Here is a 56,470-nt window from a genome sequence, read left to right on the forward strand (position 1 = left end):
AGGCGCTGGGGGGCGGGGCGTCCGCGTCCTGGCGGTTGCTGAGCTTCGACAGCAGCGGGCTGATGACCGTCAACAGAGGACGGCTGAGCTGCGACGGCGACGGATCGGGCACCTACCTCGTCGAGGGCGGCGCCACCCGATCCACGCCGGAACAGGAGTTCGTCCCCGGACGCGAGTTCGACGAGCAGGACCTCGCCCCCGCCCAGACTCAGACCGCCGGTTCCGTCGCGACCGACGAAGGACTGCACGCCGAAGGCGGCGGCGACTTCTGGCCGGTCGACGAGGCGGAGGTCCCCACCGAGTACGCCGAGGACGTCGCCGCGGCACGCGGCGCCAACTGCTCGCACATCACCGCCACGGTCGCCACCAGCAGCGACCTGCGACTCATCGACGCGATCGAGGTCGACGGCGCACCCGTCGCCCACTGGAAGGGCACCGCCTACATCGACGAACTGCAGGAGAACGCCTCCGGCTACGCCCGGCAGGACTACGCGGAGCTCACCGCCATGAATCTGGGCGAGGCCGCGGTCGACGTCGAGCTGTGGGTCGACGCCGGAAACCGCCCGGTCGCCTATTACCAGAGCCTGCCTCCCGACCGCACCGGCCTGCAGCCCCGCTGGTTCGCGCTGTCCCTGAGCAACTGGAACAACGGCACATCCGTGACCGTGCCCGGAGACTGATCCGGGCGATGGCGCGTGCGTCGATCGCCGCACGCGCCGAGCCCGCCAGCCCACCGATCCGGCCCCCGGCGTCCCACGACCCCTGCTGATACGGCGCCGGCACCGCGCTCCGCGAACCGCCGCACGCAACCGGGCCGCCGACCGCTGACCGCCGCCCACGCGATATCCGCCGCCGACCCGCCCGCATCCGCGCCCGGGTGCCGCCCCGCGCGTACCGTGCGCCGCCGAACGCCGCCGCAGCGGTGGCCCGCCTCCCGAGCACGGACGACGCCGCCCAGCCCCGCCTCGCGCCGCCCTCCGCTTCCACGCCCTTGTTGCGAGGCCGACCATGGCTGCCCGACAGCGCCGCCGTCCGCTCCTTTTGTCCGCTCGCGTACGCACTCCTGCGCCCGCTCCCCCGACTATCCGCCCCTCCGCCCTCGCGGAGCGCCTCGATGCACCCCGCTTCCGGCTCCGCGTCCATCCGCACTCCCGCCGCCTTCGGGCCGCCGGCGACCGCGGCGCGGCCGCCCTGGAGTACGCGGGCGTCGTCCTCCTGGCGTGCACCCTCGGTGTCGCCCTGGTCGGCGCCACCGACTACGGCCAGCGGCTCCTGACCGAGGTGCGCCGCGCCGTCTGCACCGCGCTGGACCTCGGCGGGTGCCCGAGCGGCCCCGGCAGTGCGGACGGCTTCCTGCCCAAGCGCTGCGCAACCGACGAGCACCGGATCAGCGCGTCGGTGGGTGTCTCGGTCGTGGCCAGTCCCAGCGGCAGCGTACGCATCGGCGAGCGCGTCAACTCCGACGGCACCGCCGAGGTCTCGCTGACCCGGGGCCTGCACGCCACCGCGGATGCGCCCAACCCGCTGCACTGGGGCGGCGAACTGAGCTCCCTCGCCGAGGCCCGGGTCGGCGTGGGCGCCGGCGCGCACGGCGGCGCGACCGCCGCCCACGTCTGGACGTTCGCCACCGAGCGCGAGGCAGCTCGCTTCCGCGAACGGGTCGCCCGCTCCGAACACCTGGAGACCCTGGGCAGCGGAAGCGGCGCCTTCGACGCGCTGGGGTCTCGGATCGTCGGGGCCGCAGGCGACCTCTTCGGGTCGGAGACGACGGGCGCCCTGCCGCCGCCGGACCGCCGCGAGGTGTCGCTGAGCGCCGGACTCCATCTGGCCGGCGAGGCGGGCGCGAGCCTGGGCGTCCGCGACCGCGACCGCGACCGCGGCCGGGCCGCCGGCGGCGAGTCCGGTCGCCGGACCGGCGGGGCGACCGGTCGCCCCGCCGTCCCCGGTGGTGCAACGGCCGGCACCCCGCGCCCGGGCGGCTCCGCCCCCGCGGACGGAACCGGGACGGGCCGCGACCGGGTATCCAGCGACCTCGGCCTGCTGCACCTGGTCTCCGCCGGAGCCGAAGGCGACGCGTCACTCACCGAGACCGTCGACGAGCGGCGCGGCACCGTATCCCGGACGGTCGGGTTCCGCTTCGCCGAGTCGGGCGGCGTGGGCCCGCTCATGCCCCCGTCGGTGCTCAGGCCGCGGGACGCCCGCGACCGGATCACCCGCGCATCGGTGACGACCACCCGCGACCGCGGCACCGGCGAGCTCACCGAGGTCGCCGTCGAGACGGCGAACACCGACGACGGGAGCGGGCGCGTGGTCGGCACCGCCCGGCTGAAGGTGACCGACGCGAACCGCGCGACGGTCCGCCGCTGGCTCGCGGGCGGCGAGCCGTTGAGGGCGCTGACGTTCCTGGCCACCACGGGCCGCCCCAAGGACGCGGCCTCGCCGAAGGCGGCGGGCAGCGGGGAGGTCGGCGAGTTCGACCGCCTGCTGTACCGCGAGGCCGGCTACAGCGCCGTCGGCTACGCCACCCGGTCCGCCGGACGCGAGTTCAGCGCCGACGCCACGCTCAACGGCCTCTCGTTCGGCGGCGCCACGGGATGGGAGTCGGTGACCCGCACGGCCACCGGCGCGCGCTACCTGGCCGCGCCCGGCCCGGACGGGCGCCGCGAACTCGTCCCCTACGAGGAATGCGCGGGGTGAAGCTGATGCCGCACGACGACCCCGCGCCCGTCCACCGAGCAGGGTGCTCCCAGCCGGGACCCCGTCGGGCCGTCAGCGCGAGGCCGAGCCGCTTCCTGCGCGAAGCGCACCCCGTCGCTTCAGCTCCCGGAGCCCGGCGCCGCATGGACTCCGGCGAGATCGTCGCCCGATCGTGCCGACGATTCCGTCCCCTGGGCGGCGGCCGCCGCCGTGTGGCTCGCCGGCGGTCGATTCGCCCGCTGAGCACGCCGCACCGGCGCCGCGGCCGTCACCCATCCCGACCCGGACAGTGCACCGCGACGCTTCCACACCCGCCGCCCATCACCCTCAGCCCAACCACACCCCATTCAAAGCCGACCGAGCACCCAAGGAGCACCAATGGACCTCCTCCGCGCCTGGGCCGCGGGCGCCGCCGTGTGGCTCGCCTGGGCCGTCGCCAGCGCGCTGCTGCACCTGTGGCTGCTGCCGCTCGGGGCTCTCGACGTCCCCTCCCTGCGGCTGGCGTGGGTCGGGCTCACCACGCTGACCGGCTACCTCCTGGTCGCCCTCGCCGCAGGCCTGGCCCATCCGCGCGCACGCCGAGCCGACCGGGGCCGCCGCACCGCCGCCGTGTGGGCGCTGCCCGCCTTCGGCGCCCCGCTGGAAGGGGCGGCCCGGATCCCCCATCTCACCCACCCCTCGAACGGCGCCTCGGCGGTCGACTGGATCACCCTGGGCACGGCCGTCGCGATGATCGCCGCCGGAGCCGCGGCAGGTGGTGCCCTGGCCCGTTCGCTCCGCGCGCACACCGCACGGAGCCGCCGACCGCGAAATTCCTGAGAGGGACTTGACCTTGAAGCCGACTCGAAGGCCTACCGTCACGAGTGTGCAGACCATGCGGATATCACAGCTGGCCGAGCGCACCGGCGTCGCGGCGTCGACGCTGCGCTACTACGACGAGCGCGGCATCCTACCCGCTCGGCGCACCCGGTCCGGCTATCGCGTCTACGACACCGCCGATCTGGAACGCCTGCGCCTGATCACCACCGCCAAGCGGCTGGGGTTGTCGCTGGAGGAGATCGCCCGGCTCATCGACGTCTGGTGGGGCGGCGCATGCACCCAGGTCAAGGCGTCTCTGCGGCCGAGCGTCGCGGCACGGCTGGCCGCGGTCCGGAACCAGGCGGCGGAGCTTGAGCTTTTCGCCGACTCCCTGCGCGGGGCCCTCGACCGGCTAGACGCGCTTCCCGACGACCCGGGCCCCTGCGGCCCCGATTGCGAGCTGATCGACGTGACCGACTACATCACCCCGTCCGCCCCGCGGCCCGGTTCCGACCCGCGCGGAAGCGCGCCGGCCGTGGCGTGCTCGCTGGAGTCCGCCGACGCGACGGGCGAGCGGATCGACCGGTGGCGGGCGGTGCTGGCCGACGCGCGGCGCGAAGAGATCGAGGGCGGACTGCGCGCGGTGGTCCCGGCGGAGCGCGCTGGCGAGGTCGCCGACCTCGCCGCCGCCGAACAGCGCTGCTGCGCCTTCTTCTCCTTCGCGCTGCACTTCGCACACGACGCGGTGAGCCTGGAGGTCCGGGCGCCGAGGCAGGGGCGCCCGATGCTCGACGAGATCTTCGGCCCGGCCGACGCCGAGGCCGCTGGGGACCCCGGCGCCGCGACCGCCCGGTCCCCCGCGCGCTGACCGCAGCAGGGCGGCCGGACCTCCTGCACCCGCACCGGCCGCTCAGTCGGCGCGGTCGAGCATGCCGCGCAGCCGCCGCTGGATCTCCATCGCGGTCTCGCGGACCGCACCCAGCCAGAACACCCTGTCGTCGGTCGCGCACACGAGTTCGTCCACCAGGTCGTGAAGCTCGGACCGTTCGTGCTCGGTCAGCGAGAACCCGTCACGCTGTCGGGGGACCACCGGATCGGCCCCGTCCGCGCTCATCGCCCCGCCCCCGCGAGCGCGCCTTCGAGGACCGGCCTGAACTCCGCGCCGAACTCCGCATGCCAGGAAATTTCGCCGGGCCGGATGTGCGCCGGCGCGGACGCTGCGTAGGGGCGGATCCGTGCGGCGGCCCCCGACCGCGCGTGGCGGGCGCACGGCACAACGGGCGACGCGGGCGCCGGAGCGTAGGACCGCGCCCGAGCAGCGAGGCGTGGCGGAGTCCGCCGGGCCGCCGGTTCTGGTGGAGTGCACCGAGGGATCGGGACGGTCGGCCGGGCGCCCTTATGCGCCACAGCACACGCTGGATAGGGTCGGTCATGTCATCAGCTCCTAGATAGCTGGTGGCCACGCCCTCGGGCCGTTGCCGCGGTCGCGAGGGCCTTGTCTGCCCGACCATACCTCAACCTTGACATAGCAAGCTATGGCTTACCTCACAATAACGAGCCAATCCGTGCCCATCTAAAGTGATTCCATGTCGCGGATTCCCCAGGGCTACGGTCCCGATAGTGAGATCGACCATGAGGCACCGGATCCCGTTTACCTCCAGCTCTGCTCGATCCTGGTGGCCAGGATCGAGAGCGGGCGGTACCAGCCTCAACGTGTGGTGCCTGGAATAGAACGCCTTGTCCAGGAGTTCGGAATCGCCCGCGGAACCGCTCGCAAGTCGTTGACGTATCTCGCCGATCTCGGCTACCTGCGCATCGTGAACGGCAAGGGCGCCTACGTCAGCGGAGACCGCTGAGTCTGCGGTCGCAGGGGTCTTTCGATGTCGAAAGTAGCCGAGGAAACCCATCCTGTCTATAGATGTTCATATATAGGAGCGACTATGTCTATATATGAGCTAGTTGGTCTGGATGGCTACTGTTCGACTGTGCAATACGATCCGACTCGACCGAAGTGGCAGCAGATCGCCGACGTACTCCGGCGACGCATCGACGAAGGCGTGTATCCAGCCCACCACAAGCTCTCCGAGGTGCAGCTGGAAGGCGAGTTCGAGGTTGCCCGCATAACGATGCGCAAGGCGATCAAGGCCCTGCGCGACGAAGGCAGAGTCGTAACCACGCCCGGCATGGGGTCCTTCGTCACGGCGACGGAAGCACCCGACTAGCTGTACTGACCATTGAGGCTGTGAACGGCGGGCGCTACTTCGGCTCGGGGGCCTCTGCTTGGGACTCGCTCGCGGCTTCGGGTTCCGCGTTCTTCTCGGCGCCGGGCCTCTCGCTCTCCCCCGGCCCGGGCTCGTCGGACCCGGTCGCCTCGGCTTCGGACGCCTCGTCTCCGGCGGCTGCATGCTCCGCCGCGCCCGCGTCGGTGCGGTCCCAGTAGGTGCGGGGGACGCGGACGCGGCTGCCCGTGGCCGACTCGACTACCGCGGGGGCCTGCAGGCGCCGCATCAGCAGGAAGGCGGCGGCAGCGCCGGCCAGCGCGACGGCCGTCCAGCTGAGGTAGAGCGTCCAGTTGACCCCGGCGCCGGTGAGCAGTCGCGCCGTGTCGACGGCGGTGCCGACCACCGGCGCGGCGAGGACCGCGAGCGCGTTGCGGCCGAACCGGTGGCGGTCGGGGGCCCGGTGGACCAGGGCGGATGCGACGACGGACAGGAAGTAGGCGGCGAAGCCGATCGCGCCCAGCCACAGCAGCGCCCAGCCGAAGCCGGCCACGTGTTCGGCGGGGGCGAGCAGTTGGAAGACGAGCGACCCGACGTTGGTCAGCATGAACCACGCCACCGCGCCGATGACCCACGCCCGGATGAACTCCACCATCGCCTCTCCGCCGATCCGCATCCGCCGACTCGTGTTCCCTGCTGGATTCTCCTGCTCGATATCCGACGCCCGGTCGCCGCCCCGGGGCGCGGCCGGGCCTGCCCGGTCCCTCACCCGGTCGCCCTTCGGCCCGCCGGCCGCCGCCCGGCCGGTCACCTCCGCCGGGCCGGGGGCCGCCCCGCGCAGGGGTCACCCGCCGGCGCCGAGCGGGCGCACAGTGCGGCGGCCCCCGAGTCTAGACCCAACCCGGCGAAGATCGGCAGGCTCCCCTGCCTTCGGAACCTCCGGAACCCGGACTCCCCGGCCCCCGCATTCTCCGGAGCCCGTATTCCCCGGCCCCCGCAGGATCCAGCGTCCGCCGCCTCTCCGCACCGCGGCTCAGCGCACCTCCGCCGACGTGCGGCCGCACACGGCGCTGCCCCCGACCATCGGATGGTCGGGGGCAGCGCCCGGGCCTGCCGGTCGGCCGCCTCGCGGTCCGCTCGGCGGTCTGTTCGCCTACTTGGTGATGCCGATGTCCTCGTAGTGGATCGACGCCAGGCCGTTGGCCCCCCAGTTGGCGATGTCGGGGCTGACCGCGTAGAGGCCGGGCCGCTGGAAGAGCGGCACCGCCATGCTCTGCTCCCAGAGCAGCCGGTCGATCTCGTTGGCCTTGGCCGCGTACTCCTGGGGATCGGTCAGCGTCGACAGCTCCTCGAACGCCGCGTTGATCTCGTCGGTGGTGAAGAAGTGCAGGTTGTTGCCCCAGTTGGGCTCGCCGTCCTCGGTCTCACCCACCGGACCCGTGAAGTTCTCCGCGTAGTACCCGGCGTAGGGGTTGGTGCTGGAGTACACGAAGGTCGTGGCGTCGTAGTTGCCCGGGACGATGTACTCCGGGAAGTAGGAGTTGATCGGCACGGTCTTGATGTTGACGCCGACACCGACCTCCTTCAACTGCGCCTTGGCGATCTCCGCCTCGTCCGCGGTGTTCTGCAGATCGGACGGGATGACCCACTCGAGCTGCAGCTTCTCGCCGTCCTTGGTGCGGACCTTGCCCTCGGCCTCCTGGGTCCAGCCGGCCTTGTCCAGCATCTCGGCGGCCTTCTCGGGGTCGTACTCCCCGTAGCCCTCGCTGTTGTCCTGGAAGCCGGTCTGGGTGGAGCGCAGCAGCCGGTTCACCGTCGGGTCGGTCGTCCAGTTGACGCCGCTCAGGGTCGCCTTGGCCATCTGCGACCGGTCGATCGCGTGCACCAGCGCATTGCGCACCTTGACGTCCGACAGGAGGCGCCCTTCGCCGCCGTTGAACGTCATGTGCCGGTAGGCGTTGTCGATGGCCTTGGTCAGCCGGACGCCGTCGGCATCCTTGAGCTGGTCGTAGGCGGCGGCGTCGTACCCCAGGTAGAACCCGTCGATCTCGCCGTTGTTCATCACGCCGGCGAGCGCGTCGTTGCCGTAGGTGTGGTAGACGATGGAGTCCAGCTTCGCCGGGTCTCCCCACCAGTCCTCATTGCGGTTCACCGTGACCGTCTGGGCGGTGTCGTCGAACTCCACGTCGCCGAACGGCCCGGCGGTGACCGGGAAGGCCTTCTTGTACGCCTCGTTGAACTTCTTCGGGTCCTCCATGTACTTCTTGGGGTACAGGGCGTCGAAGAGGCGGGGCCACTCGGCGAAGGGCTTTTTGAAGGTGAAGACCACCTCGAACTTGCTCTCGCCCTTCTCGACGTCGGTGATCCGCTCGTAGCCGGTCGTGTCACCGATGTCGAACTTGTCCGTGTTGTCGCGGTGCCCGCCGACGGTCTCCACCTGGGCGGCGTAGTCCTCCCAGGTGATGGAGTCGCCGGTGGACCAGACCGCGTCCGGGTTCAGCTCGAAGGTGAGCTCGGTGCCGTCCTCGCTGATCTCGCTGGAGAGGACGTAGTCCTTGTCCGGGTGGGGCTCGCCGCTCTTGTCGAAGTAGTGCGCCTGGGGCAGCACCGCGGAGGCGATGCGTTCGGCGTTGGCGAGGTTGCCCTGCGTGTGGTGGACCTGGTACTGCGGCGGATACTCGTTGATGCCCCAGTGGAACGTCCCGCCGTCCTTCAGCTCCGAGCGGTCCGTCTTGTTGATGTCGATCGCGGGGATGTCGGCGAGGGTCTCCTTGTTCTCGCTTCCCTCGTCACCGCCTCCGCCGCAGGCGCCGGCCATCAGGGCCAGAGCCACGAGCGGGGCGCCGACCTTGGCGGCGCGTCTGATTCGCACGGGGGTTCTCCTCACTGGGCTGCTGTTCGGGGGGATCGGTGGGTCGGTGGGTCGGTACAGTGCGGTCCCGCGGACGGTCAGAGGACCGCGTCGGGCTCGGCGTAGTGGCAGGCGGCGGCCTGGTCGGCCGCCCCCGCCACCCGGTGCTCCAGTTCCGGCTCGCGTTCGCGGCAGGCGGTGCGCTCCTCCTCGCTGAGGACGGCGAACTTCTGGCACCGCGTGCGGAACCGGCACCCGGACGGCGGGTCGGCCGGGTTGGGCAGATCGCCTTGGAGCACGACGTGCTCGCGCCGCCGCTCCTTCTCCGGGTCGGGCAGCGGGATGGCCGACAGCAGCGCCTTGGTATAGGGATGCGTGGGCCGCCGGTAGATCGACTTGACGTCGCCGATCTCCACGATCTTGCCGAGGTACATCACGGCCACGCGGTCGGCGATGTGGCGCACCACCGAGAGGTCGTGCGCCACGAACAGGTAGGAGAGCCCCAGCCGTACCTTGAGCTCCTCCAGCAGGTTGACCACGCCGGCCTGGATGGAGACGTCCAGAGCGGAGACGGGCTCGTCCAGCACCAGCAGCTTCGGCTCCAGCGCCAGTGCCCGGGCGATGCCGATGCGCTGCCGCTGGCCGCCGGAGAACTCCGCGGGCGAGCGGGTGACGGCCGAGGGGTCCAGCCGCACCAGGTCCATCAGCTCCATCACCCGCGAGCGGATCCGCTCTTTGGAGTAGCCGTGGGTGCGCAGCGGTTCGGCGATGATCTCGAACACCCGCATGCGCGGGTCCAGCGAGCTCATCGGGTCCTGGAAGACGACCTGGACGTCGCGGCGCACCGCCATGCGCTCGCGGCCGGACACCCGCCCCGAGCGCTTGCCGAGCACCTCCACCGTGCCCTGCTGCGGCGCGTCGAGGCTGAGGATCTCCATCAGCGTGCTGGACTTGCCGCAACCGGACTCGCCGACCAGGCCCAGGGTCTCGCCTTCGCGGATGTCGAAGCTGAGGCCGTCGACCGCGAAGACGGTGCCCACGCGCCGCTTGAACAGCGCGCCGCGCATCAGCGGGTGGTGCTTGGCCAGGTCCTCGACGCGCAGCACGGTCTCGCGGTCCTCGCGCGGCACCTGCGCGACCGGGTTCTCCGCGATCTCGCTGACCGGGTACACGTCGCGGGCCGTCCACTCGTTGGCCTCGATCTCGCCGGCGCGGATGCACGCGGCGCGGTGGCCCTCGCCGCCGACCCGCTCAAGCGGCGGTTCGCCGGCGTCGCACTCGCTCGTGGCGATCGGGCAGCGCGGCGCGAAGGGGCAGCCGGGCGGCATGTCGGTGAGACTGGGCGGGTTCCCCTTGATCGGGATGAGCGGGGCCTTCTCGTCCTCGTCCAGGCGCGGGACCGACCCCAGCAGGCCCATGGTGTAGGGCATGCGGGTGCGGTAGTAGACGTCGTCGACGGTGCCCGTCTCGACCAGCCGGCCCGCGTACATCACCTGGACGCGGTCGACCAGGCCGGCGACCACCCCCAGGTCGTGGGTGATCATCAGTACGGCGGCGCCGGTCTCGCGCTGGGCCGCCTTGAGCACCTCCAGGATCTGGGCCTGGATGGTGACGTCCAGCGCGGTGGTGGGCTCGTCGCAGATGATCACGTCGGGGTCGTTGGCGATCGCGATCGCGATCATGACCCGCTGGCGCATACCGCCGGAGAACTCGTGCGGGAAGGCGCGCTGGCGGCGCTCGGCGTCGGGGATGCCCACGAGGGTGAGCAGTTCGACGGCGCGCTTCTGGGCGTCGGCGCGCGAGGTCTGCGGGTTGTGCACGCGCACCGCCTCGGCGACCTGGTCGCCGACGGTGTAGACGGGTGTCAGGCCGGAGAGGGGGTCCTGGAAGACCATGGAGATGGCGCGGCCGCGCTTGCGCGACATGGCCTGGTCGTCCAGCCCGAGCAGCTCCTCGCCGTGCAGCCGGATCGAGCCGCTCACCCGCGCATAGTCGGGCAGCAGTCCCATGGCGGCCATCGACGAGACCGACTTGCCCGATCCGGACTCGCCGACGATGCCCAGGATCTCACCGCGGCGGACCTCGTAGCTGACACCGCGGACCGCGGTGACGTCGGGGTTGCCCCGCCCGCCGGGGAAGCCGACCTGCAGGTCGCGGACCTGCAGCACGGGGACTTCGGCGCCGTCCGGCCCGGGCGCCGCCTCGGCGTGCTCCCGGGCGGCCGTGCCACTGGTTGCGGTCATGGCGGTATCCCCCTTAGGTCCTGCTCTTGGAGTGCGGGTCGAGCGCGTCGCGCAGCCCGTCGCCGACGAGGTTGACGGCCAGGACGAGCACGATGAGCAGCCCGGTGCAGAACCAGAACGTCCACGGGAAGGCCAGCGCCTGGCGCGCCCCCTCGGCGATCAGCGAGCCGAGGGTGACGTCGGGCGGCTGGACGCCGAAGCCGAAGTACGACAGCGCGGTCTCCAGGATGATGGCGGAACTGACGTTGATCGTCGCGTCCACGATGAGCAGCGACGACATGTTGGGCAGGATGTGGCGCAGGATGATCCGGCCGTGGCTGACGCCCATGAACCGGGCCGCGAGCACGTACTCGCGCTCCTTGAGCGAGATCGTCATGCCGCGCACCATCTTCGCGGTGACCATCCACATCAGGCTGGCGAGCAGCAGCACGAAGACCACCCAGCCCTGGTCGCGCAGAACCGGGTAGAGGATGGCCAGGATCAGAAACTGCGGCAGCACCAGGAACAGGTCCGTGAACCACATCAGCGCGCGGTCGGTGAAGCCGAGGTAGTAGCCGGCGAACGCGCCGACGAGCGCGGCGATGACGGTCGTGGCCAGCGCGGCGCACAGGCCGATGAGGATCGACTTCTGCAACCCGACCATGGTCAGGTGGAAGATGTCGCGGCCGGTGTTGCCGGTGCCGAACCAGTGGTCGGCGCTGGGCGGGCTGCGGAACGCGGTGAAGTCGCGCTCGTCGAACTCCCACGGGCTGAACAGCGGCCCCAGCCACGCCATCGCGATCAGTGCGACGATGATGGCCAGCCCGATCACCACCCGCCGTGTGGCCAGCAGCTCCCTGGCCAGCGAGGCCCACCGGCCGGAGATCTCCACTACGGCGGCGTCCGAGGCCACGGCCTCGCGCTCGGCTGACATGCTCATCGGGTCTCCTCCAACACTGTGCCCAGCGGGTGGGCCGGTGCGGCGCGCAGGGCGCGGCGGGCGGTCCGGCGGGTGGCGGCCATGCTCAGCTCACCCGGACCCGGGGGTCGAGCCATGCGTAGAGCACGTCGGACAGGAAGGACGCGGCCATGACGCACAGGGCCATGAAGAAGGTGACGGCGGCGACCGCGTTCACGTCGTTGGTGACGATGGAGTCCACCACCCACGCGCCCATGCCGTGCCAGCCGAAGATCTTCTCGGTGAAGGTGGCGTTGGCCATCAGGATGCCGACGGTGAAGGTGAAGTAGGTGATCGTGGGGATCAGCGCCGTGCGCAGGGCGTGCTTGAGCATCGCCGCGCGGCGGGTGAGGCCCTTGGCCATCGCGGTCCGCACGAAGTCCGATCCGAGCACATCGAGCATCATGTTGCGCTGGTACCGGCTGAAGACGGCGAACAGCGACAGCGACAGCGACAGGGTGGGCAGGATCGCGTGCTGGACCCGGTCGAGCACCGTGGCCCAGAGCCCTCCGTCGAGGTTGGCGCTGTACTCGCCGCCGTACTCCAGTAACCGCATGCCGGAGACGTCGTTGATCCACACGGCTGTGACCTGCAGGGTGACGGCGACGACGACGGCGGGCACCGCCATCAGGAAGAACGCGGCGACGGTGGCGGTGCGGTCGAACCTGCCGTACTGGCGGATGGCGGAGTAAGCGCCCACGGCCACGCCCACGGTCGCGCCGATGAGCGTGCCGGCCGTGATCAGCCGCAGCGTGACGCCCGCCTTGCGCGCGATGGCCTCGTTGACGCTCTCGTCGGTGATGGTCTGGCCGAAGTCGCCGACCGCGACACCGGCGACCCAGGTGGCATAGCGCTCGGCCAGCGGCGTCTCGTCGTTGAGGTTCAGCTTGTCCAGCTGCCTCTCGATCGCCTGCTCGCTGGGCGGGGGCTGCTGCTGCTCGAAATAGCTGCGCGGGCTGAGAGTCGTCGCAGCGATCAGATAGGCGATGCTCGACGCCAGAAAGATCAGGACGAGATAACTCAGCAGTCTCCTGATCAAGAACTTCGCCAACTGATGCCCCTACCTCATCGCCCGGACGGACTGCCTCGGAACAACCCGGTGAATCGGCGCGGCCCGGCGGGCACGCCCGGTAACGACGTACTCACACAGACGCAGTCGGCGCAAGGGAGGGTGTCCGGTTCCGCCGGAGGGTCGGCTCTCGACGGCGACCGCATCCCACTTACATCCGATTCACGGTCAGTGATCCGAATTCACACGAGTTTGGGCCGTTTGCAGACACTGAAGGGTTACCGGCGCATCAAGAAAACGCAACGGGAGTTGCTTTCCTGCATCTCAGTGCCCACATCGGAAGGATAGTAACCCCTCCTTCCGGCGCCCGGTGGCGGAGGCGAGGAATTCGCGGCCCGGCCCGTGCGGCACGATCGGGAGCCGCGCGGCGCCGGTTCTCCCAGCGTGTGCGGGCGCCCGGTCCGGGCGCCCGCACGCGGAGCCGCCGCCCGCGGATCGGCGGGCGGCGGCGACCCCGCTTCGCGGCGCTCAATGATCGCTGGAGCGCTTCCAGATGTTGACGCCCAGATCCACCGCGTGCCGGTCGATCTCAGCGAGCTCCTCTGCGGTCAGCGCCGGCGCGCGCACCGCCGCAAGGCTGTCCTCCAGCTGCTCGACACTGCTGGCGCCGATCAGGGCCGAGGTGACCCGCGGGTCGCGCAGCACCCAGCTGATCGCCAACTGGGCGAGCGTCTGCCCGCGCCGGCGGGCCACCTCGTTCAGGGAGCGGATCAGGTCCAGGTTGCCCTCGGCCAGCCACTCCCGCGAGAACGACCCGGCGCGGCTGGCCCGCGATCCCTCGGGCACGCCCTGCAGGTAGCGGTCCGTCAGCAGCCCCTGCGCCAGCGGCGAGAACACGATGCAGCCGGCCCCCGCGCCGTCGAGGGCGTCCAGCAGGCCCTGCTCCTCGATCCAGCGGTTGACCATCGAGTAGGAGGGCTGGTGAATCAGCAGCGGCACGCCCATCTCGCGCAGCAGCGCGGCCGCCTCGGCGGTGCGCTCGGCGGAGTAGGAGGAGATCCCGGCGTAGAGCGCCCGGCCCGACTTCACCGCCGCGGCAAGCGCCCCCATCGTCTCCTCAAGCGGGGTGTCGGGGTCGTAGCGGTGGCTGTAGAAGACGTCGACGTAGTCCAGGCCCATGCGCGCCAGCGACTGGTCCAGGCTCGCCAGCAGGTACTTGCGGGAGCCGCCGCCGCTGCCGTAGGGGCCGGGCCACATCTCGTAGCCCGCCTTGGTCGAGACGACGATCTCGTCGCGGTAGGCGCGGAAGTCCTCGCGCAGGATGCGGCCGAAGTTCAGCTCGGCCGCGCCCGCGGGCGGACCGTAGTTGTTGGCCAGGTCGAAGTGGGTGACGCCCAGGTCGAAGGCGCGCCGCAGGATGGCCCGCTGGCTCTCCAGCGGCCGCGAGTCGCCGAAGTTCTGCCACAGGCCGAGCGAGACCTCGGGCAGCCGCAGGCCGCTGCGCCCGCTGCGCCGGTAGGGCATCCGCCCGTCGTAGCGGTCGTCGTCGGCCCGGTGGACACCGGCGCTGGGGACGTCGAGTCGGGGTATGTCGTTCTCTCGCACCATGGGCCCGATCATCCCACCGCACCCGGGGTGTCCGCGCGCGCTTCCGGGCGGCGCGGCACCGCAAGCGCGCGGTCCGCCCCCGCACCGGATGCATGTGTGGGAGCGGGAGCGGGGGCGGACCGTGCGGCCGCCGGCGGCCCGGGGGAAAGCCCCGGACCCGAACCGGCGACGGCCTTCTCAGCTGCCGATGTCCTTGCCGCGGCCGTGCCAGATCGACACCACCGACGGACGCGGGAACCCCTCGTGGTCGGGCCAGGTGCTCTGCGGCTCCTCGTAGCTGCCGCCGTCACCGGGGTGCTGCGGCGCGATGAACACGGTCTTCTGGTCCTCGGTGATCAGCGGCCCGCAGCACTCGGCGCCGTTGGGGACCCGGGCGAACATCGTGAGGTGGCCCTTGTGCCGGCCCTCCACCGGGACGGCGAACAGCCCGTCGTTGCCCCACGCCATGCCGTCGGTCGAGATCCACAGGTTGCCGTGCCCGTCGAAGGTCAGGTTGTCCGGCGAGGAGACCGCCGTGACCTCGGACTTGTCGAACCCGGCGAAGTAGGTGGCCGGGTCCTCGGGATCGCCGCAGACGATCGGCACGTCCCAGCGGAACCTCGTGGCCGCCGCGTCGTTGTGCCGTTCGGTGATCTCCAGGATGTGGCCGTAGCGGTTGGGGCCGCGCGGGTTGGGCTCGTCGGCCTGTCCGGGCTCGCGCGCGCTGTTGTTGGTCAGCGCGCAGTAGATCTTGCCGGTGACCGGGCTGGCCTCGATGTCCTCGGGGCGGTCCATCTTGGTCGCGCCGGCCTTGTCGGCGGCCAGCCGGGTGTGCACGAGCACCTCGGCGACGGTGAAGCCCTCGACGAAGCTCTCCTTGTGGCTGGCGAGCGGGATCCACTCGCCCCAGCCGTCGAACGCGCCGTCGGAGGGCAGCTTGCCGGACCCGTCGAACTCCTTCTCCGGGCTGTCGCCGCGCAGCTTGGCGACGTAGAGCGTGCCGGACTCGAGCACGCGGCTGTTGCCGCGCCGCGAGCCCCTGCGGTAGCGGCGCTCGCTGACGAACTTGTAGATGTAGTCGAACCGCTCGTCGTCGCCCATGTAGACCGCGACCCGGCCGTCGCGGGTGATGCGGATGTTGGCGCCCTCGTGCTTGATGCGGCCGAGCATGGTGTGCTTCTTGGGCGTGGAGTCGGGGTCGTAGGGGTCGATCTCGACCACGTAGCCGAAGCGGTTGGCCTCGTTGGGGTGGCGGGAGAGGTCGAAGCGCTCGTCGACCCGGTCGAAGCGGCGGTTGTCCGCGCGGGTGTCGCCCTCGGTGGCGATGCCGTAGCGGGCCAGCGCGGGCTTCGACTCCTCGGGGGCGTCCTCGCCGCCGACGAAGTACTGGTTGTAGTTCTCCTCGCAGGTGAGGATCGTGCCCCAGGGGGTGGTGCCGCCGGCGCAGTTGTTCAGCATCCCCAGCACGCGGGTGCCCTCGGAGTCGGCCTCGGTGCGCAGCAGCTCGTCGCCCGCCGCCGGACCGGTCAGCTCCATCGGGGTGGAGGCCGTGATGCGGCGGTTGAAGCGGCGCCGGCCGCGGGAGAGCCGCCAGCCCCCGGTGCGCCTGCCGCGGCCGCGGCCGCGGCCCTCGAACTCGCGCCGGATCTCCACGACCGAACCGCCGTGGGCGGCCATGGCGATGCGGATCTGCTCCGGGTCGGCGTCGTTGCCGTCGGTGTAGCCCTCGAACATCAGGGCCTCGTTGGTGTACTCGTGGTTGACCCACAGCAGCCCGCGGTCGCGGCCCAGCGGCTGGAACCCGACGAAGTCGCAGTTGTAGCCGAACTGCTTGGCCTGGGCCTCGGCCGTCTGGGCGGTGAAGTCGAACTCCGGCGCCTCGGGCAGTACCGGGTCGCCCCAGCGGACCACGACGCGCTGCTCGTAGCCGTCGGGGATCTCCACCGCGTCGCTGGTGCCCGGCTGGAGGCCCTCGAACCTCAGCCGGGGGTTGCCGCGGCCGCGGTGGTTGTCGGCCAGGGCGGGGGCCAGGCCTCCCAGCCCGGCCGCGGCGGCGGTCGCGCCGGCGCCCACGGCACCCGCGCGGAGCATGTTCCGGCGTGAGAGCGCTGTCGCGGCGACCTCGCCGAAATACGTGTTGTCGCTGGTGTTGGGCGCGTCGTGGAAGCAGGCGTCCCCGCAGCGAAAGCGGCACGTCTGGCGGGACCGGCCTCCACCGAGCTGCCCGAGCAGCGGCAGCGAACGGCGATGCGGCGCGGATTGCGGCACTGGGTCCTCCTATGGCTCGCGGGGATAACCGTCGACCGGAGGCGCGGAACGGTCGCGGACGCCGCGCCCGGCCGGAGCGGGTCCGGGCAGGTGAGGGGTGCCCGAACTTCCATGACCATGGCGGAGTCGTCGTTCGCCGGCGTGAATCCGCCGTGAATGGGCCGCCAACTCCTCGGCACACCTGCCGTCCACCCGCGGCCCCGTACCGGCCTGCGGCAAAGCCGCGGCGGATCGCGGACGCGTGCCGGCCGACCCCGCCGGCCGGGTGCGGACACGCCGCCGCCCCTCGCGGCGCGGCCTGCGCGGCCCGCGCGGCCATCGGACGAACGTGCCCATACCCGCATCTCCTACCCACTCAGGGAGTCGGTCCATCGCCGTGGAAGCCCGCGCCGCCCACCGATCCAGACACACAGGTTACGGGAACAACACGGTCCGTAACGAGAGACATACCACCCCCACCTGTCTCACGAGAAGTCAACCCGCGTATTCTGTCCGTGGATGTGACCTCCGAGGCTGTGAGGTCAGGCCCCACCGACCCCGCACACCGCACGACACCGACCCGATGAGCGATCCCCTCGCGCCCGCGCCTCCCACGCGTCGTGACCCCCGCCGGGCACGAACGCCTCCGGCACGGCGTCGCTCACCGTCACCGCGGCACGTTCGCGGCGTGGCGCGCCACAACGTCACAGGGGAGTGAGACCCGTATGCCCGAGACCCCTTCGGCGGGACCGCAAGGCCTCACCGGCCCGCGTACCCCGCCGGTCGCCGCGGGCACCACCAGTCCTCCGTCCACCGAACCGGCCCACACCATGGAAGAGCCCCAACCGCCACCGCCGTCCAGATCCGAGTTCCGCGGCCCGCTCGCACGGCGCCGCTTCCCCGGACTCGCCAGCCAGATCCACCACGCGCGCCGCTTCGTCGAACGGATGCTGGCGCCCTCACCCCAACTGACCACGGCGACCCTGCTCACCAGCGAACTCGCCACCAACGCCATCACGCACAGCGCGTCGGGCATGCCCGGCGGGAAGTTCGAGGTCACCGTCGACCTCGGGCGGGGATGGGCGCGGGTCGAGGTCCGCGACCTCGGCAGCCCGGAGCGGCCCCGGCCCCAGCACCGCGATCCCTACGACGTCAGCGAGCACGGGCGCGGCCTCGACCTGGTCGACGCGCTCGCCTCGACGTGGGGCGCCGAGTCGCGCCCCGACGGCCTGGGCCGGCGGGTCTGGTTCGAGCTGATGTGGGACGAGGAGGCCGAGGGCGCCGCGCCCGCCGCGGCCGAGTGAGGTCCGGCGGTCCGCACCCGCGGTCAGGTCCGCCGGCGCGGAGCGACGACCGCGGATGCGGATCCGCTGGGGGCGCGCGCCCCCGCCGCACATGACGAAGGGCCTCCCGCTCGGGGAGACCCCCGTCGTCGTGGAATGAGTCGGCAGGTCGGGCAACTGGCTGGGCGAAAGCCCATGAACTAGGCGTCCTCCTCGGTGTCGGGAGGGGTGCTGGGCAGCCGGTACTTCTCGTAGAGCTCGCGCGCGTAGTCCTTGGCTTCCTGGGAGGGCTCGTCGCCGAGCTCCTCGCGGACGAGCTCGTCGAGTTCCGTGTCCTTGCGTTCCATATCTGCAGCTTGCCTTTCGTGGGGGCTCGATCACAAATCAGCGCCCCGGAGACCCGCCGATCCGCACGTCGCGCGGAGCGCCTCCGCCGCAGGGCGGCGGGCGGCGGGCGGCGCGGAGCCTGCGAAGGCCCCGCGCGCGGCACAGCCGTCTCCCGCCGGGGGTGCCCGCGCCGGCCGGAGAACACGGCGGCCGCCGCGGAGAACTCCCGCGGCGCCCCCCTTCCGTACTCGGACCGGGCCCGACTTCCTAGGCGGAGGAGGACCCGGAGTCGCCGTCGGTCGCCGCCGGCGCCGGCTCCTTGCCGTCCTGCTCGTCCGCATTCTCCCGGCCCTTGGCGCGGGCCTTCTCCAGCGCCGCCTCGCGCTTGGCGCGGCGCCGCTCGGCACGGCGCTCCTTGCGGCCCTCGGCCATGGTGTAGAGCACCGGGACCAGCACCAGTGTGAGCAGCGTCGACGTGATCAGACCGCCGATCACCACGATCGCCAGCGGCTGGGAGATGAACGCCCCGCCGCCGGTGATACCCAGCGCCATCGGCGTCAGTGCGCCGACGGTGGCCAGCGCGGTCATCAGGATGGGGCGCAGCCGGTGCCGCGACCCTTCCACGACCGCCTCGCGCAGGTCCATGCCGTCGTTGCGGTACTGGTTGACCAGGTCGATGAGCACGATGGCATTGGTGACGACGATGCCGATCAGCATCAGCATGCCGATCATCGCCGCCAGGCCCATCGGCTGGCCGGTGGCCAGCAGCAGGCCGATCGAGCCGGTGGCCGCGAACGGGATCGACACCAGCAGGATCAGCGGCTGCATGAGGCTCTTGAAGGTCGCCACCATGATCAGGTACACGATGGCGATCGCGGCCAGCATGGCGATTCCCAGCTGGGTGAACGCCTCGCTCTGGTCGGAGCTGACACCCCCGATCTGGGCGCTGGCACCCTCGGGCAGGTCGAGGTCGTTCAGCGCCTGGGTCAGCTCGGTCGAGACCGCGCCGAGGTCGTCGGCGGTCGGCGAGGCGCTGACGGTGGCGCTGCGGACGCCGTCGGAGCGGGTCAGCTCCGGCGCCTGCATGACCTCCTCCACGTCGGCGACCTTGTCCAGGCGGATCTCGTCGCCGGTGCCGGTGGTCAGCTTGAGGTCCTCCAGGTCCCCGATACTGGCCGGCTTGGCGATGTCGCGCACCACCATGTCGTGCCGGGTGCCGTCGATGGTGGCGGTGCCGACCTCGGAGCCGCTGAACGCCTGGGTGACGGCCTGGCCGATCGCCCCCTCGGTCAGCCCCTCCTCGGCGGCCTTCTCACCGTCGACGTCGACCTCCAGCGCGGGCTGGGAGGCGGCGATGCTGTTCTCGACATCGGCGGCGCCGGGGATGTCGCGGACGGCACCCTCGACCATGTCGGCGGCCTCGACCAGGGTCTCCCGATCGTCAGCGCGGACCTCGACCTCCAGGGAGGTGCCGCCGGCGGCACCGGCCGTCGCGACCCGCAGCTCGGTGTCGGTGTCGACCCCGTCCATGGCGTCGCGCAGCTTGTCCGACAGCCCCGCCTGCTCCAGCTCCGGGTCGGCCGTGACGGTGTAGGTGACGGTGTCGGCGCTGCCGCCCATCATCGCGGCCATGCCGCCTCCGCCGCCTCCGATGGAGGTCTGGTAGGACTCCACCCACGAGAGGCCGTCGAGGGCCTCCTCGACCTTCTTCGCCTCGTCGTCGGCCGCGTTGAGCGAGGTGCCCTTGGGCAGCTCCTGGGTGACGGAGTAGGTGTTCTGCCCCTGGTTGCCCAGGAAGCTGGTCTGCAGGCTGCCGGCCGCGACGAAGGTGCCCACGAGGATGAGAACGGAGGCCGCCAGCGTGGTGATGCGGTGGCGGGTCGCCCAGCGGATGATCGGCAGGTACATGCGCTGCAGCGGGGTGCGCAGCTCGCGCTGGTGCTCCTCGGCCTTGATCCGCTCCAGTTCCTCGGGCGGGACGATGCGCGGGCGCATGAACCAGTAGGCCAGCACCGGGATGATCGTCAGCGACACCAGGAGCGAGGCGCCCAGGGCGAGGCTGACCGTGACCGCGAAGGGCCGGAACAGCTCGCCGGTCTGCCCGCCGACGAAGCCGATCGGCAGGAACACCGCCATCGTCGTCAGCGTGGCCGACGTGATGGCCGTGGCCACCTCCCGCACACCCGTGTAGACGGCGTGGAACTTCTCCTCGCCGTAGGCCATGTGCCGCTTGATGTTCTCCAGCACGACGATGGAGTCGTCGACCACGCGCCCGACCGCGACCGTGAGCGCGCCCAGGGTCAGCAGGTTGAGCGAGTAGCCGAACGCCTGCATGCCGAGCATCGCCACCAGCAGCGAGACCGGGATGGACACGGCCGTGACCAGGGTGGAGCGGATCGACAGCAGGAACACCAGGATCACGACGATCGCGAAGAGCAGGCCCAGCCCGCCCTCCTCGGCCATCGCCACGATGGAGTCGTTGATGTAGGGCGCCTGGTCGAAGACCACGGTGACCTCGGCGTCGTCGCCGAGCATCGGCTCGATGTCATCCAGCGCTGCGGTGACCTCGTCGGAGATCTCGACGGTGTTGCCGTCGGGGGTCTTGGTGATCATCACGCCGAGGCTGGGGTTGCCGTCGGTGCGGGTGATGCTGGAGGCCTCGTCCATGCGCAGTTCGACGTCGGCGAGCCGGCCCAGGCGCATCGGGTCGGCGCCGGGAGCGGCGGCTCCGGCCGCACCCGCGGCCGCACCCGCTCCGGCGGCCGCGCCGGCACCGGCGCCGGCGCCCGCGGCGCCGCTCCCGCCGGCGGACGGGGTGACCCAGACGTCCTTGACCTGGTCGACCGACTGCAGCTTGCCGCCGGTGGTGACGGTCAGCGTCTCGCCGTCCTGGGTGATGTCGCCGCCGGGGGTGAGTGCGCCGCTGGCCTGGAGCGCGCCGGTGAGGTCGCCGACGGTCAGGCCCTCGTCCTCCAGCTTGTCGTCCTTGGGCTCGATGACGACCGAGGACTCGCGGATGCCGGTGACCGTGGCCGCGCGCACGCCGTCGATGGACTCGAGCTCGGGCACGACCTGCTCCTTGAGCGGGTCAGCCAGGGCCTGCTCGTCGCCGTCGCCGGCTCCGGCGGCCAGCATGACGACGGGGATGTCGTCGGTGCCGAACGCGGTGACCGAGGGGTCGACGTCGTCGGGCAGCATCGGCTCGGCCTGGTCGACGGCCTGCTGGACGTCGCGCACGACGGCGTCGCTGTCGTCGCCGTAGTCGAACTCGGCGGTGACCTGCACCGATCCGGTGCTGGAGGTGGAGGTGTAGCTGACGACCCCGGGGACGCCCTGCACCGCCTGCTCCAGCGGTTCGGCGACGTCGGTCTCGACGACCTCGGGCGAGGCGCCCTGGTACTGGGCGTTGACCATCACCATCGGAACCTCGATGGAGGGCATCAGAGCGCGCTGGGTGTTGAACGTCGCCAGCGTGCCGAAGACCAGGGCAGCCAGGGTGATGAGCAGGATGAGCGCCCGGTTGCCGAGGGAGATCCGTGCTAGCCGGTTCACGCCGTCCCCCTAACCCGCTGCGCGCCCGCTCGTGGGAATAGGCCGGATGGGACGCCAAGAGGGCACTTGGCAGATTGGGACATGAGAGTCGTTACTCCTCGAAGAATGGCTTCTCGCGCTGCAAACGGCACCGCTGCGACGAGCGGTAGACGAACGAACTGCCGTGCGGTCGTCGGCACGGGGGAGCCGCACGGGGTACTGCCGGGCACGCTGCAAACACGATACTTCGCGAGTTGGGGCGAATTCCCCCCGAGTGAGCCGAGATCAGGTGGCTGTCAGGGACGTGTCAGGGGTCTATCAGGGTCGCCCCCGCGTCCGGACTCCTGCTGTGAGCGGCGCCGACGCGGCGCGCGCTCAGAGGCGGCCGCCGCGGCCGGCTGCGCGGGGGGCGGCGCCGGGCCGCATTCGGCCACCGCGGGCGGGTGCCGGAGGACAGCCGCATTCGTCGCTCGGCGGGGCGGGGAGGCGCGGGGGCACGGTCCCGCCACCGGCGGCGCGGCGCATCGCGCACGGGGCCGCTCAGCCGGCGGGAACCGGGGTGTGCTCGCCCGGCGGCACGTGCTCGGCCGCCACGCCCCACACGACGCGCAGCAGGTCGTCGAGCGCGTGCGCGAGGGAGTCGTCGACGAGCTCGTAGCTGACCTGGCGACCGCGCGCGGTGGTGGTCACCAGGCCGCACTCGCGCAGGCAGGCCAGGTGGTTGGACACGTTCTGCCGGGTAAGTCCCAGGTGCTCGGCGAGGTGGGCCGGGTAGTCCGGGCCGTCGAGGAGCGCGAGCAGGAGGCGGCAGCGGGTGGGGTCGGCCAGCGCCCGGCCCAGGCGCTGGATCGCGGCGAGACGCTGCTCGGAGGTCAACATGAAAACCATTTTACAGTAGTTGCTGTATTGACAGCCTAGACTGTATAAACAGTGAGGGCTGAACAGTCCTCCCTGCGCCGGGACCGCGCCGCGGACGCCGGCGCAGCGCATGCGAGGGCCGAGAGGAGCAGGGAGCCGGGATGGGCATGGGCCACGGCCACAGCCACGGGCACGGCGACACCACGGCCGCCACCGCCAACCGCGGCCGCCTGGCGATCGCGCTGGCGCTGATGCTGTCGGTCGCCGGCGTGCAGGTCGCCGGCGCGGCCGCGTCGGGGAGCCTGGCGCTGCTCGCCGACGCGGGCCACACCGTCACCGACTCCTTCGGCGTCGCGCTTGCGCTGGTCGCCGTGTGGATCGCCAACCGGCCGCCCAACGCCGAGCGCACGTTCGGCCTGCAGCGGGCGGAGGTGCTGGCCGCCGCGGTGAACGCGCTCACCCTGTTCGCGCTGTGCGCCTACGTGGCCTACGAGGCGGTGCGGCGGATGCTCGACCCCCAGCCGGTGGCCGGCCCGTGGATGGTCGCGGTGGCCTGCGTCGGCCTGGCGGCCAACGTCGCCGCGCTGCTGGTGCTGCGCGGCGGCCAGAGCGCGAGCCTGAACGTGCGCGGTGCCTATCTGGAGGTCATGGGCGACGCACTGGCCTCGGTCGGCGTCGTGGTCGGCGGCGCGGTGATCTGGCTGACCGGCTGGGAGCGGGCCGACTCGCTGATCTCCCTGGGCATCGCGGCCTTCATCGTCCCCCGCGCCTGGAGCCTGCTGCGCGAGGCCGTGCACGTGCTGCTGGAGTCCACCCCGCGCCACGTCGACCTGGAGGAGGTGCGCGAGCACCTGATGGGCCAGGCGGGCGTCATCGACGTGCACGACCTGCACGCCTGGACGATCACCTCGGGCATCCCGGTGATGTCGGCGCACGTGGTGGTCGAGAAGCACCGCCTCGCCGATGCCGGCCGCCTCCTCGACGACCTGCACGCGTGTCTCTCCGGGCACTTCGACGTCGAGCACTCCACACTGCAGTTGGAGCCCGACGGCCACGTGGACCACGAGGGCGCCCGCCACGCGTGACGCACATCACGCGTGCCGACGGTCGGACACGGACGGCGGGTGCGGTACTGACCGGGAAAACCGGAGCTAACGCCTCTGACCTGGACAAAACGCCAAAATGTCTGGCAAAGTCAGCGCTTGGGCTCGGGCGATCTTGATCGTGCGCCTCATGGCTATACATCGGCGACCTTGCGCATCGGGAGTGTGCCGAGGCCCGCGGTCGGCGAAGTAGACGGCGTGAACAGCGTGACGAGAGGGTCGAGCCAGCCTGTGGGGGAGACACGACACATGACCAACCGCCTGAGAGGGATCGCCGACGCCCTGCGCGAGGACGTCGTCAGCGGATTCCTCCTCATCGCCGGCGCCGTGGTCGCACTGGTCTGGGCCAACTCCCCCTGGGGACACTCCTACGAGGTCATCCGCACCATCAGCTTCGGGCCTGAGAGCCTGCGCCTGCACCTCTCGGTCGAGGAATGGGCCGCCGACGGACTGCTGGCCGTGTTCTTCTTCGTCGTCGGCAACGAGCTCAAACAGGAGTTCGTCCACGGCGAGCTGCGCAACCCCCGCCGGGCGATGCTGCCGATCGTCGCCGCACTGTGCGGAATGGTCGTGCCCGCGGCGATCTACGCGGTGATCAACATCGGCCAGGGCGACGCGCTGCGCGGCTGGGGAATCCCCATGGCCACCGACATCGCCTTCGCCGTGGCCATCCTGGCGGTGATCGGCCGGTTCCTGCCGCCCGCGCTGCGGACGTTCCTGCTGACCCTGGCCATCGTCGACGACCTGGGCGCCATCGTCGTCATCGCCGTGTTCTACACCGACCACCTGTCCTTCGCGCCGCTGCTGGGGGCCCTCGCCCTGCTCGCCCTCTTCGGCTACCTGCAGCGCGGCCGCGGGGCCGCCGCCGCGCTCGACCGCTCGCCGCTGCCCAACTGGGTCGTCTACCTGCCGCTCGCCGCCGCCATCTGGGCGCTGATGCACGCCAGCGGCGTGCACGCCACCATCGCCGGGGTCGCCATGGGCCTGCTCATGCGCACCGTCGAACTGCCCGGGGAGACCGGCGACCCCAGCCACCGCGCCGAGCACGCCATCCGGCCGTGGTCCTCCAGCCTCGTGCTGCCGATCTTCGCGCTGATGTCGGCGGGGGTGGCCTTCACCGGGCTGGACGCGATCTTCACCGACACCGCGGCCGTGGGCATCATCGTCGGGCTGGTGGCCGGCAAGCTCATCGGCATCTTCGGCGGCGCCTGGATCACCACCAAGATCACCAGTGCCGAGCTGAACCCGTCGCTTCGCTGGGTCGACATCTGCGGCATGTCGCTGCTGGCCGGGATCGGCTTCACGGTGTCGCTGCTGATCACCGAACTGTCCTTCTCCGACCATCGGCACATGCTGGAGGACGCCAAGGCCGGCGTGCTGATCGCGTCGCTGATCGCCACCGTGCTGGCGGCCGCCGTGCTGGGCGTGCGCAACGCGCAGTACCGCAGGAACGGCTCGCCGGCCAAGCGCCGCACCGGTTCTCCGGGCGGCGGAGCCCGATGACGCCTCCGAGCGGGTCCGGCGCGACACGCCGCGCCGGACCCGCCTAGGCCGACGCGGACTCGGAGCGGTTGGATGAACACGCACACGGGAGGCGGCACACCGCGCCCCGCGGGACCGGGGCCCGTCCGGTGCCGCACGCGGCGGACTCCCCCGTCGGCCCGCCGAGGCCACCGAGGCGGTACAACAGGACGACGATGCATGTGAACACGCCCGGACGCGGCTCGCACCTTCGCAGTCGGCTGTCCCGCAGGCTGCGCCGCCTGCCCCGCCCCCGGATGCCGCACGATCTGCGCAACGTCCTGTGGGCGAGCCCGGCGCGGTTGTTCGTCGTCCTGTTCGTCGTGGTCGACCTGGCCGGCGCCTCCCTGCTGATGCTCCCGGTCGCCCACGCCGAAGGCTCCGGGCTCACCCCGGTCGAGGCGATCTTCACCTCCACGACGGCGCTGGCCGTCTGCGGACTGTCGGTCATCGGGATCGGCTCGGAGCTGACGGTGTTCGGCCAGGTGGTCGTCGCCGTCCTGATCCAGGCCGGCGGCATCGGCATCATGACCCTGGCCTCGGTGCTGGGCGTGGTGGTGATCCACCGGTTCGGCCTGCGCCTGCAACTGGGCGTGCAGGCCGAGACCCGCAGCCTGCAGGTGGGCGACGTCCGCGGCATCGTCATGCGGGTGGTGCGCGCCAGCCTGGTGTGCGAGGCGCTGCTCGCGACGATCCTCGTGCCCCGGATGTGGCTCGGCCACGGGATACCGCTCGGCGACGCGCTCTACAGCGGGCTCTTCCACGCGGTCTCGGCCTTCAACAACGCCGGGCTCTCCCTCTACGACGACAGCCTGACCCGCTTCTCCGGCGACGCGCTCGTGCTGCTGCCGGTGGCGCTGGCGACGATCATGGGCGGCCTGGGCTTCCCGGTGCTGCTGGAGCTGCGCCGCCACTTCGCCAGTCCGCGCGCCTGGAGCCTGCACACCAAGCTCACCGTGAGCACCACACTGCTGCTATTCGCCGCCGGCATCGTCGCGATCACCGCCCTGGAGTGGTCCAATCCCACGACCCTCGGGCCGCTGAGCACCTCCGACAAGCTCGTCGACGGCGCCTTCCACGGCATCATGCCGCGCAGCGGCGGCTTCAACACGCTCGACGTGGGCGCGATGGACCAGTCCACGCTGCTGGTGAGCGTGATGCTGATGTTCGTGGGCAACGGCAGCGCCGGCACCGCGGGCGGGATCAAGGTCGCCACCCTGGCGGTGATCTTCCTGATCGTGTGGTCGGAGATCCGCGGCCACCCCAACGTGCACGTCTTCGGCCGCCGCCTGTCGCCCGGAGTGATCCGCGAAGCGCTGAGCCTGCTGTTCCTGTCGATGACGGTGGTCGTGGCCTCCACCGTCGCGCTGCTCGTGGCGACGCCCTTCCAGCTCGACCAGGTGCTTTTCGAGGTAGTCTCGGCATCCGGGGTCGTAGGGCTGTCGACCGGCATCACCGGCGACCTGCCCGAGGCGGCCCAACTGCTACTCGTGGTGCTCATGCTGGCCGGCCGCATCGGTCCCATCACGTTCGCCTCGGCGCTGGCCCTGCGCGAGCACACGCGGCGCTACGACCTCCCGGAGTCGCGGCCGATCATCGGTTGATCCCGGCCCTTCACCGCGAGGGGCGCAGACGAGGAGACGGAGAAGACAGTGCAGCGCAGCAGGCCACACGACAAGCGCGTCCTGGTGATCGGTCTGGGGCGGTTCGGCAGCTCTCTGGCGCTGGAGCTGGTCGACCACGGCTGGGAGGTCCTGGGCATGGACTCCAACCCCCGGCTGGTGCAGGCGTTCTCGGAGTCGCTCACCCATACCGTCGTCGCCGACGCCACCGACGACGAGGCGCTGCGCCAGGTCGGCGCGCACGAGTTCACGCGCGCCGTCGTGGCAATAGGAACCCACCTGGAGGAGAGCATCCTCGCCTCCTCGCTGCTGGTCGACATGGGCGTGCCGCACATCTGGGCGAAGGCCACCAGCCGTCGCCACGGGCGCATCCTCCAGCAGATCGGCGCCCACCACGTGGTGCTGCCCGAGCACGACATGGGCGAGCGCGTGGCCCACCTGGTCTCGGGGCGGATGCTGGACTACGTGGAGATCGAGGAGGACTTCGCCCTCGGCAAGACCCGCGCGCCACGGGAGATGATCGGCCGCAAGCTCGGCGAGACCAGGGTGCGCACCAAGCACGGCATCACCGTGGTGTGCATCAAGCGCCACGGCGAGCAGTTCACCTACGCCACCGCCGAGACGGTCCCGCAGAAGGGCGACGTGATCGTGGTGGCCGGCAAGACCAACGACGTGGAGAAGTTCGCCGAGATCGCCTAGCCTGCGGACTCCTCCGTAGCACCGCCGATCCTGGACAAAGCCCGCCGAACCTACCCGAATTGACAACCATTTTCATTGTCCTCATGATGAAGCCATGGGACGACGGAGCTATGTCAAGGCGGCCGCGGTGTGCGCGGTCGGGATACTCACGGCCTCCGGCTGCGGCGGCGGGCAGGAAGGCGGTTCGGGCGACCGGCTGAGCGTGGTCACGGGCGTCTACCCGCTGCAGTGGCTGGCCTCCCAGGTCGGCGGCGATCACGTCGACGTGGAGAACCTGGCCGGGCCGGGCACCGACCCGCACGAGCTGGAGCTCGCCCCGCGCCAGATCGGCAGCGTCGGCAACGCTGATGTCGCCTTCTACATCGGCGGCCTGCAGCCGGCCGTCGACGACGCCGTCTCCTCCCAGGGCGGCGACAACGCGCTCGACGTCGCCGACCTGGTCGAGCTGCGGACGCTGGAGGAGAACGCCGGCTCGTCCGGACACGACCACAGCGAGGGCGAGGGCGGCCACGACCACGGACACGAGGAGTCCGGCGGTTCCGCCGACGAGAGCGGCCACGAGGAGGGCCACGACGGGGGCCACGAGGAGTCCGGCGGCGAGGGCGGCCACGACCACGGCGAGTTCGACCCGCACATGTGGCTCGACACGGAGCGCTTCACCGCGGCCGCCGAGGGCCTGGCCGACCGCCTCAGCGAGATCGACCCCGACCACGCCTCGGACTACGCCGCCAACGCGGAGTCGGTCACCGGCACGCTCGGCGACATCGACACCGAGTACTCCGAGGGCCTGGCCGAGTGCGACAGCCGCGACATCGTCGTCAGCCACAGCGCCTTCGGCTATCTGGCCCACCGCTACGACCTGCACCAGATCAGCCCCACCGGTGTGGACTCCCACGCCGAGCCCACCCCCGCGCGCCTGGCCGAGGTCGCCGAGACCGTGCGCGAGCAGGGCATCGGCACCGTGTTCACCGAGCCCCTGAGCGACTCCAGCGCCGCCGAGACGATCGCGTCGGAGACCGGCGCGAAGACGGCGGTGCTCGACCCCGTCGAAGGCGTCGCCGAGAAGTCGCCGGGCGACGACTACCCCTCCATCATGCGCGCCAACCTGACGACCCTCACGGAGGCGCTCGGCTGCTCTTGACGCGAGCCGCACCGCGCCTCCGCCCACAGCGACGCCGACGGCCCGGAGCCCCCGACGCGGGGACTCCGGGCCGTCGGCGTCGGCACGCCCTTGACCACCAGAAAGGTGTCCCGAGGGGCGGACAGGACGATGCACGTGCGCTATCCTGCACAAAGTACGGTGCTAATGCACGTGCATCGGACAGTGCATCGGCCTGTGCACCAATCAGCTCCGCAGAGAATCAGGAGTCTCCATGAGCGCCTACAACGGCATCGCGGCCACCGAGCTCCAGAACGTCACCTGGCAGAAGAGCCGGCGCAGCAACTCACAGGGAGCCTGCGTCGAGATGGCACGACTGACCGACGGTTCCATCGCCGTGCGCAATTCCCGCTTCCCCGACGGCCCCGCGCTGCTCTACACCCAGGCCGAGATCGACGCCCTCATCGGCGGCGCCAAGGACGGCGACTTCGACAACCTCGTCGGCTGACACCCCGCAGCCGGCCGCATGCGCGCCCCGACACCGACTCGGCGACCGGCGCAGACCCCACGGAGCCCCGCACCTGCGGCCTGATCGCCGCGAGGAGCGGGGCTCCGCGCGTCGGGAACCCCCGCCGCCCGGACGCGCGCACGCCGGCCGCCGGCCGGCGCGGCCTATTTGGACTCGACCCGTCCGAGCGGGTCGGCGTCGGCGGCCAGCGCGTCGCACGCCTGCTGCCAGGCCGGATCCCCGGAGTCGAGCGCGGTGCGCATGTAGGCCCAGGTGAGCCGCTGGACCGCGGCCAGCCTTACGGGGTCCTCGTCCGTGGTCTCGGCGACGTCGTAGCCGGCGATCCCGCCCAGCCCGTGCTCCGCGCCGAACAGGGTGAGCAGGGACTTGGGGCCCGGCGCGAGCACGTACGGATCGGCGTGCCAGTCCGGCCCCCGGTTGGTCAGGAAGGAGGAGGCGTCCTTGTCGCCGGCGACCACGAGCGCGGGGGCCGCCATCCGGGAGAAGTCCGCGGTCGAGGCGAACGGGATGTTCTCGACCGCCCACTCGGTGAGGGCATCGCCGCCTCTGCCGGGTGCGGCCAGCAGCACGCCCGCCTTGATCCGCGGCTCGGTCAGGTCCGCCTCCCGCCCGTCCTCGGGATCGGTGAGCCGGGCGCCCAGCAGCAGCCCGGCGGTGTGCCCGCCCATCGAGTGCCCGGCCACGGCGACCTTCTCGCGGTCCAGTCGGCCGCGGAGCTGCGGGACGGCGGCCTCGACCGCGTCGAGCCGGTCGAGGATGTGCGTCATGTCCTCGGCACGCGACCGCCAGAAGAAGGGCGCCCCAGGGGTCCGGGGATCCAGGGACAGCGCCCGGGAGCTGAGATGGGTGGGCTGGACGACGACGAAGCCGTGCGCCGCCCAGAAGTCGGCCAGCGGCGCGTAGCCGTTCAGCGAGGAGAGGTTGTTGGAGTTCCCCTGGCCGTGCGAGAGGAGGACGATCGGCAGCCCGCTCCCGGTCATGGGCGCGGAGACCCGCACCTGCAAGTCCACGGCGCGGCCGGGCACCGGCAGCACCACCGGCCGGACCGAAACGACGGGGGCCGGTGAGCCGGGGGCGGCGGCTGCGGCGGCGGGTTCACTCATGATGGGCGTTTCCCTTCGACGGTCCCGGCTGCCGGGCGCGGCCCGCGGGCGGGCAGGCCGTCGCGCCCGCCTGGCCGCATCAACAACCGGATCATTGTTCCGATTAACATACGGATCAATGTTCCGCTTTGTCAACGCACGACCGGCCCGAGCCGTCGCGACGGGATCGGCGGAAGAGGCGCCGCCGCCTCGCATGGTCGCGAGGGGGCACACAGCGGGAGGGGACACGGCGGGCGGCGGGAACGGGCGGCATGACGGGGCCGTCACGCCGTCGGCCGACCGAAGGCCGGAGACGAACGGCCAAGTGCGGAATACGGGTGGGGCGGAGGCCGCCCGGTGGTGCGCTGGGGCATGTCGTGACAGGGCGCTGTCCGCCTGCGCGGCGCCCCGGGACCACCTCCCCCGGTGCGTTCCCGCCGGCCGGCGGAGGCCCGCCTCGGCCACCCTCCTCGGCCGTGCCCGAGCGGCACCGGTCCCCATTGCAGCGCGCCAACGCGCCGGAAGAACGGCGCTTCGCGCTTCGCGGGGCGCACCGAGTGCGCCGCCCACTACGGCCGGACGCCGACCGGCGGTGTGCTAGTCGAGGTCGTCGATCATGCCCTTGAGGATGTCCCTCGTGTAGGTGGGCGGCTGGGCGATCACGCTCAGCTTCTCCATCGCCATGGTGTAGGCGTCGATCTCCGTCCGGCGGTCAAGGCACATCGACCCGGTGAGCTGCTCCAGGTAGATGATGTCGGACAGGCCGAAGTCGGGATAGCGCAGAATCGTGAACGACCCCGCCTCGGCGGCGTGCGCGCCGGCGCTGAAGGGCACGATCTGCACCGTGATGTTGCGGCGGTCGCTCAGTTCGATCAGCCGCTCCAGCTGGCCGCGCATAACATCGGGCCCGCCGACGGGGCGGCGCACCGCGGCCTCGTCGATGATCGCCCACAGCCGGCAGCCGCCGTCCTCGATGTGGCGCTGGCGCCGCATCCGCACCGCCACGCGGTCCTCCAGCAGCGGGTCGGGGATCGAGCGCCCGGCCGAGATGACCGCGCGGGCGTAGTCCTCGGTCTGCAGCATGCCGGGCACGAACTGCGCCTCGTAGACGCGGATCCGGGTGGCGGCCTCCTCCAGGCCCACGTAGACCTGGAACCAGTTGGGCAGCGCGTCGCCGTACTCCTGCCACCAGCCGGGCTTCTTGGACTCGCGCGCCAGGCGGACCATGGTCTGCACCTGGTCCTTGTCGGTGACGCCGTATAACTTCAGCAGGTCCTCGACGTCGCGGACCTTGAAGCCGACCCGCCCCAGTTCCATCCGGCTGATCTTGGACTCCGAACCGCGGATGTAGTGGCCCGCCTCGCCGCGGGTCAGCCCGCGCGCCTCGCGGTACTTGCGCAGCTCGGACCCGAGCAGCATTCGGCGGACTGTGGGACCGCTCCCCCGCTTCAGACGAGCTATGTCCACAGCCGCTGCCTCCCTACTCATCGCTCCCCGCGACCCGACCGGTGTTCAAGGGTCGCCGCGTCGCGCGGAACATCCACGCACGCACCACGATATCGCCGATCCCGGCGACAACTCGATGGGCCGCAACGTGAATCCGCGATGATTGCAGGCGTACGCACGACGGACCGGCCGCCCCGCTCACCGGGGGCGCCGCAGACGAGGACGTCTCAGCCGAAACGCGCCCAGACGTGCTTGCCGGCGGGCAGTACGGGCAGAACACCCCATCCACTGCAGAAGGACGCGACCAGGTGCAAACCGCGCCCGCTCTCGAACTTGAAGTCGGGGTCGCGCCGCTCGGGCATCCGGTCGCTGAGATCCCGCACCGCGCAGACCAGCTCGCCTCCGCGCCGCAGCATACTCAACCGGATGGGGTCGTCGGCGCCCGTTGCGGTGTGGATGCGGCGGCCGTGCCGCAGTGCGTTGGTGACGAGCTCGGAGACGACGAGTTCGACGTCGGCGGCGTGTTCGGGCAGGTGCCACTCCCTGAGGACGCCGGCGCAGATGCCCCTCGCGACGCCCGCCGCGCCCGGCTGCGCGTCCAGGCTCCAGGACAGCGCGTAGGCGCGGGAGGGCTGGGCCGCCGGCGCATGCAGCGACCCGCCCAGCAGGGCGGAGGTCCACCACGCTCTGGGAGAGGGAGCCGAGACCGCCCCCGGACGCTCCCCGTCTCCGAGTCTTCCCATTGATTCGCGGGCTGGCTGTCCGGTCACCGCGATCCCCTCGCAGTCGTGTGTATCGGGTTCCGGGCCGGGGCGCCGGCTCGCGGAACCTCCTTGCGTGCGCACGCGCATGAGCCATATGCACGTGCATTCTCCGCTTGCACGCATCCTAGGACACCGATGGGCCGCACATCAGAGAAAGCGGGGACTTCGGCCCACACTTTTCTCCGGCGTTTCGGCGCCGGTCCGCACACCTGCGAGAACACCGCGGCGCCGGGGAGGACACGGCCGCCGCACGCCGTCCACGGCGCGCCGTGGGAGCCCGGGCGCCGTGGGAGCCCGGGCGCCGCGGGGGCCGCGCGCGGTGTGGGGTGGAGGCGCCCGGGACGGCGAGCGGGCCCCGCCGCGGCGGGGCGACCGGGGGACACCGGGCGGGGCGGTGAGGCGTGCGGGCGGGCGGCGGACTCAGGCGGCCAGCAGGGTGCTGTGGACGCGGTCGGGGTAGTCCGTGATGATCCCGTCGACGCCGTCGCGGATCAGCCGGCGGATCGCCTGGTGGTTGTTGGCGGTCCAGCCGAACATCGACAGCCCCTGAGCGTGGGCGTGGCGCACGTAGGGCGCCGAGACGCGCAGGTGGTGCGGGTTGATCAGGCGCGCGTACTGGGCGATCCGGCGCAGCCCGTAGCGGCCGTAGGTCTTGCCCAGCGCCGCGGTGTGCAGGCCGGGGACGTCGCCGGCCATCGCGCGCAGGGTGACCCAGTCGAAGCTCTGCAGGATGAGCCGCCCCTCGGCGCCGGCCTCGCCCCAGTGCGGGTCGGTGCGCAGCTCCTGCGCCAGGCGGTGGGCCATCGAGCGGTCGCGGCGCTGCACCTTCAGCTCGACCAGCGCGCCGAGCCGCTCGTCGCGCAGGACCTCGAGGCACTCCTGCAGGGTGGGTACGCGCTCGCCGGCGAACTCGGGGCCGAACCAGGATCCGGCGTCCAGGCGGCGGATCTCGGCGAGGGTGAAGTCACCGACGTGCCAGCTGCGGCGCCGGGGGAACACCTCGGCCACGTCGGTGGTACGGCGCAGCGAGGAGTCGTGCAGGACCACGAAGGCGCCGTCTGCGGTCTGGCGCACGTCGATCTCGGCCATGTCGGCGCCGCGCTCGCGGGCCGCCCGCAGGGCCGCCAGGGTGTTCTCGGGCGCGTACGCCGACGCCCCGCGGTGGGCGACGACGATCACACCCGCCACCCCCGCGCGCCGGGGTCGGCGATCGGGGCCGGCGCGGAGTCCCGCACGGCCGGACCGGACACCGTGCGCCGTGTGCGCACCGGGGTGCCGGCGAGCGACATGGCCACCGCCTCTTTCCACTCGGTCCTGGTGGGGCCTTTCTCCAGCCTCACCTCTCCCGGCCAATAGCGGATGGCCGCGGAGTGATCGCCCGGTGGAGCGCGCCGGGCGGTCGCCCGGGGGCGCGGAGGTGTGCCGGTCACGCGCCGCGGGCGGATTCACAGCGTCACACTACAGCCGCCGACGGCGGAATCCCGACTACCTCGAGTAGTGGCCGGGTGCCCCCACCCCGGAGGTGGTACCAGCACCCCCGTCCGGGGGAGTGCCGGCGCCGCGGAAGGCTCACCGCCGTCCGCTTGCGGGCAGCCCGTAGAAGTCGCGTGCGTTGGCGCCGAACGCCGCCTCGGCGGCCGCGGGCGGCAGCGCCTCGGTGATCAGCTCCAGGTCGGCCGGGTCGAACGGGCGCGGGGCGCGGGTGCAGGGCAGGTCGGTGCCCGCCATCAGAGCGCCGGGGTTGACCGCGGCGACGGCGCGCAGTGCGGCGGCCACGTCCAGATCGCCGCGGCCGAATCCGGTCGCCTTGACCCGCGCACCCGAGCCCACCAGGGCCAGCAGCGCGGGCAGGCCCTCTGCGGAGAGTCCGAGGTGGTCGACGCTGATGCGCGGCAGCGGCGCGACGCGCGGCGCCAGCGCGCGCAGGTCGCGGGAGTCGACGTAGATCTCGGTGGGCCAGTTGAGCAGCTCGGCGGCGCGCCGGCCCAGCTGCACCAGGGAGTCGAGGTCGTCGACGGCGCCGCGGTACAGGTTCAGCCGCAGCGCGCGCACTCCCGCGGCGTGCAGGTCGCGCAGGTGGGAGTCGGAGGTGTCGGGCGGCAGCTGCGCCACCCCGACGAAGGCCGGCCCCAGCTCCCGCAGCGCCGCCACCAGGTGGTCCTGGCCGGTTCCGGAGAAGGACCCGGCCACCACGGCGCCGCCGGTGAAACCGAGCTCGCGCGTCCGGTCCCGGTAGTCGGCGACGGAGAAGGGCTCGGGCCGGTAGCCGGCGTTTCCGGGCAGCGCGAAGCGGTGGTCGATGATGTGGAGGTGGGCGTCGAACAACGCCATTGCCCTCGATTCGGCCGGGAGCACGGACTTCCGCACAGCGGGATTCGGGCCGGAGCGCACTGTGCGGTCGGCTCGGCCCGGCGACCACGCTAGTGCCTCATGCGCGCCGCGTGGACGGGTGCGCCCGCCCCTGGCCGGGCCGGTCGGCCCCTGCGCAGTTCAACCGGCCGCAACCCGGCATCCGACCTGCACACCACCCCACATACCACCCGGTCGGTATGAGGCCGATAGTATCTGCTCGATGTGTCCCGGACCACCCAACCGGAGGTAGCAATGGCAGAGACCCCACGTGTCGCGATCGTCACCGGAGGCGCTCGCGGTATCGGCGCCGCCACGGCGCGCCGACTGGCCGCCGACGGACGCGCCGTCGCCGTCGTCGACCTCAAGGAGAGCGACGCGCAGGCCGCCGTCGACCTGATCGCGGCCGACGGCGGGAAGGCGGTCGCCGTGGGCGCCGACGTCAGCGACGCCGACCAGGTGTCGGCCGCCGTCTCCCAAGTCGCCGAGCGGCTCGGGCCGCCGCAGATCCTGGTGAACAACGCCGGCGTGATCCGGGACAACCTGCTGTTCAAGATGTCCGAGGACGACTGGGACACCGTGATGAACGTGCACCTGCGCGGCAGCTTCCTGATGTCGCGCGCCGCCCAGGAGCACATGACCTCCCAGGGGTGGGGCCGCATCGTCTCGCTGTCGAGCACGTCGGCGCTGGGCAACCGCGGCCAGGCCAACTACTCCACCGCGAAGGCCGGCCTGCAGGGCCTCACCAAGACCCTGGCGATCGAGCTCGGCAAGTTCGGAGTCACCGCCAACGCCGTGGCGCCCGGCTTCATCGAGACCGACATGACCAAGGCGACCGCCGAGCGCGTGGGCATGGACTTCGAGGAGTTCAAGGCGGCGGCCGCCGCCCAGATCCCGGTGCGCCGCGCCGGGCGCCCCGAGGACATCGCCGCCACCGTCTCCTTCCTCGCCGGCGAGGAGGCCGGCTTCGTCTCCGGCCAGGTCGTCTACGTCGCCGGCGGACCACGCGACTGACCCCCGCCCCTCCCCTCTTCCACCGCCACCTGCTTGAAAGGGAGATTCCATGACCACTGCCCCAGCGGGGGCGTCGCTCGACGCCTCCGCACTGCGTCGGCGGGTCGCCGACTTCGCCGCCCGCAACGACCCGCGGACCACCGGCCAGCGCGACTTCCTGGCCGCGCGCTTCGACGCCGGCCTCGCGTGGGTGCACTTTCCCGAGGGCGAGGGCGGGCTGGGCGCTCCGCGCGCCCTGCAGCCCGTCGTCGACCGGGAGTTCGAGCGCCTGGGATTCGCCCCCGAGGGCCGCGAAGCGCTGGTCATCGGCCTGGGGATGGCCGCTCCGACCATCCTCGCGTTCGGCACCCCCGAGCAGCGCGCGCGCTATCTCAAGCCGCTCTACACCGGCGAGGAGATCTGGTGCCAGCTCTTCAGCGAGCCCGGCGCCGGGTCCGACCTGGCGGCGCTGGGCACCCGGGCGGTGCGGGACGGCGACACCTGGACCGTCGACGGCCAGAAGGTGTGGACCTCGCTGGCCCACCGCGCCGACTTCGCCATCCTCGTCGCCCGCACCGACCCCGACGTGCCCAAGCACCAGGGGATCACCTACTTCGTCTGCGACATGGCCGCCGAGGGCGTGGACGTGCGCGCGCTGCGCCAGATCACCGGCGAGGCGGAGTTCAACGAGGTCTACCTGAACAGCGTGCGCATCCCGGACTCCCAGCGGCTCGGCGGCGAGGGCGAGGGCTGGCGCGTCGCCCAGACCACGCTGATGAACGAGCGCGTCTCCATCGGCGGCCACCCGGAGCCGCGCGAGGGCGGGCTCATCGGCGCGGTCGCGCGGATCTGGCGCGAGCGCCCCGAGGTGCGCACGCCCGGCCTGCACGACTCGCTGCTGCGGCTGTGGGTGGAGGCCGAGGCGGCGCGGCTCACCAAGGAGCGGCTGCGCCAGCAGCTGGCCGTCGGCCAGCCCGGCCCGGAGGGTTCGGCGGCCAAGTTCTCCTTCTCCCGGCTCAACCAGGAGATCTCCGGCCTGGAGCTGGAGATGCTCGGCGGCGAGGGGCTGACCTACGACGACTGGACGTTCCGCCGTCCCGAGGGCGTCGAGTTCGCCAAGCGCTCGGCCGGCTTCCACTACCTGCGCAGCAAGGGCAACTCCATCGAGGGCGGCACCTCCGAGATCCTGCGCAACATCATCGCCGAACGGGTCCTGGGCCTTCCGCCCGAGCCCCGCGTGGACAAGGACGTGGCATGGAAGGACCTGCCCAAGTGAGGCCGCACGGCACGGAGACGACGGCGGCGCGCCCCGCGCGCGCGAACCGGGGGGCGCGATGAGCGAGAACCGGCTCGACCTGCTCTACAGCGAGGTCGAAGAGGAGCTGCGGGCGAGCGTCCGCTCGCTGCTGGAGGACAAGAGCCCGCCCGAGGCGGTGCTCGCGCGGGTCGAGGGCGACGGGGTCGTCGACACGGCGCTGTGGAAGGACCTGGCCGGCATCGGCGTCGCCGGCCTGCCCGTGCCCGAGGAGCTGGGCGGCGCCGGAGCGAGCCTGCGCGAGAGCGCGGTGGTCGCCGAGGAGCTGGGGCGCGGCGTGGCGCCGGTGCCCTTCATGGGCAGCGCGGTGCTGGCGACCGCGGTCCTGTTGGAGGCCCGGGACCGGGCGGAGTCGGAGCTGGGAGCGCTGGCCGGCGGCGACGCCACCGCCGCGCTCGCCGCCCCCTTCGCGAGCGTTCCGGCCTCCGCCTTCCCCGAGACGGTGCGCGAGCAGGGCGGCGTGCTGCAGGGCGCGGTGCGCGGCGTCGTCGACGCCACGACCGCCGACACGCTGGTCGTACCGGCCGTGGGCGAGCAGGGGCCGGGGCTCTACGTGGTGCCGGCCGACCGGGCGCGGGTCGAGACGGTGGTCACCTTGGACCTGACCCGCCCGCTGGCGGACGTGGCTCTGGAGGGCGTTGAGGGCCGGCGCGTGGCCGCGGGATCCGACGCCGAGCGGGCGCTGCGCCGCGCGCTGGTGACCGGTGCGGCTCTGCTGTCGGCGGAGCAGTTGGGCGTCGCCCAGTGGGCACTGGACGCCACGGTCGACTACACCAAGACCCGCACCCAGTTCGGCCGCCCGATCGGCTCGTTCCAGGCGATCAAGCACCGCCTCGCCGACCTGTGGGTGGAGATCTCCCAGGCGCGCGCGGTGGTGCGCAGCGCGGCCAGCGCGGCTGCTGCCGTGCGCGAGCCCGGCGCCGGGGCCGCGGAGGCGGCCGAGGCCGAGGTCGGCGCCTCGCTCGCGCAGGCGTTCGTCTCCGGTGTGGCGGTCAAGGCCGCGGAGGAGGCGCTGCAGTTGCACGGCGGCATCGGCTTCACCTGGGAGCACCCGCTGCACCTGTACCTCAAGCGGGCCAAGAGCGACGCGATCGCGCTGGGCACGGCCGACCGGCACCGGCTCGCACTGTCGGGCCTGGTCGACCTGCCGGCGCCGACCGGCTGAGTCGGGCCCGAGGGCGCCCGTCAGCGGGTGCCGTCCGGCGGTGCGCCGGAGGCACCCGCTGCGCCCTGCCGGGGCTCCACGGTGCGCTGCGGCGCCGCGGGGAGCGCCTCACGCGGCGGCCGCGGCCTTGGCGATCCGCTCGGCCGCGGCGTCGACGTCGGCGTCGGAGAGGTCCAGGTGGACGACCAGGCGGATGCGGTCCTCCCCCATCGGCACGCAGCCGACGCCTTCGCGCGCGAACAGGTCCGCGAGCTCCTGCGCGCGGCCGGCGGGGGTGTCGACCAGGATCATGTTGGTGCGCGCCCGTGCTCCCAGCGGCGGGGTCAGGGAGATCCGCTCGGCCAGGCGCCGCGCGCGCTCGTGGTCCTCGGCGAGCCGGTCCACGTGGTTGCGCAGTCCGTAGAGCGCTCCCGCGGCGACGATCCCCGCCTGGCGCATGCCGCCGCCCAGCAGCTTGCGCGCCCGCCGACCCGCGGCGATCGCCGCGGCGTCGCCGACCAGGGCGGAGCCCACCGGGGCGCCGAGCCCTTTGGAGAAGCACACCGACACCGTGTCGGCGCCCCGGGCCAGGCGCGCCGGGGTCTCCCCCAGCTCCACGGCGGCGTTCCACAGCCGCGCGCCGTCCAGGTGCACCAGCATGCCGCGGTCGTGGGCGAAGGCGGTGATGCGCTCCTGCTCGGCGGGCGGGACGACCAGGCCGGAGAAGGTGTTCTCCAGGCAGATCAGCCGCGGCCGGGCGCGGTGCACGTCGTCGACGCCCCGCGCCCACCGCTCCAGCAGGGCGGCGTCGGGGTAGCCGGACTCGGAGTCGTGCAGCCGGGGCAGCACCCGCGCCAGCACCGAGGTGCCGCCCTGCTCGTTGGCGACCACGTGCGCGAGGCGGTGGGACCAGACCTCCTCGCCCGAGCGGGTCTGCACATAGACCGCGATCTGATTGGACATGTGCCCGGAGGGCACGTACAACGCGGCCTCCTTGCCCAGCACGGCTGCGGTCTCCTCCTCCAGCGCCCGGACCGTCGGGTCCTCGCCGAACACGTCGTCGCCGACGTCGGCCTCGGCCATGGCCCGCCGCATCGCGGGGGTGGGCTTCGTGACCGTATCCGAGCGAAGATCGATCATTCCGGGTGCTCCGTTCCGCCCGACAACCACTGCTGAAACCGGCTCCCCACTCTAGCCGCGCGGCCGTCGAGTGCTCCGACCGCGGCGGGCGCCCGGCGTCTCACGCCAGTGCCTCGGCCATCTCCCCGACCACCAGCGCGGCGGCGCCCTCCACGCTCTGCACGCCGGTGCCGTAGTCGGGCTGGCCGTCGGAGAGCACCGCGACCAGGTACTCGCGTTCACCGCGCACGATGCCGCCGGTGCTGTGCACGGTCCACAACCCGCCGTCGCCGCGCACGGGCGCCCAGCCGTTCTTGAGCCGGGCGGAGCCGGCGGGGTCCGCCGCCGCACTGATCCCCCAGGCCTGCTCCGGCGCCACCGAGCCCATAAGCGAGAGGACGTGGTCGCGGCTGCGCTCGCTCAGCGGGCTGGCCGGGGTGAAGACCGAGCGCAGCAGCCGGAGCCGGTCCTCGGCCGTCGTCGTGCCCAGCCCCCAGGCCCCGCCTTGGTGGGGCCGGGTCTCGCGCAGTCCCAGGCGCCGGGTGGCGTACTCGAACCCGGGGGTGAAGCCGTTGTGCTGGTAGGCGGTGTCAGCGGCCTCGTTGTCGCTGTAGCGGATCATCCGCTCGGCGAGCGCCTTCTCGCGGTCGGTGAGGAAGCGGCCGCGCTCCTCGGCGCGCAGCAGCATGTGCACGACCAGGTCCAGCTTGACGGCGCTGGCGGTGCTGAACCCGGTGTCGGCGGCGTAGCCGAAGGCCGCGCCGGTGCGCGTCTCCTGCACCGCCAGCACCAGCCGGCCCGGGCGGCCGGAGAGGTGGTCGTCCAGCAGGCCGGCGATGCGGTCGCGCTCCCGCGGGGTCAGCGCGGCGGCGGTCTCGATCGGGGCGCCGGACCCGGCGGGAGAGGGGCGCACCGCGGCGCCGCCGACCCGCGGAGGCTCCGCCGGCGCCGTGGCGACGGCGACCGCGGCGGCGGCCGCGGCCAGCACGGCGGCGAGGGCCCCCAGCCGCCGGCGCGGTACCGGCGGGCGTGCCCCGCCCCGGAGCGCGGCGGGCGGCGCGGCGCCGTCCGGCTCGTCGGCGGGCGCGAGGACGCGGGTGCGGCGCCGCGGGAACGCGAGCTGCGGCAGCGCCCATGGAGTCGGCCGCCGCGGTTCGGTGCCGCGCTCCGGCGGGTCGCCCGGCTCGCGCGGGACACGGGGCGGCATGTGGGGCCGGCCGCCGGTCGGCTGCCGTCGCACCGCTCGTCCTCCACCGTCGCACAGGCGCCTGGCGCACCGGAGCGCCCGCGGTGGACACGGGCCTATCGCGGAGGAAGCCGCTCCGGCCGCCTGGGATGCACCGAATATGCCATTCGGGGCGGCTTCGCGCCAGGGCGGTTCAGTCGATTCCGCGAGCGGTGAGCGCTTCGCCCAGCGCGTCCGCGGAACGCAGCAGGCCCACGATGACCGGGACCACCATCACGTGGGGACGGCCGCGCAGGCCGCGGGCGACGTAGGCCTCGCGGGAGGTCCGCCAGGCCGAGGCGACCAGCGGGATGCAGCGGACGGTCAGCGCGAGCACCAGCGCCACCCGCCGGGGGTTGGCGCCGAAGCGGGCCAGCGGGCGCGCCAGGCGCTCGAACAGGTCGAGCATCTCGCTGACCCGCGTCGAGGCGGTCACCAGGCCCGCGAGCAGCGCCGCCGCGACCAGTTGACCGCACACCCGCGCCGCCGACGGCCAGTCCCCCGCCAGCCACTGGAACAGCGCGATCGCGGCCAGGAAGGGCGCCAGGGCGCGCAGGGTGCGCAGTGCCGGGCGCACGCCCACCCCGCACAGCGGGTGCAGCAGGGCGGCGGACGCGGCCGCCGCCAGCGCGACGGCGGCGTTCGCGGCGGCCACCACGGCGCCCACGGCCAGCACCAGGCCGAGCAGCTTGGCGCCGGCCGGCAGCCGGTGCAGCACCGCCCGGCGCGAGCGCGGCGGGACGTAGAGCCCGGCCGTGCTCATCGCCGGAGCCCGCCTCCCGGAGCCGGCGGAGGCGTGCCCGCGCCTCCCTCGGCGCCCGCAGCGCCGTCCCCGGGGCGGCTGCCGCGGGCCTCCGGCCGCATCAGCGAGGTGTAGTGGGCCACGGCCTCGGCCGGGGCGCCGTCGAACACCACGCGCCCCTCGTCCATCACCAGCACCCGGTCGAACCCGGCCAGGCTGTCGAGGTTGTGGGTGAGCAGCACGACCTGCTGCGGCAGAGCGCCGAGCGTCTCCTCGATGACCGCCGTGTTGCGCAGGTCCAGCAGCGTGGTCGGCTCGTCGCACACCAGCACCTGCGGCTCGGTGACCAGCACCGACGCGAGTGCGAGCATCTGGCGTTGGCCGCCGGAGAGCAGGTGCGCGGGGTGGTCGCGGTGGCCGGCCAGGCCGTGGCGCTGCAGGACCGCCTCCACCCGCGCGCTGCGCTCGGACGCGCTCAGCCCGCTGCGGCGCAGGCCGATGGCGACGTCCTCGGCCACCGTGGGCATGACGATCTGCGCGGAGGCGTCGGAGAAGACGAAGCCCACCCGGCGCCGGATCTCGCGGGCGTGGCGGCGGGTGTCCAGCCCGTCGACCAGCACGCGGCCGGAGTCGGGCAGCACCAGGCCGTTGAGCGTGCGGGCCAGGGTCGACTTCCCGGAGCCGTTGGCGCCGATGACGCCGATCCGGTGCTCGCTCAGCTCCAGGTCGACGCCGCGCAGCACCGCGCGCCCGTCGTAGGCGTGGGAGACCCGCTCCAGCCGCAGTGTCATTCCGCGCGGTCCCGCGGGTCGCCGGAGTCGGGGGCGGCGGAGTCGGAGGCGTCCGCGCCACTCGCAGCGGCGTCCTCGCCGGCGCCGGCCGTGACCGGCCGTCCGGCCGGCGGCACCGGGTAGGCCCGGTGCACGGCCGCGGCGATGCCCGCCGCCAGCGCGGCCTTGGCCAGGTCCCCGGGCAGGAACACGCCCGCTCCCGTGATCAGCCCCAGCAGCTCGTCGCCGAGGGCGACCGCGCTCCAGGGCACGCCGACCAGGTAGACCACGCCGATACCGCCGACGATGTTGATGCCCAGGCCGCGCCAGAACCGGTAGCGCGGCAGCATCAGGTTCACCAGCAGGCCGATGACCAGGGCGCCGAACACCCAGCCGAGCATGTAGCCGCCCGTGGGGCCCAGGAACGGCGCCGGCCCGCCGCGCCCGCCGGGAAGCAGCGGCAGCCCGGCCACGACCAGGGCCAGGAAGGTCAGCACCACCAGCGTCCCGCGCTTGGCGCCGAGCAGGCTGGGGGCGAGCATCACCCCGAGCGTCTGCAGCGTGATCGGCACCGGGCCGACCGGAATGGCCACGGGCATGCTGAGCACGGCCAGCAGCGCCGCGAACACGCCGATGAGGGCGATGTCGCGCGCGGTCAGACCGCGGTGGCGGACCCGGTTCTTCGGGGCCTCGGACATGGGGGTCCCGTCCTCTCGTGCGTGTTGGCGGGGAGCTGCCCTCCCCATTGTCGGTTATGCCGAACGATGCACGCCGCTCCGCCCGGCCCCTGGCTAGGCCGGCAGCACGCAGGCCGGGTCGCTGACGGTGAGGCGGTGGCCGGTGTCCGCCGGGATGCCCCGGGCGTCGAGGCGCAGTGTCGACAGCTCGGCCGACTTCTGGTTGGCGACGACGATGTGGCCGTCGGTGATCGCGAAGTGCCGCGGCCAGGCACCGCCGCACGGCGTCTCGGCGATGCGGCGCAGGCCCGTACCGCCCCCGGTGATCTCGAAGGTCGCGATGGTGTCGGCGCCGCGGTTGGACACGTAGACCAGCCGGCCGTCGCCCGACAGCGCGACCTCGCCCGGGTGGTTGGGGCCGTCGTGGCCGCTGGCGGCGGCGTCGGCGACGGGCACCGCCCGCGCCCGCTCCGGGTCCCAGGACAGGACGTGCACGCGCGAGTCCAGCTCCCCGGCCACGTACAGGTGCCCGTTGGGGTGGACGGCCATGTGGCGCGGCCCCGCTCCCGGCACGAGGCGGGCGGCCACCGACAGCGGGCCCACCGGATCGGCCGCCCGCGGGTCGAAGGCGTAGCAGCGCAGCTCGTCGGTGCCGAGGTCGGCGACCAGCAGGTGCCGGCCTCCGGGCGCGATCGCCGCGGAGTGGGCGTGCGGCTGCTCCTGGCGCGCGGGGTTGGGGCCGTGTCCGGTGTGCTCCAGCACCGCGACGGCCGCCCGGGGCGACCCCTCCTCGTCCAGCGGATGGACGCTGACGCGCCCGTCGGCGTAGTTGGCGGCCACGACGTGGCGCCCCTCGGGGTGGACCAGGACGTGGCAGGGCGAGGCCCCGCCCGTCGAGACGCTTGCGATCCCGGTCAGCGCGGGAGCGCCGCCGGTGCCGGCTCGCCCGCCGACGGCGAACGCGCCGACCGCGCCCCGGTCGCACTCGCTGACCGCGTAGAGCACGCCGCCGCCGGGGTGCGCGGCAAGGAAGGAGGGCCCGGTGGTGCGGACGGCCGCCTCGCCTCCGCTCAGCGCACCGGTGGCGGGGTCCAGCCGGGCGCGGTGGATGCCGGCCCCGGCGGCCTCGGGATCGGCGTCGGGGGTGTAGGTCCCGATCCACAGCAGGCGGGATGCGGTCATGGATGCCCTTTCGGTCGGTTCGGATGCCGGTGCGGGTCGCCGGAGGGGCGACCGGTGCGGGCGGCCGGGCTCCGGCACCCCGTTGCACGCCCGGCCGGCGCCCGCCTGGCCTTCCGCCCGATTATCCGGTTTCCACCGTCTCGGCCGAGCGCGGAGGCGCGCCGCCGGCGGCCGGAGCGCGCCCTCTCCGTCAGCTCCGGGCCGCCTCGATCGCCTTGAGGATCCGCTTCTCCGACACCGGGTAGGCGGCGCCCACCTCCTGCGCGAAGAGACTCACCCGGAACTCCTCCAGCATCCAGCCGATCTCGCGGACGTCGGCGTCCTGGCCGCGGCCCGGCGGGAGCTCGCCGAGCAGCTTGTCGCGGGCCTGGCGCATCTGCTCGACCTTGGACATGTTGACCTGGTCGCGGCGCGGGTTCTCGGGCATCTTCGCCAGCCGGTACTCGACGGCCTTGAGGTAGCGGTGCACGTGCGGCAGCCGCGCCAGCCCGGCCTCGGTGACGAAGCCGGGGCGTACGAGCCCGGCGATCTGGCCCTGGATGTCGTTCAGCGACGGCAGCACGGCCAGGCTGGTGGTGCCCTTGAGCCTGCGCCCGAGGTCGTGCGCGGTCTGCAGCACTCGCGCCGCGCCCGACACCGCTTCGTCGAGGGTGTCGGCGAGCTCGGCGCGCACGTACTCGCGCAGGGCGGCGAAGGCCGCGGGGTCCCATTCGCCGCCGTCCGCGGAGGTGAGCGCCTCCAGCCCGCCGCGGGCGGCCATCAGCGCGTCGGCCGCGCACTCCAGGCAGTCCGCGAACAGGGCGGGCACGCCGCCGTGCGGGTTGTGGCTGAGGGCCAGCTTGGTGCGGTTGTCCAGGCCGCGCTGGACCACCGCCGCCGGCGAGGGCACCTGCAGGAGGAGCAGCCGCCGCACGCCGCGCCACATGGCCTGGCGCTGCTCGGCCGCCGAGTCGAACAGGCGGACGGCGACGGTCTCGCCCTCGTCCACCAGCGCGGGATACCCCTTGACGGTGGGACCGGCCGAGCGGCGTTCGAACACCCGCTGCAGCGGGCCGAAGTCCCAGTCGTCCAGGCCGGAGCGCTCGATGTCGCGCGCCTCGGCCGAGATGGCCTTCTGCAGCCGGGGCTTGAGCCGTGCCCGCAGCGCCGCCAGGTCCTTCTCCTCGGCCAGGGTCTGCTGGCCGTCGCCGACGGCGCGGAAGGTGATGCGCAGGTGGTCGGGCACCTTCTCCCAGTCGAAGTCGCCGGGGCCGATCCGCTCGCCGCTCAACGTGCTCAGCTCGCGGGCCAGCGCCTGCGCGAGCGGCTCGGAGTAGGGCGTCAGCCGGCCCAGCACCGCGCGTGCGGTGTCGGGCACGGGCACGAAGTTGCGCCGCAGCGGCTTGGGCAGCGACCGGATCAGCGCGGTGACGAGGTCCTCGCGCAGGCCGGGGATCTGCCAGTCGAAGCCCTCCTCGGCCACCTGGTTGAGCACGGTCAGCGGCACGACCGCGGTGACGCCGTCGGCGTCGGTGCCGGGCTCGAACTGGTAGCCGAGCTCGAACGCGAGCTCGCCCTGGCGCCACCGGTCGGGGTAGTCCTGTTCGCTGACCCGGGCGGTGCCCTGGTTGATCAGCATCGACTTCTCGAAGTTGAGCAGGTCGGGCTGCCGCCGCCGGACGCGCTTCCACCAGGTGTCGAAGTGGGCGGCCGAAACGGCCTCGGCGCCCACCCGCTCGTCGTAGAACTGGAACAGCGTCTCGTCGTCGACCAGGATGTCGCGCCGGCGGGCGCGGTGCTCCAGGTCCTCGACCTCCTCCAGCAGCTTCCGGTTCTGGTGGAAGAAGCCGTGCTGGGTGTTCCAGTCGCCCTCGACCAGCGCGTTGCGGATGAACAGCTCGCGCGAGACTCCGGGGTCGATCGAGCCGTAGGCGACCTTGCGCTGGGCCACCAGCGGCACCCCGTAGAGGGTGACCCGCTCGTAGGCCATGACCGCGCCGCGGTTTTTCTCCCAGTGCGGCTCGCTGTAGCTGCGTTTGACCAGGTGGGAGCCGAGCCGCTCGGCCCACTCGGGCTCGATGCGCGCGACCATGCGCGCCCACAGCCGCGAGGTCTCGACCAGTTCGGCCGCCATGACGTAGCGGGGCTGCTTCTTGAACAGCGAGGAGCCGGGGAAGATCGCGAAGCGGGCGCCGCGCCCGCCCAGGTACTCGTGCTTGTCGGGGTCCTTGAGGCCGACGTGGGACAGCAGCCCCGCAAGCAGCGACACGTGGATCTCGCGCGGCGCGGGAGCGGAGGTGTTCAGCGTGGCGCCGTCGGCCTTGACGACCTGCTTGAGCTGGCTGTAGATGTCCTGCCATTCGCGGACGCGCAGGTAGTTCAGGTACTCGTCGCGGCACATGCGCCGGAACCGGTTGCCCGACAGCACGCGCTGCTGCTCCTGCAGGTAGTCCCACAGGTTCACGAAGGCCAGGAAGTCCGACTCCTTGTCGGCGAAGCGGGCGTGCTGCTCGTCGGCGGCCTGCTGCTTGTCGGCGGGGCGCTCGCGCGGGTCCTGGATCGACAGCGCCGCCGCGATGATCATGACCTCGCGCAGGCAGCCGTTGTCCTCGGCCTCCAGCACCATGCGGCCCAGCCGGGGGTCGACCGGCAGCTGGGAGAGGCGGCGCCCGATCGGCGTGAGGCTCTTGCCGGGGTCGGGCTCGCCGGGGTCGAGTGCGCCCAGCTCCTGCAGCAGGTGCACGCCGTCCTTGATCTGGCGGCGGTCGGGGCCGTCGACGAACGGGAAGGCGGCGACGTCGCCCAGGCCCAGCGCGGCCATCTGCAGGATGACCGAGGCGAGGTTGGTGCGCAGGATCTCGGGGTCGGTGAACTCCGGCCGGGCGAGGAAGTCGTCCTCGGAGTAGAGCCGGATGCAGATGCCCTCGGCGACGCGGCCGCAGCGGCCCTTGCGCTGGTTCGCCGAGGCCTGGGAGACCGGTTCGATCGGCAGCCGCTGCACCTTGGTGCGGTGGCTGTAGCGCGAGATGCGGGCGGTGCCCGGATCGATGACGTAGCGGATGCCCGGCACCGTCAGCGAGGTCTCGGCGACGTTGGTGGCCAGGACGATGCGGCGCCCGCTGTGCGGGGCGAAGACCCGGTGCTGCTCGGCGGCGGAGAGGCGGGCGAACAGGGGCACGATCTCGGTGTCGCGCAGCCTCCGCTTGTGCAGCGCGTCGGCGGTGTCGCGGATCTCGCGCTCGCCGCTGAGGAACACGAGGACGTCGCCGGGCCCCTCGGCCTGCAGCTCGTCGACCGCAGAGCAGATCGCCTGGGTCTGGTCCTCCTGCTCGGACTCCTCCTCGACGGGGTTGTAGCGGACCTCGACGGGATAGGTGCGCCCGGACACCTCGACGATCGGGGCGTCGCCGAAGTGGCGTGAGAAGCGCTCGGGGTCGATGGTCGCCGAGGTGATGATCACCTTCAGCTCGGGGCGGCGCGGCAGCAGCTGCTTGATGTAGCCGAGGAGGAAGTCGATGTTCAGGCTGCGCTCGTGCGCCTCGTCGATGATCAGCGTGTCGTAGCGGCGCAGCATCCGGTCCTGCTGGATCTCGGCCAGCAGGATGCCGTCGGTCATCAGCTTGACCAGCGTGTCGTCGCCGGAACGGTCGGTGAAGCGCACCTTGTAGCCCACGGCCTCGCCGAGCCGGGTGTCGAGCTCCTCGGCGATCCGCTCGGCGACGGTGCGCGCGGCCAGCCGGCGCGGCTGGGTGTGGCCGATGGCGCCGTGCACGCCGCGCCCCAGCTCCATGCAGATCTTGGGCAGCTGGGTGGTCTTTCCGGAGCCGGTCTCGCCGGCGACGATGACGACCTGGTTGTCGCGCACGGCCGCCGCGATGTCGTCGCGGCGCGCGCTGACCGGCAGCGCCTCGGGGTAGTCGATCGCGGGCACGGCGGAGGCGCGGCGGTCGACACGGGCCTGGGCGGAGTCGATCTCGGCCGCGATCTCGGCGGCGATGCCGGCGCGCTTGCTCTCGGTGCGGACCTTCTGCAGCCCGTCGATACGGCGGCGCAGGCGGTGCCGGTCGGCGAGCATCAGCGGGGCCAGGCGCCGGCGGAGATCGCGGAGCTCAGGGTGGTCGATGCCGGAACGGGAGCCGGAGGGGGCCGCAGACGACGTTTTCATACCGCAGTCCAGGATAAGCGGCCGCGCAAAAGGTTTTCCCGCCTCGCGGCCGCAGCCTGCACCGCGGCCCCTCCGCAGGCCCCCGCGCCGCCCCGGCGGCGCCCGCAGACGCGGGGCCGCCCTCCGCGGGCCTCAGGCCGGGAACTTCGCCTGCCCGCGGGCCTCGCGTGCCGCATCGGCGACCGCGGACAGCTCGCCGCCCGTCGCCGCGGTCACCGCCGCGGAGACCGCGCCTTCGACGAAGGGGGCGTCCACGACAACCACGTCCTCGCGCGGCTCGTCCTCCAGCACCAGCCGCGCCGTGAGCACGGCGCTGCCGATGTCGGGCAGCACCACCACGCCCGCGCCCGAGTCGGCCTCGGCGATGGCCGCGCTCACCCGCTCGTAGGAGGTTCCGAGCCCTCCCTCGTCCGTGCCGCCGGCGCAGAAGACACGCCCGCCCGCCGAGCCGAGCTGGTCGATCAGCTCGCGCAGTCCTTCGGCGAGTTTCCCGCTGTGCGACACGAGCACGATCCCGACAGTGGAGCCGCTGTTTTCCATGGGGATCTAGGCTACTCATCTGGAAGCGCGCTGCGGCGCATATCACCGCCGAGGCCATCGCGGGAGCGAGTCGTATGAAGAAGTTCCTCAACACCGCCGACACCTACCTGACCGACGCGCTGGCCGGATTCGCGGCCGCCCACCCCGACCTGTCCGTGAACCTGGAGTCCCGCGTGGTCACACGCGCCCGCGGCGCGGTGCCGGGCAAGGTCGGCCTCGTCTCGGGCGGGGGCTCCGGCCACGAGCCGCTGCACACCGGCTTCGTCGGCGAGGGCATGCTGGACGCCGCATGTCCCGGGGAGATCTTCACCTCACCGGTTCCCGACCAGGTCGTCGAGGCGGTGCGCGCCGCCGACAGCGGCGAGGGCACCGTGCTGATCGTCAAGAACTACACCGGCGACGTGATGAACTTCGAGATGGCCGCGGAACTGGCCGGCGAGGAGGGCCGGCGGGTCGAGACCGTGCTGGTCGACGACGACGTGGCGGTGGAGGACTCCACCTTCACCGCGGGCCGGCGCGGCACGGGGGCCACGCTGCTGGTGGAGAAGATCGCCGGAGCGGCGGCGGCGCGCGGGGACGCCCTGGAGGAGGTGGCCGCGATCGGCCGCCGCGTCGACGCCGCGTCGCGCTCCTTCGCGGTGGCGCTGACCGCCTGCACCACGCCCTCGGCGGGCCGCCCGGGCTTCGACCTGCCCGAGGACGAGGTCGAGGTGGGCGTGGGCATCCACGGTGAGCCGGGCCGGCGCCGCGAGAAGCTGCGCCCGGCGAGCGAGATCGTCTCGGACATGGTCGACGCGGTCCTCGACGACCGCCCGCTGGAGTCGGGCGCGGAGGCGATCGTCGTGGTCAACGGGATGGGCGGCACGCCGCTCAGCGAGCTGTACCTGGTCTACGGCGAGGTCGCGGCGCTGCTGGAGGAACGCGGGGTCTCCATCGTCCGCAACGCCGTCGGCGACTACGTGACCAGCCTGGACATGGCCGGCTGCTCCATCACGGTGTGCGAGGCCGAGGAGGGCTTCACGGACCTGTGGGACGCCCCCGTGAGCACACCGGGGCTGCGGTGGGGGATCTGAGGGGCCTCTCGCCGAACGCGGACGCTCCGGGCGGCGCAGGCGCGGGCCGCCGCCCGGGGTGCGCCGAGGCCCGGCCGGGGCGCGCTCCGGCGCCGCGGCCTGCGACGCCCGGCGGGTGGTACCGCCGCCGCGGCGGGGCATGCTGTGTGGGGTAGGCGACGACACACGTGACGAGGGTTGGGAGACGCCGGTGGACATCGAACTCGCGCGCGCCTGGGTGCGGGCGATCGGGGCGGCCGTCGAGCGCGACCGGGAGCGGCTGGGCGAACTGGACGCCGCCATCGGGGACGGCGACCACGGGGCGAACATGCAGCGCGGCTTCGCGGCGGCCGTCGACGCCGTGGGCGCCATGAGCCCCGAGTCGGTCGGCGCCGTGCTGACCAAGACCGGCACCACCCTGGTATCGAAGGTCGGCGGCGCCTCGGGGCCGCTGTACGGCTCGGCCTTCCGCGCCGCGGGCAAGCGGCTGGCCGCCGAGCGCGCCGAAACCGAGGAGGTCGGCGCCGCGCTGTCGGCCGCACTCGAGGAGGTGCGCCGGCTGGGCGGCGCGCAGGCCGGCGACAAGACGATGGTCGACGCGTTCGCGCCGGCCGTGGACGCGTTCACGCGGGTCGCAGGCTCCGGCGGCCGGCTGGACGAGGCCGCCCGGGCGGCGGCGGACGCGGCCGATGAGGGCCTGCGCGCGACCGAGCCCCTGCAGGCGCGCAAGGGCCGCGCGTCCTACCTCGGCGAGCGCAGCGTCGGCCATCTGGACCCGGGTGCGGCCTCCACTGCACTGGTCTTCCGCGCCCTGGCCGAGGCGGCCGGGGCCTGAGCGGGGGCGCAGGCGCCTCCGTCGGGTTCCGGCGCGCTCCCGCCGGTCCCGCCCGGGCCGGGCGCGCCGCCGGTCTCAGCCCAGCCGCTCGGCGTCGTTGGCCAGGCCGTGCTTGTCGATGTAGGCCTGCAGCCGGTCCTCCTCCAGCGCTTCGAAGAGCCCGTCGTTGACGGATTCGTCCAGGCGCAGCACGTTCCGGCCGTCGATCCACGCGGGCTCGGTGACCGCCAGGGTCGCGAAGGTCATCCGCTCGGGCCCGGTGTCGAGCAGCCGCAGCGCGGCGGCCCGCAGCGTCGCGGCGTCGGCCTGGTCGTCGACGGCCATGGACTCGCTGGCGGCCGTCAGCAGGCGGTCGAGCCGCTGCGGGTCGGAGGCCAGGTCGGACTCCGCGGCCTTCTCGGCCATCGCGTTGAGGAACACCTGCTGGCGCTCGACACGGTCGATGTCGCTGCCGGAGAGGCCCTTGCGCTCGCGGACGAAGCGCAGCGCCTCCTCGCCGTCCATGTGGTTCTCGCCCGCCGGCCAGTGCCAGCCGTTGGTGGGGTCGTGGATCGCGTGCGGCAGGTCCAGCGTGACACCGCCGAGCGCGTCGACCATCCGCTCGAACCCGTGGAAGTCCAGCGCGGCGAAGTGGTCGATCGCGACGCCGCTGAGCTCCTCGACCGTGCGCACGAGCAGTCGGGGACCGCCCTGCCGATAGGCGTCGTTGATCTTGGCTTTGCCGTGGCCGGGCACCTCGACCCACGCGTCGCGCGGAAAGGAGACGGCGAAGGCGCGCTCGGAGTCCTCGGGCATGTGCAGCAGGATGATCACGTCGGAGCCCGACTCGCCGCTGCGCCACTTGCCGACCGTCGCATCGCCGCGCAGGTCCGAGCCCACCAGCAGCCAGTTCTCACCGGGGTCGGCCTCGGCCGAGGCGCGGTTCGACGGCAGGGCGCCGACGATGCGCTCGATGTTGTCGTCGTAGGTCTCCGTGCGCCACAGCGCCACTCCGCCGGTGGCCGCCACCAGAACGACCACGGCCGCGAGCGCGGAGAGCGCCACACTGCGCGCGCGGTGCCGCCTGCGGTGCCTGCTGCGGGACTCGCCCATACCGCCGCCTCGATCGGATCGCTACGCAGGACCTCGATTGGCCTCGGTTGTCAGCATTCCCGGTGTTGTGCGGCTGTCACCCGATTTCACCCGTTTCAGGGGCGAGCCGGATTGCGACTTTGCGGACCGCCACTTCAGCGCTCCACCGCACTCGCCCCGGCGCCTCGGGTGCACCGCACCGCGCGCTCCGGCGGCGGCCGCGGCCGCCGTCGCGGAGCGTCAGCGCGGCCCGCACCGCTTCAGCTCGCCAATCGGGCCGGCTCGCGTCCCAGGCGGCCCCACAGGACGCGGGAGAGGTTCTCGTCGAGTTCGCGGACGGTCGCGGCGGCCGGGGCATCGACCGGTCCCCGGACGCGCGAGTCGGCCGCCACCCGGGCCACGGCGGTGCGCAGGCGCTCCAGCCGGGGGGCGATCTCGGCCGGGTCGCCGCCGAGGGCCTCCTCGTAGCCCTTCAGCGCGTGCAGCAGGTCGAGCAGCCGCAGGTGGGCGGCATCGGTCGTGGCGCCGCGCAGCGCGTACTCGACGGCGGCGCGGGTCTTTCGAAGCGTGTTCGTCGTCGCGGACACGGGTCTCCTTTCGTCGCGGCGGCACTCTTGCCGCTGCCGGAAAGCTCTCGTACGCCGCTTGGCCGGCGCGGACGCGTCAGGCGGGACCGGTCGGACGAACCTCCGGCCCCGCCTTCGCGGTCTGCCCCGCGGGTGTCAGGCGCTGATCCGGCGCGCCTGGTCGCCTCCGCTGACGTTGATCTTGCGGGGCTTCGCCTGTTCGGCGACGGGGACGCGCAGCGTGAGCACACCGTCCGCGTAGTCGGCGGCGATGTTGTCCGCGTCCAGGGTCTCCCCGAGGAACAGCTGCCGGGAGAAGGTGCCCGACGGCCGCTCGGCCGCGACCATCTCCCGTCCCTGCTGTGCGGTGTCGGCCCGTTCGGCCCTGACGGTCAGCACGTTGCGCTCGATCTCCAGGTCGATCGAGTCGGGCCGGACTCCGGGAAGGTCGAAGTGGATCACGAAGTGGTCGCCGTCCCGGTAGGCGTCCATGGGCATCGCCGCCGGACGGGCGGTGTCGCCGAGCAGGCGCTGGGTGATGCGGTCGAAGTCGCGGAAGGGGTCCGTACGCATCAGCATCATGGTCACCTCCACTGTCGAATGCATAACCTGATGCGAAGAGACGCAGGTTTTATACCACGGCTGGTGGAGAATAAACACCTCGATCGCAAAAGAGAGTTCAACTCGGGGAGGGAAGGAACATGTCCTCTTCGGAGGACCCCTACACGGTTCTGGGGGTGGACCGCACGGCGAGCCGGGAGGAGATCTCCCGCGCCTTCCGCGCGCTGGCCCGGAGCCGCCACCCCGACTCCCCGACCGGCGACCGCGACTCCTACGCCCGTATCCGCGACGCCTACGAGGCGCTGTCCCGGAGCCGCGCGGACGCAGACGGCGAGGCCGGCGCAGGACCGGAGCGAGGCGTGTCGATCCCGGTGCGGGTGCGCCGGCCCCGTCCCCGGCGCGGGCGCGACGCACACGCCGAACTGCGCGTCGACCTGGCGCAGGCCGTCTACGGCGGTACGGCCTCCCTGCACGCGGCCGGCGGCGCCCGCCTGGAGGTCGCCGTGCCGCCCGGCACCGGCGACGGCGCGCGACTGCGGCTGCGCGGTCGCGGATCGGCCGGCGCGCACGGCGGGCCGCCCGGCGACCTGGTGGCGACCGTGCGGGTGGCCGCGCACCCCGTGTTCCGCCGCGATGGCGACGACCTGCGTGCGCCCTTGGTGCTCGGCTACGCCGAGATGGTGCTCGGCACCGAGGCGCGGGTTGCGGCGCTGGACGGATCGGAGATCACCGTGGCCGTGTGCCCGGGTACGATGCCGGGCAGCACCGTGCGCGTACCCGGCCGGGGTGTGCCCGCCCGCGCCCCCGGCGCCTCGGCCGGCGCCCTGCTGCTGGAGGTGACCCTGGACGTGCCCGCCGGGCCCCTGACCGGTAACCAGCGTGCCGCGCTCCACCGGCTCAGCGGTCTGCTCCCCCCACCGCGAAAGGCCCCCCGCCGATGACCGCCGACGGCCGCCCCGGTCCCGACCGGGCCCTCTACACCATCTCGGTCGCCGCCGACCTCGCCGGGATCGCTCCCCAGTCGCTGCGGCTGTACGAGCAGCGCGGACTGCTCTCCCCCGCGCGCACCGACGGAGGCACGCGCCTGTACAGCGACAACGACATAGCCCGGCTCCGCCGCATCGCCGAACTGGCCGAGGAGGGGGTCAACCTCGCCGGCATCGCCCGCATCCTCGACCTGCAGGAGGAGAACACCCGCCTGCGCGGCGCCGGCGGCGGAGCCGGCTGAGCGCGCCCGCCCTCAGGGGACCAGGCCGACGTGGGCCAGCGCCTGGCGCAGCAGCACGCCCTGCCCCCCGCTCATCTCCTGCTGCACGCCCTCGCCGGCCGCCTCCTCCGGCGAGAACCACACCAGGTCGAGCGCGTCCTGGCGCGGCCGGCAGTCCCCGGTGACCGGCACGACGTAGGCGAGTGAGACCGCGTGCTGCCGGGGGTCGTGGAAGGGGGTGATACCCGGGGTGGGGAAGTACTCGGCCACGGTGAACGGCTGCGGCGAGGCGGGCACGTGCGGCAGCGCCACCGGCCCGAGGTCCTTCTCCAGGTGGCGCAGCAGGGCGTCTCTGAGCCGCTCGTGGTAGAGCACCCGGCCCGAGACCAGAGCGCGGCTGATGGAACCGTCGGGCGCTACGCCCAGGAGGAGGCCGACGCTCGCCACCGAACCGGACTCGTCGACGCGGACGGGCACCGCGTTGACGTAGACGATGGGCAGCCGTCCGCGCGCATCCTCGATATCGGTGCGGGAGAGCCAACCGGGCGAGGTGTCCGTCGTTTCTGTCATGGCAACCTTCCTACCCTGTCGGCCCCGCGGGCACCGACGGGTGCCCCGGCTCACACCCGCACCGGGGCTCCCGCCTGCAACCGGCCGGCGGGCCGCGCCCTCGGCGCGGCCGGGCGCGGCCGGCCGGAAATCGGCGCCGGCCGGGAAAACGGACCGGCGGCGCGGATCTCCTCCTCCGCACGGGTGGTAGACGCGGTGGCGCCGACTGGCCACCATGGCCTCAGGGAGGTGCGGGGCGCGGGGTCCCGCAGCGCTCGCCCGCTGCCTCGGCGGCGAAGCACGGCATCAGGGCAAGGCGGCAACGAAAGAGGGCATGGCCGGATGACGCAGGAAGTGCGCGGAGTCGTCGCGCGGACCAAGGACGCACCCGTCGAGATGGAGACCATCCTCGTTCCCGATCCCGGCCCCGGAGAGGCCGTGGTACGCGTGCAGGCGTGCGGGGTGTGCCACACCGACCTGCACTACAAGCTGGGCGGTATCAGCGACGAGTTCCCCTTCCTGCTCGGCCACGAGGCCGCGGGCCTGGTGGAGGCGGTCGGCGACGGGGTCACCGAGGTCGCGCCGGGCGACTTCGTGGTGCTCAACTGGCGCGCGGTCTGCGGGCAGTGCCGTGCCTGCAAGCGCGGCCGCCCCTGGTACTGCTTCGACACCCACAACGCCGCCCAGCCGATGACGCTGACCGACGGTACGCCCCTCTCCCCCGCCCTCGGCATCGGCGCCTTCTGCGACAAGACGCTGGTGGCCGCGGGCCAGTGCACCAAGGTCGACCCCGAGGCCCCGCCCGGCGTCGCCGGGCTGCTCGGGTGCGGGGTGATGGCCGGCATCGGAGCGGCGATCAACACCGGTGCCGTAGGACGCGGCGACAGCGTCGCCGTCATCGGGTGCGGCGGTGTCGGCGCGGCGGCGGTCGCCGGAGCCCGCCTGGCCGGTGCCGCCCGCATCATCGCCGTCGACCTCGACCGGCGCAAGCTGGAGTCCGCCGCCGGACTGGGCGCCACCCACACCGTGGACGCCGGCGAGCAGGACCCCGTCGAGACGGTGCGCAAGCTGACCGGCGGGTTCGGCGCCGACGTGGTCATCGAGGCCGTGGGCCGCCCCGAGACCTACCGGCAGGCGTTCTACGCCCGCGACCTGGCCGGCACCCTGGTCCTGGTGGGAGTGCCCACGCCGGACATGACGCTGGAGCTGCCGATGCTGGACGTGTTCGGCCGCGGCGGCTCCCTGAAGTCGTCCTGGTACGGCGACTGCCTTCCCAGCCGCGACTTCCCGATGCTGATCGACCTCTACCTGCAGGGCCGGCTCGACCTGGACGCGTTCGTCTCCGAGACCATCCCGCTTGAGGGCGTCGAGGACGCCTTCACCCGCATGCACCACGGCGACGTGCTGCGCTCGGTCGTCCAGCTCTGAGGCGGTGCCGCGCCCCCGTCCGCGCGGGGGCGCGGCAGCGCCGCGCGGGCCCGGGCGCTCAGCCGGAGCGTTCGGCGCCCGGGCCCGCGACCGCGGCGATTTCGGACACCAGCCGACGCAGGATGGGCCGGGGCGTGGCGAAGTTAAGCCGGGCGAACCCGCGCCCGGGCGCACCGCAGTCGGGGCCGTCGACCAGTACGACCCCGGCGCGCTCGTGCAGGACGCGGCCCGGGTGGTCGCCGAGCCCGAGCCCGCGGAAGTCCAGCCAGGCCAGGTAGGTGCCCTCCGGCGGGGTGTAGTCCACCCCGGGCAGGTGCTCGGCCAGCAGATCGGCCAGTTCGCGCCGGTTTCCGTCGAGGTAGTCCACCACCCCCTCCAGCCACGGCCCGCCCGCGGTGTAGGCGGCGGTGGCGGCGGCCACGCCGAAGTTGCCCGCGCCGTGGGCGAGCACGGGTCCGATCTCCGCCATGACAGCGGCGTCGCCGGGGTTGCTCACGATCAGCTGCGCGCACTTGAGACCGGGCACGTTCCAGGCCTTGGATGCGGAGG

50 protein-coding genes (2 of these 50 only partly in view) are annotated in these 56,470 nt (G+C 72.8%); 21 read left to right on the forward strand and 29 right to left on the reverse strand.

The genetic code is table 11. The features are described 5' to 3' along the window. From ABD284_RS13685 to ABD284_RS13700, 4 genes are all read left to right on the forward strand, one after another. Positions 1 to 680: the 3' portion of a hypothetical protein gene (locus ABD284_RS13685; protein ID WP_344143327.1), read on the forward strand. Its footprint begins 190 nt before the window's first position; only the last 680 of its 870 coding nucleotides appear in the window; its start codon lies beyond the left edge, outside the window; its stop codon occupies positions 678 to 680. A 328-nt stretch (positions 681 to 1,008) separates the two neighbouring features. Further along, positions 1,009 to 2,697 carry a hypothetical protein gene (locus ABD284_RS13690; RefSeq protein WP_344143328.1) on the forward strand — a complete coding sequence of 563 codons (1,689 nt, stop codon included), beginning with the start codon at positions 1,009 to 1,011 and terminating at the stop codon, positions 2,695 to 2,697. A gap of 378 nt (positions 2,698 to 3,075) precedes the next feature. After that, positions 3,076 to 3,516: a hypothetical protein gene (locus tag ABD284_RS13695; RefSeq protein WP_344143329.1), complete on the forward strand. Its 441-nt coding sequence runs from the start codon at positions 3,076 to 3,078 to the stop codon at positions 3,514 to 3,516. Positions 3,517 to 3,571: 55 nt separating this feature from the next. Continuing rightward, the gene (locus tag ABD284_RS13700) at positions 3,572 to 4,363 is read left to right on the forward strand and encodes a MerR family transcriptional regulator (RefSeq protein ID WP_344143548.1); all 792 of its coding nucleotides are present in this window, start codon (positions 3,572 to 3,574) and stop codon (positions 4,361 to 4,363) included. Between the two features lie 42 nt (positions 4,364 to 4,405). Here ABD284_RS13700 and ABD284_RS13705 read toward each other — a convergent pair whose 3' ends face one another. Further along, positions 4,406 to 4,609, reverse strand: a complete 204-nt coding sequence (locus tag ABD284_RS13705) for a hypothetical protein (RefSeq protein WP_344143330.1) — start codon at positions 4,607 to 4,609, stop codon at positions 4,406 to 4,408. A 472-nt stretch (positions 4,610 to 5,081) separates the two neighbouring features. On the opposite strand from ABD284_RS13705, the gene ABD284_RS13710 reads away from it, so the two are divergent. Continuing rightward, positions 5,082 to 5,351 carry a GntR family transcriptional regulator gene (locus ABD284_RS13710; RefSeq protein ID WP_344143331.1) on the forward strand — a complete coding sequence of 90 codons (270 nt, stop codon included), beginning with the start codon at positions 5,082 to 5,084 and terminating at the stop codon, positions 5,349 to 5,351. Positions 5,352 to 5,480: 129 nt separating this feature from the next. After that, positions 5,481 to 5,717 (forward strand): GntR family transcriptional regulator, encoded by a 237-nt coding sequence (locus ABD284_RS13715; RefSeq protein WP_344143332.1) that lies wholly within the window; start codon positions 5,481 to 5,483, stop codon positions 5,715 to 5,717. A gap of 34 nt (positions 5,718 to 5,751) precedes the next feature. On the opposite strand, the gene ABD284_RS13720 is transcribed toward ABD284_RS13715, so the two are convergent. The 7 genes from ABD284_RS13720 to ABD284_RS13750 form a co-directional block, all read right to left on the reverse strand. Then, complete coding sequence (locus ABD284_RS13720; protein ID WP_344143333.1) at positions 5,752 to 6,390, reverse strand: hypothetical protein; 639 nt, start codon at positions 6,388 to 6,390, stop codon at positions 5,752 to 5,754. Between the two features lie 477 nt (positions 6,391 to 6,867). After that, positions 6,868 to 8,586, reverse strand: coding sequence for an ABC transporter family substrate-binding protein (locus ABD284_RS13725; RefSeq protein WP_344143334.1), 1,719 nt, complete (start codon positions 8,584 to 8,586; stop codon positions 6,868 to 6,870). Positions 8,587 to 8,663: 77 nt separating this feature from the next. Beyond that, on the reverse strand, positions 8,664 to 10,808 hold the full coding sequence (locus ABD284_RS13730; RefSeq protein ID WP_344143335.1) for a dipeptide ABC transporter ATP-binding protein: 2,145 nt from the start codon (positions 10,806 to 10,808) through the stop codon (positions 8,664 to 8,666). 13 nt (positions 10,809 to 10,821) lie between these two features. Further along, entirely contained in the window at positions 10,822 to 11,727 is a 906-nt protein-coding gene (locus tag ABD284_RS13735; protein WP_344143337.1) for an ABC transporter permease, read from the reverse strand. 85 nt (positions 11,728 to 11,812) lie between these two features. Next, positions 11,813 to 12,796 (reverse strand): ABC transporter permease, encoded by a 984-nt coding sequence (locus tag ABD284_RS13740; protein WP_344143339.1) that lies wholly within the window; start codon positions 12,794 to 12,796, stop codon positions 11,813 to 11,815. A gap of 486 nt (positions 12,797 to 13,282) precedes the next feature. After that, positions 13,283 to 14,362 (reverse strand): L-glyceraldehyde 3-phosphate reductase, encoded by a 1,080-nt coding sequence (gene mgrA, locus ABD284_RS13745; protein ID WP_344143340.1) that lies wholly within the window; start codon positions 14,360 to 14,362, stop codon positions 13,283 to 13,285. Between the two features lie 177 nt (positions 14,363 to 14,539). After that, positions 14,540 to 16,609, reverse strand: a complete 2,070-nt coding sequence (locus ABD284_RS13750) for a PhoX family protein (RefSeq protein WP_344143341.1) — start codon at positions 16,607 to 16,609, stop codon at positions 14,540 to 14,542. A gap of 809 nt (positions 16,610 to 17,418) precedes the next feature. Here ABD284_RS13750 and ABD284_RS13755 point away from each other — a divergent pair. Continuing rightward, positions 17,419 to 17,892, forward strand: coding sequence for an ATP-binding protein (locus ABD284_RS13755; protein WP_344143549.1), 474 nt, complete (start codon positions 17,419 to 17,421; stop codon positions 17,890 to 17,892). 179 nt (positions 17,893 to 18,071) lie between these two features. Here ABD284_RS13755 and ABD284_RS13760 read toward each other — a convergent pair whose 3' ends face one another. From ABD284_RS13760 to cmtR, 3 genes are all read right to left on the reverse strand, one after another. Then, on the reverse strand, positions 18,072 to 18,218 hold the full coding sequence (locus tag ABD284_RS13760; protein WP_344143342.1) for a hypothetical protein: 147 nt from the start codon (positions 18,216 to 18,218) through the stop codon (positions 18,072 to 18,074). Positions 18,219 to 18,465: 247 nt separating this feature from the next. Beyond that, the gene (locus ABD284_RS13765; RefSeq protein WP_344143343.1) at positions 18,466 to 21,750 is read right to left on the reverse strand and encodes an efflux RND transporter permease subunit; all 3,285 of its coding nucleotides are present in this window, start codon (positions 21,748 to 21,750) and stop codon (positions 18,466 to 18,468) included. A 519-nt stretch (positions 21,751 to 22,269) separates the two neighbouring features. Continuing rightward, positions 22,270 to 22,617 (reverse strand): Cd(II)/Pb(II)-sensing metalloregulatory transcriptional regulator CmtR, encoded by a 348-nt coding sequence (cmtR, locus tag ABD284_RS13770; RefSeq protein ID WP_311546587.1) that lies wholly within the window; start codon positions 22,615 to 22,617, stop codon positions 22,270 to 22,272. Positions 22,618 to 22,754: 137 nt separating this feature from the next. Between cmtR and ABD284_RS13775 the strand changes: the two genes are divergently transcribed. The 6 genes from ABD284_RS13775 to ABD284_RS13800 all read left to right on the forward strand — a co-directional run bounded on the left by ABD284_RS13775 (position 22,755) and on the right by ABD284_RS13800 (position 29,139). After that, the gene (locus ABD284_RS13775; protein WP_344143550.1) at positions 22,755 to 23,672 is read left to right on the forward strand and encodes a cation diffusion facilitator family transporter; all 918 of its coding nucleotides are present in this window, start codon (positions 22,755 to 22,757) and stop codon (positions 23,670 to 23,672) included. A gap of 267 nt (positions 23,673 to 23,939) precedes the next feature. Further along, positions 23,940 to 25,193 (forward strand): Na+/H+ antiporter NhaA, encoded by a 1,254-nt coding sequence (gene nhaA, locus ABD284_RS13780; RefSeq protein WP_344143344.1) that lies wholly within the window; start codon positions 23,940 to 23,942, stop codon positions 25,191 to 25,193. A 275-nt stretch (positions 25,194 to 25,468) separates the two neighbouring features. Then, positions 25,469 to 26,815: a TrkH family potassium uptake protein gene (locus ABD284_RS13785; RefSeq protein ID WP_344143551.1), complete on the forward strand. Its 1,347-nt coding sequence runs from the start codon at positions 25,469 to 25,471 to the stop codon at positions 26,813 to 26,815. A gap of 48 nt (positions 26,816 to 26,863) precedes the next feature. After that, positions 26,864 to 27,532, forward strand: coding sequence for a potassium channel family protein (locus tag ABD284_RS13790; RefSeq protein ID WP_344143345.1), 669 nt, complete (start codon positions 26,864 to 26,866; stop codon positions 27,530 to 27,532). Between the two features lie 94 nt (positions 27,533 to 27,626). Continuing rightward, the gene (locus ABD284_RS13795) at positions 27,627 to 28,673 is read left to right on the forward strand and encodes a metal ABC transporter substrate-binding protein (protein WP_344143346.1); all 1,047 of its coding nucleotides are present in this window, start codon (positions 27,627 to 27,629) and stop codon (positions 28,671 to 28,673) included. Positions 28,674 to 28,905: 232 nt separating this feature from the next. Beyond that, positions 28,906 to 29,139, forward strand: a complete 234-nt coding sequence (locus ABD284_RS13800) for a DUF397 domain-containing protein (protein WP_344143347.1) — start codon at positions 28,906 to 28,908, stop codon at positions 29,137 to 29,139. A gap of 164 nt (positions 29,140 to 29,303) precedes the next feature. On the opposite strand, the gene ABD284_RS13805 is transcribed toward ABD284_RS13800, so the two are convergent. The 5 genes from ABD284_RS13805 to ABD284_RS13825 all read right to left on the reverse strand — a co-directional run bounded on the left by ABD284_RS13805 (position 29,304) and on the right by ABD284_RS13825 (position 34,783). Then, complete coding sequence (locus ABD284_RS13805; protein ID WP_344143349.1) at positions 29,304 to 30,263, reverse strand: alpha/beta hydrolase family protein; 960 nt, start codon at positions 30,261 to 30,263, stop codon at positions 29,304 to 29,306. A gap of 576 nt (positions 30,264 to 30,839) precedes the next feature. Further along, on the reverse strand, positions 30,840 to 31,661 hold the full coding sequence (locus tag ABD284_RS13810; RefSeq protein WP_344143350.1) for a helix-turn-helix domain-containing protein: 822 nt from the start codon (positions 31,659 to 31,661) through the stop codon (positions 30,840 to 30,842). A 254-nt stretch (positions 31,662 to 31,915) separates the two neighbouring features. Further along, entirely contained in the window at positions 31,916 to 32,431 is a 516-nt protein-coding gene (locus ABD284_RS13815) for an ATP-binding protein (protein WP_344143351.1), read from the reverse strand. Positions 32,432 to 32,872: 441 nt separating this feature from the next. Further along, positions 32,873 to 33,631 carry a glycerophosphodiester phosphodiesterase gene (locus ABD284_RS13820; protein WP_344143352.1) on the reverse strand — a complete coding sequence of 253 codons (759 nt, stop codon included), beginning with the start codon at positions 33,629 to 33,631 and terminating at the stop codon, positions 32,873 to 32,875. A gap of 390 nt (positions 33,632 to 34,021) precedes the next feature. After that, the gene (locus tag ABD284_RS13825; RefSeq protein ID WP_344143354.1) at positions 34,022 to 34,783 is read right to left on the reverse strand and encodes an amidohydrolase family protein; all 762 of its coding nucleotides are present in this window, start codon (positions 34,781 to 34,783) and stop codon (positions 34,022 to 34,024) included. 273 nt (positions 34,784 to 35,056) lie between these two features. Between ABD284_RS13825 and fabG the strand changes: the two genes are divergently transcribed. The 3 genes from fabG to ABD284_RS13840 are packed head-to-tail and all read left to right on the forward strand — an operon-like array spanning position 35,057 to position 38,274. Beyond that, on the forward strand, positions 35,057 to 35,815 hold the full coding sequence (fabG, locus tag ABD284_RS13830) for a 3-oxoacyl-ACP reductase FabG (RefSeq protein WP_344143355.1): 759 nt from the start codon (positions 35,057 to 35,059) through the stop codon (positions 35,813 to 35,815). A 49-nt stretch (positions 35,816 to 35,864) separates the two neighbouring features. Next, a complete protein-coding gene (locus tag ABD284_RS13835; RefSeq protein ID WP_344143356.1) occupies positions 35,865 to 37,070 on the forward strand; it encodes an acyl-CoA dehydrogenase family protein in 1,206 nt (401 codons plus the stop codon). A 58-nt stretch (positions 37,071 to 37,128) separates the two neighbouring features. Further along, on the forward strand, positions 37,129 to 38,274 hold the full coding sequence (locus ABD284_RS13840) for an acyl-CoA dehydrogenase family protein (RefSeq protein WP_344143357.1): 1,146 nt from the start codon (positions 37,129 to 37,131) through the stop codon (positions 38,272 to 38,274). Positions 38,275 to 38,382: 108 nt separating this feature from the next. On the opposite strand, the gene ABD284_RS13845 is transcribed toward ABD284_RS13840, so the two are convergent. The 8 genes from ABD284_RS13845 to dhaM all read right to left on the reverse strand — a co-directional run bounded on the left by ABD284_RS13845 (position 38,383) and on the right by dhaM (position 48,652). Beyond that, positions 38,383 to 39,393: a threonine aldolase family protein gene (locus tag ABD284_RS13845; RefSeq protein ID WP_344143358.1), complete on the reverse strand. Its 1,011-nt coding sequence runs from the start codon at positions 39,391 to 39,393 to the stop codon at positions 38,383 to 38,385. 100 nt (positions 39,394 to 39,493) lie between these two features. After that, positions 39,494 to 40,612: a serine hydrolase gene (locus ABD284_RS13850; RefSeq protein WP_344143359.1), complete on the reverse strand. Its 1,119-nt coding sequence runs from the start codon at positions 40,610 to 40,612 to the stop codon at positions 39,494 to 39,496. 139 nt (positions 40,613 to 40,751) lie between these two features. Next, the gene (locus tag ABD284_RS13855) at positions 40,752 to 41,360 is read right to left on the reverse strand and encodes an energy-coupling factor transporter transmembrane component T family protein (protein ID WP_344143361.1); all 609 of its coding nucleotides are present in this window, start codon (positions 41,358 to 41,360) and stop codon (positions 40,752 to 40,754) included. Further along, entirely contained in the window at positions 41,357 to 42,130 is a 774-nt protein-coding gene (locus ABD284_RS13860; RefSeq protein WP_344143362.1) for an energy-coupling factor ABC transporter ATP-binding protein, read from the reverse strand. The genes ABD284_RS13855 and ABD284_RS13860 overlap by 4 nt, the downstream gene beginning before the upstream one ends. Then, positions 42,127 to 42,807 carry a biotin transporter BioY gene (locus ABD284_RS13865; RefSeq protein WP_344143363.1) on the reverse strand — a complete coding sequence of 227 codons (681 nt, stop codon included), beginning with the start codon at positions 42,805 to 42,807 and terminating at the stop codon, positions 42,127 to 42,129. The genes ABD284_RS13860 and ABD284_RS13865 overlap by 4 nt, the downstream gene beginning before the upstream one ends. A gap of 93 nt (positions 42,808 to 42,900) precedes the next feature. Then, entirely contained in the window at positions 42,901 to 43,968 is a 1,068-nt protein-coding gene (locus ABD284_RS13870; RefSeq protein ID WP_344143364.1) for a lactonase family protein, read from the reverse strand. 190 nt (positions 43,969 to 44,158) lie between these two features. Next, complete coding sequence (hrpA, locus tag ABD284_RS13875) at positions 44,159 to 48,112, reverse strand: ATP-dependent RNA helicase HrpA (protein ID WP_344143365.1); 3,954 nt, start codon at positions 48,110 to 48,112, stop codon at positions 44,159 to 44,161. A 132-nt stretch (positions 48,113 to 48,244) separates the two neighbouring features. After that, positions 48,245 to 48,652 (reverse strand): dihydroxyacetone kinase phosphoryl donor subunit DhaM, encoded by a 408-nt coding sequence (gene dhaM, locus ABD284_RS13880; RefSeq protein WP_344143366.1) that lies wholly within the window; start codon positions 48,650 to 48,652, stop codon positions 48,245 to 48,247. A 74-nt stretch (positions 48,653 to 48,726) separates the two neighbouring features. Here dhaM and dhaK point away from each other — a divergent pair, with 74 nt between their 5' ends. Beyond that, positions 48,727 to 49,725 (forward strand): dihydroxyacetone kinase subunit DhaK, encoded by a 999-nt coding sequence (gene dhaK, locus ABD284_RS13885; protein ID WP_344143367.1) that lies wholly within the window; start codon positions 48,727 to 48,729, stop codon positions 49,723 to 49,725. Between the two features lie 190 nt (positions 49,726 to 49,915). Next, a complete protein-coding gene (dhaL, locus tag ABD284_RS13890) occupies positions 49,916 to 50,539 on the forward strand; it encodes a dihydroxyacetone kinase subunit DhaL (RefSeq protein ID WP_344143368.1) in 624 nt (207 codons plus the stop codon). A gap of 75 nt (positions 50,540 to 50,614) precedes the next feature. Here the strand turns inward: dhaL and ABD284_RS13895 are convergent, their stop codons facing one another. The 3 genes from ABD284_RS13895 to ABD284_RS13905 all read right to left on the reverse strand — a co-directional run bounded on the left by ABD284_RS13895 (position 50,615) and on the right by ABD284_RS13905 (position 52,758). After that, complete coding sequence (locus ABD284_RS13895) at positions 50,615 to 51,631, reverse strand: LCP family protein (protein WP_344143369.1); 1,017 nt, start codon at positions 51,629 to 51,631, stop codon at positions 50,615 to 50,617. Between the two features lie 239 nt (positions 51,632 to 51,870). Then, complete coding sequence (locus ABD284_RS13900) at positions 51,871 to 52,197, reverse strand: hypothetical protein (protein ID WP_344143371.1); 327 nt, start codon at positions 52,195 to 52,197, stop codon at positions 51,871 to 51,873. 135 nt (positions 52,198 to 52,332) lie between these two features. Next, a complete protein-coding gene (locus ABD284_RS13905) occupies positions 52,333 to 52,758 on the reverse strand; it encodes an Hsp20/alpha crystallin family protein (protein WP_344143552.1) in 426 nt (141 codons plus the stop codon). A 119-nt stretch (positions 52,759 to 52,877) separates the two neighbouring features. On the opposite strand from ABD284_RS13905, the gene ABD284_RS13910 reads away from it, so the two are divergent. After that, positions 52,878 to 53,678: a DnaJ C-terminal domain-containing protein gene (locus ABD284_RS13910; protein WP_344143372.1), complete on the forward strand. Its 801-nt coding sequence runs from the start codon at positions 52,878 to 52,880 to the stop codon at positions 53,676 to 53,678. Further along, positions 53,675 to 53,965, forward strand: coding sequence for a MerR family transcriptional regulator (locus ABD284_RS13915; protein ID WP_344143373.1), 291 nt, complete (start codon positions 53,675 to 53,677; stop codon positions 53,963 to 53,965). The genes ABD284_RS13910 and ABD284_RS13915 overlap by 4 nt, the downstream gene beginning before the upstream one ends. A 12-nt stretch (positions 53,966 to 53,977) precedes the next feature. Here the strand turns inward: ABD284_RS13915 and ABD284_RS13920 are convergent, their stop codons facing one another. Continuing rightward, positions 53,978 to 54,514: an NUDIX hydrolase family protein gene (locus ABD284_RS13920; RefSeq protein ID WP_344143374.1), complete on the reverse strand. Its 537-nt coding sequence runs from the start codon at positions 54,512 to 54,514 to the stop codon at positions 53,978 to 53,980. Positions 54,515 to 54,835: 321 nt separating this feature from the next. On the opposite strand from ABD284_RS13920, the gene ABD284_RS13925 reads away from it, so the two are divergent. Then, on the forward strand, positions 54,836 to 55,921 hold the full coding sequence (locus tag ABD284_RS13925; RefSeq protein WP_344143376.1) for an S-(hydroxymethyl)mycothiol dehydrogenase: 1,086 nt from the start codon (positions 54,836 to 54,838) through the stop codon (positions 55,919 to 55,921). 58 nt (positions 55,922 to 55,979) lie between these two features. Here ABD284_RS13925 and ABD284_RS13930 read toward each other — a convergent pair whose 3' ends face one another. Then, a protein-coding gene (locus ABD284_RS13930) for a MalY/PatB family protein (protein ID WP_344143377.1) crosses the window boundary here: on the reverse strand, positions 55,980 to 56,470 show its 3' end. 694 nt of this gene lie beyond the right edge of the window; 491 of the gene's 1,185 nt are visible here — the last part of the coding sequence; its start codon lies beyond the right edge, outside the window; it ends in the stop codon at positions 55,980 to 55,982.

Source organism: Streptomonospora arabica, assembly GCF_039531585.1.
GTDB lineage: Bacteria > Actinomycetota > Actinomycetes > Streptosporangiales > Streptosporangiaceae > Streptomonospora > Streptomonospora halophila.

Coding starts and splice junctions, on each gene's coding strand:
- ABD284_RS13905 (WP_344143552.1), bottom strand. CDS start 52,758: ATGATGCTGATGCGTACGGACCCCTTCCGCGACTTCGACCGCATCACC.
- ABD284_RS13695 (WP_344143329.1), top strand. CDS start 3,076: ATGGACCTCCTCCGCGCCTGGGCCGCGGGCGCCGCCGTGTGGCTCGCC.
- ABD284_RS13910 (WP_344143372.1), top strand. CDS start 52,878: ATGTCCTCTTCGGAGGACCCCTACACGGTTCTGGGGGTGGACCGCACG.
- ABD284_RS13920 (WP_344143374.1), bottom strand. CDS start 54,514: ATGACAGAAACGACGGACACCTCGCCCGGTTGGCTCTCCCGCACCGAT.
- ABD284_RS13735 (WP_344143337.1), bottom strand. CDS start 11,727: ATGAGCATGTCAGCCGAGCGCGAGGCCGTGGCCTCGGACGCCGCCGTA.
- cmtR (WP_311546587.1), bottom strand. CDS start 22,617: ATGGTTTTCATGTTGACCTCCGAGCAGCGTCTCGCCGCGATCCAGCGC.
- ABD284_RS13760 (WP_344143342.1), bottom strand. CDS start 18,218: ATGGAACGCAAGGACACGGAACTCGACGAGCTCGTCCGCGAGGAGCTC.
- ABD284_RS13720 (WP_344143333.1), bottom strand. CDS start 6,390: ATGCGGATCGGCGGAGAGGCGATGGTGGAGTTCATCCGGGCGTGGGTC.
- ABD284_RS13840 (WP_344143357.1), top strand. CDS start 37,129: ATGAGCGAGAACCGGCTCGACCTGCTCTACAGCGAGGTCGAAGAGGAG.
- ABD284_RS13785 (WP_344143551.1), top strand. CDS start 25,469: ATGCCGCACGATCTGCGCAACGTCCTGTGGGCGAGCCCGGCGCGGTTG.
- ABD284_RS13860 (WP_344143362.1), bottom strand. CDS start 42,130: ATGACACTGCGGCTGGAGCGGGTCTCCCACGCCTACGACGGGCGCGCG.
- nhaA (WP_344143344.1), top strand. CDS start 23,940: ATGACCAACCGCCTGAGAGGGATCGCCGACGCCCTGCGCGAGGACGTC.
- ABD284_RS13755 (WP_344143549.1), top strand. CDS start 17,419: ATGGAAGAGCCCCAACCGCCACCGCCGTCCAGATCCGAGTTCCGCGGC.
- ABD284_RS13710 (WP_344143331.1), top strand. CDS start 5,082: ATGTCGCGGATTCCCCAGGGCTACGGTCCCGATAGTGAGATCGACCAT.
- ABD284_RS13870 (WP_344143364.1), bottom strand. CDS start 43,968: ATGACCGCATCCCGCCTGCTGTGGATCGGGACCTACACCCCCGACGCC.
- dhaK (WP_344143367.1), top strand. CDS start 48,727: ATGAAGAAGTTCCTCAACACCGCCGACACCTACCTGACCGACGCGCTG.
- ABD284_RS13810 (WP_344143350.1), bottom strand. CDS start 31,661: ATGCTGCTCGGGTCCGAGCTGCGCAAGTACCGCGAGGCGCGCGGGCTG.
- ABD284_RS13915 (WP_344143373.1), top strand. CDS start 53,675: ATGACCGCCGACGGCCGCCCCGGTCCCGACCGGGCCCTCTACACCATC.
- ABD284_RS13730 (WP_344143335.1), bottom strand. CDS start 10,808: ATGACCGCAACCAGTGGCACGGCCGCCCGGGAGCACGCCGAGGCGGCG.
- ABD284_RS13925 (WP_344143376.1), top strand. CDS start 54,836: ATGACGCAGGAAGTGCGCGGAGTCGTCGCGCGGACCAAGGACGCACCC.
- ABD284_RS13845 (WP_344143358.1), bottom strand. CDS start 39,393: ATGATCGATCTTCGCTCGGATACGGTCACGAAGCCCACCCCCGCGATG.
- hrpA (WP_344143365.1), bottom strand. CDS start 48,112: ATGAAAACGTCGTCTGCGGCCCCCTCCGGCTCCCGTTCCGGCATCGAC.
- mgrA (WP_344143340.1), bottom strand. CDS start 14,362: ATGGTGCGAGAGAACGACATACCCCGACTCGACGTCCCCAGCGCCGGT.
- ABD284_RS13800 (WP_344143347.1), top strand. CDS start 28,906: ATGAGCGCCTACAACGGCATCGCGGCCACCGAGCTCCAGAACGTCACC.
- ABD284_RS13700 (WP_344143548.1), top strand. CDS start 3,572: ATGCGGATATCACAGCTGGCCGAGCGCACCGGCGTCGCGGCGTCGACG.
- ABD284_RS13805 (WP_344143349.1), bottom strand. CDS start 30,263: ATGAGTGAACCCGCCGCCGCAGCCGCCGCCCCCGGCTCACCGGCCCCC.
- ABD284_RS13815 (WP_344143351.1), bottom strand. CDS start 32,431: ATGGGAAGACTCGGAGACGGGGAGCGTCCGGGGGCGGTCTCGGCTCCC.
- ABD284_RS13895 (WP_344143369.1), bottom strand. CDS start 51,631: ATGGGCGAGTCCCGCAGCAGGCACCGCAGGCGGCACCGCGCGCGCAGT.
- ABD284_RS13835 (WP_344143356.1), top strand. CDS start 35,865: ATGACCACTGCCCCAGCGGGGGCGTCGCTCGACGCCTCCGCACTGCGT.
- ABD284_RS13705 (WP_344143330.1), bottom strand. CDS start 4,609: ATGAGCGCGGACGGGGCCGATCCGGTGGTCCCCCGACAGCGTGACGGG.
- dhaM (WP_344143366.1), bottom strand. CDS start 48,652: ATGGAAAACAGCGGCTCCACTGTCGGGATCGTGCTCGTGTCGCACAGC.
- ABD284_RS13855 (WP_344143361.1), bottom strand. CDS start 41,360: ATGAGCACGGCCGGGCTCTACGTCCCGCCGCGCTCGCGCCGGGCGGTG.
- ABD284_RS13775 (WP_344143550.1), top strand. CDS start 22,755: ATGGGCCACGGCCACAGCCACGGGCACGGCGACACCACGGCCGCCACC.
- ABD284_RS13865 (WP_344143363.1), bottom strand. CDS start 42,807: ATGTCCGAGGCCCCGAAGAACCGGGTCCGCCACCGCGGTCTGACCGCG.
- ABD284_RS13825 (WP_344143354.1), bottom strand. CDS start 34,783: ATGGCGTTGTTCGACGCCCACCTCCACATCATCGACCACCGCTTCGCG.
- fabG (WP_344143355.1), top strand. CDS start 35,057: ATGGCAGAGACCCCACGTGTCGCGATCGTCACCGGAGGCGCTCGCGGT.
- ABD284_RS13795 (WP_344143346.1), top strand. CDS start 27,627: ATGGGACGACGGAGCTATGTCAAGGCGGCCGCGGTGTGCGCGGTCGGG.
- ABD284_RS13690 (WP_344143328.1), top strand. CDS start 1,009: ATGGCTGCCCGACAGCGCCGCCGTCCGCTCCTTTTGTCCGCTCGCGTA.